The organism is Corynebacterium sp. S5S1 (assembly GCF_001913985.1).
In the GTDB taxonomy this organism is placed as follows: domain Bacteria; phylum Actinomycetota; class Actinomycetes; order Mycobacteriales; family Mycobacteriaceae; genus Corynebacterium; species Corynebacterium marquesiae.
This window is the reverse complement of sequence record NZ_MKXT01000016.1, coordinates 1-45,315: the sequence shown is the minus strand read 5'-3', so window position 1 is coordinate 45,315 and position 45,315 is coordinate 1. Positions and strand designations below refer to the sequence as shown.

Annotated in this window: 44 protein-coding genes, 1 tRNA gene and 1 pseudogene; 25 read left to right on the top strand and 21 right to left on the bottom strand. The window is 62.4% G+C overall.

Annotated elements, in window-relative coordinates; translation table 11 throughout:
• A partial coding sequence (locus BKN05_RS12630) for an IS3 family transposase (RefSeq protein ID WP_353734806.1) occupies positions 1–65 on the top strand: 65 nt, incomplete at its 5' end.
• 178 nt (positions 66–243) lie between these two features.
• Positions 244–882 (top strand): DedA family protein, encoded by a 639-nt coding sequence (locus BKN05_RS07135; protein ID WP_005325329.1) that lies wholly within the window; start codon positions 244–246, stop codon positions 880–882.
• Between the two features lie 10 nt (positions 883–892).
• Here BKN05_RS07135 and BKN05_RS07130 read toward each other — a convergent pair whose 3' ends face one another.
• Genes BKN05_RS07130 through BKN05_RS07120 form a run of 3 tightly spaced genes read right to left on the bottom strand, consistent with a single transcriptional unit; the run spans position 893 to position 3,938 of the window.
• Positions 893–1,675: an ABC transporter ATP-binding protein gene (locus BKN05_RS07130; RefSeq protein WP_019176090.1), complete on the bottom strand. Its 783-nt coding sequence runs from the start codon at positions 1,673–1,675 to the stop codon at positions 893–895.
• A gap of 50 nt (positions 1,676–1,725) precedes the next feature.
• Positions 1,726–2,820: a FecCD family ABC transporter permease gene (locus BKN05_RS07125; protein ID WP_005325330.1), complete on the bottom strand. Its 1,095-nt coding sequence runs from the start codon at positions 2,818–2,820 to the stop codon at positions 1,726–1,728.
• Entirely contained in the window at positions 2,820–3,938 is a 1,119-nt protein-coding gene (locus BKN05_RS07120) for a FecCD family ABC transporter permease (RefSeq protein WP_005325331.1), read from the bottom strand. The genes BKN05_RS07125 and BKN05_RS07120 overlap by 1 nt, the downstream gene beginning before the upstream one ends.
• A 524-nt stretch (positions 3,939–4,462) precedes the next feature.
• On the opposite strand from BKN05_RS07120, the gene rpsH reads away from it, so the two are divergent.
• The 3 genes and pseudogenes from rpsH to BKN05_RS07105 all read left to right on the top strand — a co-directional run bounded on the left by rpsH (position 4,463) and on the right by BKN05_RS07105 (position 8,658).
• On the top strand, positions 4,463–4,861 hold the full coding sequence (gene rpsH, locus BKN05_RS07115) for a 30S ribosomal protein S8 (RefSeq protein ID WP_034986964.1): 399 nt from the start codon (positions 4,463–4,465) through the stop codon (positions 4,859–4,861).
• 14 nt (positions 4,862–4,875) lie between these two features.
• Positions 4,876–4,944, top strand: a pseudogene (rplF, locus tag BKN05_RS07110) (50S ribosomal protein L6); the annotation flags it as partial.
• Between the two features lie 951 nt (positions 4,945–5,895).
• The gene (locus BKN05_RS07105) at positions 5,896–8,658 is read left to right on the top strand and encodes an ATP-dependent Clp protease ATP-binding subunit (RefSeq protein WP_286688285.1); all 2,763 of its coding nucleotides are present in this window, start codon (positions 5,896–5,898) and stop codon (positions 8,656–8,658) included.
• A 92-nt stretch (positions 8,659–8,750) separates the two neighbouring features.
• Here BKN05_RS07105 and BKN05_RS07100 read toward each other — a convergent pair whose 3' ends face one another.
• A complete protein-coding gene (locus BKN05_RS07100; protein WP_239661074.1) occupies positions 8,751–9,947 on the bottom strand; it encodes a lipase family protein in 1,197 nt (398 codons plus the stop codon).
• 73 nt (positions 9,948–10,020) lie between these two features.
• Here BKN05_RS07100 and BKN05_RS07095 point away from each other — a divergent pair, with 73 nt between their 5' ends.
• Positions 10,021–10,191, top strand: coding sequence for a DUF4236 domain-containing protein (locus BKN05_RS07095; protein ID WP_080970400.1), 171 nt, complete (start codon positions 10,021–10,023; stop codon positions 10,189–10,191).
• 56 nt (positions 10,192–10,247) lie between these two features.
• On the opposite strand, the gene BKN05_RS07090 is transcribed toward BKN05_RS07095, so the two are convergent.
• Entirely contained in the window at positions 10,248–11,108 is an 861-nt protein-coding gene (locus BKN05_RS07090) for an iron-sulfur binding domain-containing protein (RefSeq protein ID WP_286688284.1), read from the bottom strand.
• 35 nt (positions 11,109–11,143) lie between these two features.
• Here BKN05_RS07090 and BKN05_RS07085 point away from each other — a divergent pair, with 35 nt between their 5' ends.
• Together BKN05_RS07085 and BKN05_RS07080 are read left to right on the top strand one after the other, a co-directional pair.
• Positions 11,144–11,758 (top strand): carbonic anhydrase, encoded by a 615-nt coding sequence (locus BKN05_RS07085; RefSeq protein WP_049377887.1) that lies wholly within the window; start codon positions 11,144–11,146, stop codon positions 11,756–11,758.
• 64 nt (positions 11,759–11,822) lie between these two features.
• Positions 11,823–12,527 (top strand): hypothetical protein, encoded by a 705-nt coding sequence (locus tag BKN05_RS07080; RefSeq protein WP_049377886.1) that lies wholly within the window; start codon positions 11,823–11,825, stop codon positions 12,525–12,527.
• A 3-nt stretch (positions 12,528–12,530) separates the two neighbouring features.
• On the opposite strand, the gene radA is transcribed toward BKN05_RS07080, so the two are convergent.
• Both radA and BKN05_RS07070 read right to left on the bottom strand, forming a co-directional pair.
• Complete coding sequence (gene radA, locus BKN05_RS07075) at positions 12,531–13,901, bottom strand: DNA repair protein RadA (RefSeq protein WP_049377885.1); 1,371 nt, start codon at positions 13,899–13,901, stop codon at positions 12,531–12,533.
• A 69-nt stretch (positions 13,902–13,970) separates the two neighbouring features.
• Positions 13,971–14,558 (bottom strand): hypothetical protein, encoded by a 588-nt coding sequence (locus BKN05_RS07070; protein WP_049377346.1) that lies wholly within the window; start codon positions 14,556–14,558, stop codon positions 13,971–13,973.
• Positions 14,559–14,749: 191 nt separating this feature from the next.
• Between BKN05_RS07070 and BKN05_RS07065 the strand changes: the two genes are divergently transcribed.
• The 7 genes from BKN05_RS07065 to rlmB all read left to right on the top strand — a co-directional run bounded on the left by BKN05_RS07065 (position 14,750) and on the right by rlmB (position 19,872).
• Positions 14,750–15,334, top strand: coding sequence for a CarD family transcriptional regulator (locus tag BKN05_RS07065; protein WP_005325718.1), 585 nt, complete (start codon positions 14,750–14,752; stop codon positions 15,332–15,334).
• Complete coding sequence (gene ispD, locus BKN05_RS07060; protein WP_049377347.1) at positions 15,306–16,055, top strand: 2-C-methyl-D-erythritol 4-phosphate cytidylyltransferase; 750 nt, start codon at positions 15,306–15,308, stop codon at positions 16,053–16,055. The genes BKN05_RS07065 and ispD overlap by 29 nt, the downstream gene beginning before the upstream one ends.
• On the top strand, positions 16,048–16,530 hold the full coding sequence (gene ispF / locus BKN05_RS07055) for a 2-C-methyl-D-erythritol 2,4-cyclodiphosphate synthase (RefSeq protein ID WP_049377348.1): 483 nt from the start codon (positions 16,048–16,050) through the stop codon (positions 16,528–16,530). The genes ispD and ispF overlap by 8 nt, the downstream gene beginning before the upstream one ends.
• Before the next feature lie 95 nt (positions 16,531–16,625).
• Positions 16,626–16,766, top strand: coding sequence for a hypothetical protein (locus tag BKN05_RS07050; protein WP_161798931.1), 141 nt, complete (start codon positions 16,626–16,628; stop codon positions 16,764–16,766).
• A gap of 15 nt (positions 16,767–16,781) precedes the next feature.
• Positions 16,782–17,468 (top strand): hypothetical protein, encoded by a 687-nt coding sequence (locus BKN05_RS07045; RefSeq protein ID WP_049377349.1) that lies wholly within the window; start codon positions 16,782–16,784, stop codon positions 17,466–17,468.
• A gap of 45 nt (positions 17,469–17,513) precedes the next feature.
• Positions 17,514–18,902, top strand: a complete 1,389-nt coding sequence (gene cysS, locus BKN05_RS07040; protein WP_049377350.1) for a cysteine--tRNA ligase — start codon at positions 17,514–17,516, stop codon at positions 18,900–18,902.
• Between the two features lie 22 nt (positions 18,903–18,924).
• The gene (rlmB, locus tag BKN05_RS07035) at positions 18,925–19,872 is read left to right on the top strand and encodes a 23S rRNA (guanosine(2251)-2'-O)-methyltransferase RlmB (protein ID WP_049377351.1); all 948 of its coding nucleotides are present in this window, start codon (positions 18,925–18,927) and stop codon (positions 19,870–19,872) included.
• A gap of 3 nt (positions 19,873–19,875) precedes the next feature.
• Here the strand turns inward: rlmB and BKN05_RS07030 are convergent, their stop codons facing one another.
• The 5 genes from BKN05_RS07030 to BKN05_RS07010 all read right to left on the bottom strand — a co-directional run bounded on the left by BKN05_RS07030 (position 19,876) and on the right by BKN05_RS07010 (position 24,386).
• A complete protein-coding gene (locus tag BKN05_RS07030) occupies positions 19,876–20,886 on the bottom strand; it encodes an HNH endonuclease signature motif containing protein (protein WP_049377352.1) in 1,011 nt (336 codons plus the stop codon).
• A gap of 63 nt (positions 20,887–20,949) precedes the next feature.
• Complete coding sequence (locus BKN05_RS07025; RefSeq protein ID WP_049377353.1) at positions 20,950–21,786, bottom strand: CE1 family esterase; 837 nt, start codon at positions 21,784–21,786, stop codon at positions 20,950–20,952.
• Positions 21,787–21,797: 11 nt separating this feature from the next.
• Complete coding sequence (locus BKN05_RS07020; RefSeq protein WP_193393060.1) at positions 21,798–22,712, bottom strand: metal ABC transporter permease; 915 nt, start codon at positions 22,710–22,712, stop codon at positions 21,798–21,800.
• The gene (locus BKN05_RS07015; protein WP_049377355.1) at positions 22,690–23,391 is read right to left on the bottom strand and encodes a metal ABC transporter ATP-binding protein; all 702 of its coding nucleotides are present in this window, start codon (positions 23,389–23,391) and stop codon (positions 22,690–22,692) included. The genes BKN05_RS07020 and BKN05_RS07015 overlap by 23 nt, the downstream gene beginning before the upstream one ends.
• Positions 23,391–24,386, bottom strand: a complete 996-nt coding sequence (locus BKN05_RS07010; protein WP_049377356.1) for a metal ABC transporter solute-binding protein, Zn/Mn family — start codon at positions 24,384–24,386, stop codon at positions 23,391–23,393. Before BKN05_RS07010 ends, BKN05_RS07015 begins: the two co-directional genes overlap by 1 nt.
• A gap of 50 nt (positions 24,387–24,436) precedes the next feature.
• Between BKN05_RS07010 and BKN05_RS07005 the strand changes: the two genes are divergently transcribed.
• Positions 24,437–25,597 (top strand): LacI family DNA-binding transcriptional regulator, encoded by a 1,161-nt coding sequence (locus tag BKN05_RS07005; RefSeq protein WP_049377371.1) that lies wholly within the window; start codon positions 24,437–24,439, stop codon positions 25,595–25,597.
• A gap of 25 nt (positions 25,598–25,622) precedes the next feature.
• Here BKN05_RS07005 and otsB read toward each other — a convergent pair whose 3' ends face one another.
• From otsB to thrE, 5 genes are all read right to left on the bottom strand, one after another.
• A complete protein-coding gene (gene otsB, locus BKN05_RS07000; RefSeq protein WP_049377357.1) occupies positions 25,623–26,405 on the bottom strand; it encodes a trehalose-phosphatase in 783 nt (260 codons plus the stop codon).
• An 18-nt stretch (positions 26,406–26,423) separates the two neighbouring features.
• The gene (locus BKN05_RS06995; RefSeq protein WP_049377358.1) at positions 26,424–26,945 is read right to left on the bottom strand and encodes a hypothetical protein; all 522 of its coding nucleotides are present in this window, start codon (positions 26,943–26,945) and stop codon (positions 26,424–26,426) included.
• On the bottom strand, positions 26,942–28,384 hold the full coding sequence (locus tag BKN05_RS06990; protein ID WP_049377359.1) for an alpha,alpha-trehalose-phosphate synthase (UDP-forming): 1,443 nt from the start codon (positions 28,382–28,384) through the stop codon (positions 26,942–26,944). The genes BKN05_RS06995 and BKN05_RS06990 overlap by 4 nt, the downstream gene beginning before the upstream one ends.
• 14 nt (positions 28,385–28,398) lie before the next feature.
• Positions 28,399–28,746, bottom strand: a complete 348-nt coding sequence (locus tag BKN05_RS06985) for a hypothetical protein (RefSeq protein WP_049377360.1) — start codon at positions 28,744–28,746, stop codon at positions 28,399–28,401.
• Positions 28,747–28,832: 86 nt separating this feature from the next.
• Positions 28,833–30,569, bottom strand: coding sequence for a threonine/serine exporter ThrE (gene thrE, locus BKN05_RS06980; protein ID WP_049377361.1), 1,737 nt, complete (start codon positions 30,567–30,569; stop codon positions 28,833–28,835).
• Between the two features lie 151 nt (positions 30,570–30,720).
• Between thrE and BKN05_RS06975 the strand changes: the two genes are divergently transcribed.
• Positions 30,721–30,793 (top strand) — tRNA-Thr (locus BKN05_RS06975).
• A 28-nt stretch (positions 30,794–30,821) separates the two neighbouring features.
• Here BKN05_RS06975 and BKN05_RS06970 read toward each other — a convergent pair.
• The gene (locus tag BKN05_RS06970; protein WP_286688283.1) at positions 30,822–31,376 is read right to left on the bottom strand and encodes a TetR/AcrR family transcriptional regulator; all 555 of its coding nucleotides are present in this window, start codon (positions 31,374–31,376) and stop codon (positions 30,822–30,824) included.
• Positions 31,360–32,853, bottom strand: a complete 1,494-nt coding sequence (locus tag BKN05_RS06965; RefSeq protein WP_049377363.1) for an MFS transporter — start codon at positions 32,851–32,853, stop codon at positions 31,360–31,362. Before BKN05_RS06965 ends, BKN05_RS06970 begins: the two co-directional genes overlap by 17 nt.
• A 172-nt stretch (positions 32,854–33,025) precedes the next feature.
• On the opposite strand from BKN05_RS06965, the gene BKN05_RS06960 reads away from it, so the two are divergent.
• The 3 genes from BKN05_RS06960 (at position 33,026) to BKN05_RS06950 (ending at position 37,180) form a co-directional block, all read left to right on the top strand.
• Positions 33,026–34,771, top strand: a complete 1,746-nt coding sequence (locus BKN05_RS06960; protein ID WP_049377364.1) for a pyruvate dehydrogenase — start codon at positions 33,026–33,028, stop codon at positions 34,769–34,771.
• A gap of 186 nt (positions 34,772–34,957) precedes the next feature.
• Positions 34,958–35,662 carry a response regulator transcription factor gene (locus BKN05_RS06955; RefSeq protein ID WP_005325775.1) on the top strand — a complete coding sequence of 235 codons (705 nt, stop codon included), beginning with the start codon at positions 34,958–34,960 and terminating at the stop codon, positions 35,660–35,662.
• Between the two features lie 12 nt (positions 35,663–35,674).
• Positions 35,675–37,180, top strand: a complete 1,506-nt coding sequence (locus BKN05_RS06950) for a sensor histidine kinase (protein WP_286688286.1) — start codon at positions 35,675–35,677, stop codon at positions 37,178–37,180.
• Here the strand turns inward: BKN05_RS06950 and BKN05_RS06945 are convergent.
• A complete protein-coding gene (locus BKN05_RS06945) occupies positions 37,177–37,605 on the bottom strand; it encodes an HIT family protein (RefSeq protein ID WP_049377365.1) in 429 nt (142 codons plus the stop codon). The two genes, BKN05_RS06950 and BKN05_RS06945, sit on opposite strands and share 4 nt — an antisense overlap.
• A gap of 35 nt (positions 37,606–37,640) precedes the next feature.
• On the opposite strand from BKN05_RS06945, the gene purD reads away from it, so the two are divergent.
• From purD to BKN05_RS06920, 5 genes are all read left to right on the top strand, one after another.
• A complete protein-coding gene (gene purD, locus BKN05_RS06940) occupies positions 37,641–38,915 on the top strand; it encodes a phosphoribosylamine--glycine ligase (protein WP_049377373.1) in 1,275 nt (424 codons plus the stop codon).
• A 41-nt stretch (positions 38,916–38,956) separates the two neighbouring features.
• The gene (gene purB / locus BKN05_RS06935; RefSeq protein ID WP_049377366.1) at positions 38,957–40,387 is read left to right on the top strand and encodes an adenylosuccinate lyase; all 1,431 of its coding nucleotides are present in this window, start codon (positions 38,957–38,959) and stop codon (positions 40,385–40,387) included.
• A gap of 160 nt (positions 40,388–40,547) precedes the next feature.
• Positions 40,548–41,441, top strand: coding sequence for a phosphoribosylaminoimidazolesuccinocarboxamide synthase (locus tag BKN05_RS06930; protein WP_049377367.1), 894 nt, complete (start codon positions 40,548–40,550; stop codon positions 41,439–41,441).
• A gap of 62 nt (positions 41,442–41,503) precedes the next feature.
• Positions 41,504–43,627 carry a S9 family peptidase gene (locus BKN05_RS06925; RefSeq protein WP_286688282.1) on the top strand — a complete coding sequence of 708 codons (2,124 nt, stop codon included), beginning with the start codon at positions 41,504–41,506 and terminating at the stop codon, positions 43,625–43,627.
• Positions 43,628–43,683: 56 nt separating this feature from the next.
• Positions 43,684–44,367: a DUF2334 domain-containing protein gene (locus BKN05_RS06920; RefSeq protein WP_049377369.1), complete on the top strand. Its 684-nt coding sequence runs from the start codon at positions 43,684–43,686 to the stop codon at positions 44,365–44,367.
• A 178-nt stretch (positions 44,368–44,545) separates the two neighbouring features.
• Here the strand turns inward: BKN05_RS06920 and BKN05_RS06915 are convergent, their stop codons facing one another.
• Positions 44,546–45,121 carry a TetR/AcrR family transcriptional regulator gene (locus BKN05_RS06915; RefSeq protein ID WP_049377370.1) on the bottom strand — a complete coding sequence of 192 codons (576 nt, stop codon included), beginning with the start codon at positions 45,119–45,121 and terminating at the stop codon, positions 44,546–44,548.
• Positions 45,122–45,315 lie beyond the last annotated feature (194 nt).

Sequence of the window (45,315 nt, the reverse complement as noted above, 5' to 3'; positions counted from 1 at the left end):
AACGACTCAAGGGTCTAACCCCGATGCAATATCGAAATCAGACCCTTGAAGCCCTAACCGCCTAGAATTAAACCAGTCCAACTTTCGGGGGCCAGTTCAGAACGTGCTGGGGCGGTTTTGCTGTTGCTGGCTAGGGGACGGGCACTCATGGGGATAACGGATGCACGCTAGGGGCGAGCTGCCTGTATTCCGGTCAGAAACCGGGGTAAGAATAGACCAGTTGTTTTCTAGAAGGGATTCCCTGTGCACTTAAGCGACCTCATGGACGCCACCACCCTGCTCCAGAACTTTGGCGGCTGGGCGCTCGGCGGCATTGCGCTGATTATCTTTATTGAATCCGGCGTGCTCTTCCCGTTCCTCCCCGGCGATTCCATGCTGGTCACCGCGGCAATCTTGCGCGATCAGCTGGGCTTGAACGTTCCGATTCTGGTGGGCGTGGCCATCGTCGCGGCGTTCTTGGGCGACCAGGTAGGTTTCTGGCTCGGCCACCGCTTTGGCCGCAAGTTGTTTAAGCCCGACGCCAAGATCCTCATAACCGAGCACCTCGAACAAGCCGAGGCTTTCTTCCTGAAGTACGGGCCGTTGGCTCTGGTACTGGGGCGCTTCATCCCGATCGTGCGTACCTACATTCCCGTGGCCGCTGGTACCGCGGAGATGCCGTACAAGAAGTTCGTGGGATGGAACGTCACGGGTGCAGTGCTGTGGATTGTCAGCATGGTCGGCATTGGCGTGCTGCTGGGGGATATCCCGGGCATTGCGGATCGCATCGACATGATCGCCATCGTCATCGTGCTGGTGTCTGTGACTCCGGTGGTGATTTCCGCGATGATCAACTGGCGGAAGTCCAAGAAGACTCCCGCCCAGGAGCTGATGGAGGACTAAGCCCTGATCGTCACTTGGGGACGATCAGCGGACCGCCGGTGACAGGATCCTCGATGACTAGCGCGTTGAGGGCAAACGCCTCGAGCAGTAGCTCTGGGGTAATGACCTCGCTGGGACGCCCGGTGGCGAGGACCTGTCCATCCTTCATCACCACGAGATTATCGCTGTAGCGTACAGCCAAGTTGAGATCGTGCAGCACCATCACCACAGTCCGATCCAGCTCTCGGCGTAGACGCTGCACCAGCTCCAAAATCTCTACCGACGTGGCCAGATCCAGGTAGGTGGTGGGCTCGTCCAGGAACAGGATGTCCGTGTTCTGCGCAAGAACCATGGAGATCCACACACGCTGCCGCTGCCCTCCGGACAGAGAATCCAGGGTGCGCTCCGCCAGCCCCATCGAGCCAGTCATTTCCAGCGCCTTGTGCACCTCGGCTTCGTCCGTGGACGACCACTGACGGATCCACGATTGGTGTGGGTGCCGACCGCGCGAGACGAGATCAGCCACGTTGAGTCCCTCCGGGGCGGTAGGGGTTTGTGGCAGCACGCTGATGGTCCGTGCGAGGTCCTTGCGCCTGATGGATGAGATATCGGCGCCGTCTAACAGCACTTCGCCCTCATTCGCCGGAAGGAGACGAGACATGGCTCGCAACAACGTGGATTTGCCGCAGCCATTGGGGCCGATGATTGTGGTGATCTGCCCGCGAGGAAAGTCCACGTCCAAGCCTTCGATGACCGTCCGGTCGCCGTAGCCCACGGCGAGGCCGCGTGCGCTCATGCTGTGCTTCTGAGTCATGTGTCCTTCTTTGTTCGCGGCACTGCTAACTTCCAGGGTGGGATCTTTTCTCATGCCGTGGTTGACCTATTCCGTTGGACCAGCAAATAAATAAGGAACGCACCGCCGATTGCCGAGGTGAGAATGCCCACCGGCAGCTCTACGGGCAGAAGAGTTTGGGTGCTGATATCTGCCAGCAGGAGTAGCGCAGCGCCGGTCAGCGCAGAGGCCAGAAGCGGTGGTGCAGAGCAGTTGCACAAGCGCAGCGCCACCTGTGGGGCCACGAAGGCGACGAACCCGATGGGGCCAGCGGCCGAGACCGCCACTGCTGCCAAAGCCACGGCAGCGGCGAGCAGAAGCACCTGCACACCCTGGACGTTTTGTCCCAAAGCCCGTGCAGTATCCGAGCCCAGCAAGGTGGCTAAAAGTTGGTGACCAATCCAGGCCAGCAGCGGTGTAAACACCAACACAACAATGGCGATGGGCCACATCTTGGACCAGTCCGCAGTGCTCAGGGAGCCAGTAAGCCAGAACTGCGCGGCCGCGGCATCGCGCAACTCCGTGCGGATCATCAGGAAGTTGATATACGAGGTCAACAGAGCAGAGATGATGATGCCGAACAGCACTAGCCGGAAGGAATCAGTCGATCTCCTCCACGCCAGAGCCCACATCACCGTTGCGGTGACAGCCGCACCAAGCACCGCGGCCAAGGGAATGCCGATGCTGCTGAGCCAGCCGAGGAAACCACCAGCGCCACCCCCCAGAGTGATGACGGTGACCGCGGCCGCGGACGCGCCCGTAGTGAAGCCCAAGATATCCGGGCTGGCCAGCGCATTGCGAGTCACGGACTGAGTGAGGGCTCCGGATAATCCCAGCGCACAGCCCACCAGAATGGCCGTCAGCGCACGAGGCATGCGCCAATCCAAAACCACCAGACGCTCAATGCGGGTGCCCTGGCCGGTGAACAGCACCTCCAGCACACGAGCCGGGGACACAGGATAGTCACCCAGGCCGATGGAGACCGCCGCTAGCAAGACGATCGCCACGAGCAGCAATAGAGACACCGTCAACGCGCGAGGGCGCCAGACCACAGAAAATGAGCCCACGCGGAATGGCGGGCGCCCAGGGATAGTGGAAGAGGTAGGGCGGGCAAGGAGGGAACTCATTAAATGGCCACCACCCGGCGTCGATAAATAAGGGCGATGAAGAACGGCGCGCCCACGAACGCGAGGATGATGCCTACTTGCAACTCGCCCGGACGAGCGATCAGACGGCCCACCACGTCTGCGAACAGCATCATCACCGCACCCGTCAGGGCAGAGTAAGGGAGGATCCAGCGGTAATCAGGGCCCGTGATGGCGCGCACGAGGTGCGGGACCACCAGGCCGATGAAGGTGATGGGGCCGGCGGCAGCTGTCGCGGCACCGGCCAGCAGTGCGATCAGAGCCATGCCAATCAGGCGGGCGCGCTGGGTGTTGATGCCCAGTCCGGAGGCGATGTCATCGCCCAGATTCAGGAGGTTTAGCTGCGGTGCCGTGATGAACGCCAGCAGGAGGCCCACCAGGATAAACGGCAGCACGCCGTAGAACACGGTGAGATCCCGGCCCGCGATGGAGCCGACGGTCCAGAAGCGCATGCGATCCAGATTGGCATCGTCAGTGAGGATAAAACCGCTGATGATGGCGCTGAGGACCGCGGACAAAGCCGCGCCGCCGAGGACCAGCGTCATTGGATTGGCCTGTCCTCCTCCTATGGACGCCAAACTAAACACCAACGCAGTAGCAGCGATGGCCCCACCGAACGCCCACATGCTGGTAGCCCACACGGACGTCACACCCAGCAAGGAGAAGCTGGCAACCACGGCCAGGGACGCACCGTAGTTGATGCCGAGAATGCCCGTGTCCGCGAGAGGGTTGCGCGTGTGCCCTTGGATCAATGCACCGGAGGCGCCAAGGGCAGCACCGGCGACTAGGCCCAACAGGGTGCGGGGAATGCGGAGCTCGACGATCACGCGCTGATCCACATTCAGCCCCTCCGCGTGGCCGAACGCCGTGCCGAGATCGCGGAACACGGCGGACACTTCTCCAAAAGGGATCTGCCGTGATCCAAACACGATGCTGGCAACGATGCTGGCGAGCAATAGGAGGAAAAGGACGCCGAGGCCGACGAGGCGACGCGGGATTTTACCTGATGGAGCGCTGGCAGAAGCGTCCGCAGTAGCGTCCGCGCGAGACCCCAGGTGTGATTGAGAAGGGGATTGCGCATGCGGGGTAGAGATAGCCATGCATCCCTCCTTGACGCGTGAAAGTCCATGATCTTAACGGGAGCAAGCTTATATGAACAAGGTAAGCCTAATCAAAGTACTACAAGGAGGGATTGTGGAGCTGTGCAGGTGAGTGTGTGAGCCAGCAGGTGCGGCTAGTGAGGTCGGTCGGCCCTGAATGGCGCCGACCCTACACCTCAGCTCTATGCTTCTGAGCAGGGATTTGGACATGTTTTAGCTGGTTGCTAGGCTAGTCAGGTCTTGCCGTAGGTAGGTACCCCCATGTTCTTTTTTTCGACGCTAACGCGTCAAAATCCCGGGAATGCCACATGACCTGCGGAAAGAGTCTCCCGCTACAAGGGAGAAAAACTGTACATCCACTTTGTTACAGGCCCCTCGCCCGAAGCGGCCGCACGGATAAAGGCAGCGAGCACCCCTAACTACTGAGTTAGGCGGAGCGTGAGTAGCCAGCGATCGTGCGGTACACGCGATTCATCAAGGGTGAGCACGGGAACCGTAACGAAAAAGGCAACAGGTCACTTCACATGACCATGACTGATCCGATTGCGGACATGTTGTCACGAGTGCGCAACGCAAACAATGCGTTCCACGACACCGTGTCTATGCCATCCTCCAAGATCAAGGCCAACATCGCCGAAATCTTGAAGCAGGAAGGCTACATCGCCGACTACTCCGTTAACGACGAGACCGTCGGCAAGACCCTGGAGCTTAACCTGAAGTACGGCCCATCTCGCGAGCGTTCCATCGCTGGCGTGCGTCGTGTTTCCAAGCCGGGTCTGCGCGTTTACGCAAAGTCCACTAATCTGCCAAAGGTTCTCGGTGGCCTGGGCGTGGCTATTATCTCCACGTCCCAGGGTCTGCTGACTGACCGTGAGGCCAACAACAAGGGCGTGGGCGGAGAAGTCCTCGCCTACGTCTGGTAAGAGGAGGTTTAACCATGTCTCGTATTGGCAAGGCACCGGTGACCGTCCCCTCTGGCGTCACCGTCACCATCAACGGCCACAATGAGCCCGCCCTTGCCCTTCTTCTTCGGGGCGGGTGCCATGGGTTGGGCCATCGGTTGCGGCTGCGGTTGTTGCGGTGGGGCGAACTGCTGCTGAGGGCGCGGCTCTGGCTCCTGCACGCGCGGAATCTGCGCGGTATCGAATTCGCGCTGCGGGCGCAGTTGAGCCACCACATCCTTGGCGCTCTCCGCCGTGCCAGTAGGCTTGTATTCTGGGCATTTGCGGGCAACGAGCTCTTCAAACGCCGCCACTGCATCGCCGTGCTCTTCGCCGGACGGACCGGCCGCAGCCAGCACCGAAACCTGGCGTTGCTTATCGACGCCCACCCGGGCCTCCCTTAGCCCATGCACCGCAAAATCAGCCCGATTACGCGACACTAAGAAGTCCACCGCACCCGCCAGCGGACCAAAGACGTCGGCAGCCTCCTCGCGGCTGAGCTTACTGGGCAGCTCAGAAAGCTGGGTTCCGGAAGCCCCTTCGCGCACGATGAATTCCTGCCCGTCCGCGGTGGTGCCCGTGCCCACCAGCGGCGCGATGGCTGGGTGGCGCAACCCATGCAGTGCCGTGGACTTGTCCACTACGCCGGTAATTTCTGGCGCGAAGATTTCCACGCTTAGCTGCTGGTGCGTGGTTCCATCTTCGACCGCAAAGAGGATAGACGATGGAGCCTCATCCAACACGGCCAATTCGTGCAGGTTGTGCTGGGTGGCAAAGAACTCAGGAAGCTGGGGCACGGTCGCGACGTCCTTTAATAGTGGGGAGGAGCAGGGAACGATAAAACGATTCTAGATTACATGCCCATGCCCCTGTTCGCTACCGGCGTACACCCGTGTGAGCTGCGCATATGGTGGATTCTGGCGGTATTGCGGGCATCTGGGAACAAAACCGGAAATTATCGGCGGACTGCCGCGTTAGAGTGGGTATCACATTAGAAGCGAAAGTATAGGGGAATCATGTTCGAGAGGTTTACCGATCGTGCTCGCCGCGTCATCGTTTTGGCGCAGGAAGAAGCACGCATGCTTAACCACAATTACATCGGCACCGAGCACATCCTGCTCGGCCTTATCCATGAGGGTGAAGGCGTAGCCGCCAAGGCGCTGGAATCCATGGGTATCTCCCTGGAGGATGTCCGCCGCGAGGTCGAGGAAATCATCGGCCAGGGCAGCCAGCCACACACCGGTCACATCCCCTTTACCCCACGCGCCAAGAAGGTCTTGGAGCTTTCCCTGCGCGAAGGCTTGCAGATGGGACACAAGTACATCGGTACTGAGTTCTTGCTATTGGGTCTCATTCGCGAGGGCGACGGCGTTGCCGCCCAGGTGCTGACCAAGCTCGGCGCCGACCTGCCGCGCGTGCGCCAGCAGGTTATCCAGCTGCTGTCCGGTTATGAGGGCGGCCAGCAGGAGGGTGGTTCCTCCAACGGCCAGGGCTCCGGTCCGGTCGGCGCGGGTGCTGGTGCCGGCTCGGGCGGCCGTGGTGGCTCCGGCGGTTCCGGCGAGCGTTCCAATTCCCTGGTGCTCGACCAGTTCGGCCGCAACCTCACCCAGGCCGCTAAGGACGGCAAGCTCGATCCGGTCGTTGGCCGTGAGTCCGAGGTAGAGCGCATCATGCAGGTGCTGTCTCGCCGCACGAAGAATAACCCGGTCCTCATCGGTGAGCCGGGCGTTGGTAAGACCGCCGTCGTCGAGGGCTTGGCGCTCGGCATCGTCAATGGCAAGGTTCCGGAGACCCTTAAGGACAAGCAGCTTTACTCGCTCGACTTGGGCTCCCTGGTTGCTGGCTCCCGTTACCGCGGTGACTTTGAAGAACGCCTGAAGAAGGTGCTCAAGGAGATTAACCAGCGCGGCGACATCATCTTGTTCATCGATGAGATCCACACCCTGGTTGGTGCTGGTGCTGCCGAAGGCGCCATCGATGCCGCCTCGCTGCTCAAACCGAAGCTGGCTCGTGGCGAGCTGCAGACCATCGGTGCTACTACCTTGGATGAGTACCGCAAGCACATCGAGAAGGATGCCGCCCTGGAGCGCCGCTTCCAGCCAGTCAAGGTGGACGAGCCTTCCCTGGATGACACCTTCCTGATCCTGAAGGGCCTGCGCGATAAGTACGAGGCGCACCACCGCGTTTCCTATACGGACGAAGCGCTGCACGCTGCAGCTTCCCTCTCGGATCGCTATATCAATGACCGTTTCTTGCCAGATAAGGCCGTTGATCTCCTCGATGAGGCTGGCGCTCGTATGCGCATCAAGCGCATGACCGCGCCGAAGGGCCTGCGTGAGGTCGATGACCGCATCGCTGAGGTCCGCAAGGAAAAGGAAGCGGCCATCGATGCCCAGGACTTTGAGAAGGCAGCCGGCCTGCGCGATAAGGAGCGCAAGCTGGGCGAGGAGCGCGCGGAAAAGGAAAAGCAATGGCGCTCCGGCGACCTTGAGGAAATCGCGGAGGTAGGCGAGGATCAGATCGCCGAGGTTCTGGCGCACTGGACCGGCATCCCTGTACTAAAGCTGACGGAGAAGGAATCCAACCGTCTGCTCAACATGGAAGAGGAGCTACACAAGCGCATCATTGGCCAAGACGAGGCGGTCAAGTCCGTCTCCCGCGCCATCCGCCGCACCCGTGCAGGCCTCAAGGATCCGCGCCGTCCATCCGGCTCCTTCATCTTCGCCGGCCCGTCCGGTGTGGGTAAGACCGAGCTGTCGAAGTCCCTGGCTAACTTCCTCTTCGGTTCGGATGATGACCTCATCCAGATCGACATGGGTGAGTTCCACGATCGCTTCACCGCTTCCCGCCTCTTCGGTGCCCCTCCGGGATACGTTGGCTACGAAGAGGGTGGCCAGCTGACCGAGAAGGTTCGCCGCAAGCCGTTCTCTGTCGTGCTTTTCGATGAGATCGAGAAGGCCCACAAGGAGATTTACAACACCCTCCTGCAGGTGCTGGAAGATGGCCGCCTTACTGACGGCCAGGGGCGTGTCGTCGACTTCAAGAACACCGTACTTATCTTCACCTCGAACCTGGGCACGCAGGACATCTCGAAACCGGTGGGCTTGGGCTTTACCGGCTCCTCCGAGAATGATGCGGATGCTCAGTACGATCGGATGAAGCAGAAGGTCAACGACGAGCTGAAGAAGCACTTCCGCCCAGAGTTCTTGAACCGTATCGATGACATCGTCGTCTTCCACCAGCTCACCCAGGAGCAGATTGTGGAGATGGTCGAGCTACTCATCGGCCGCGTGGCCAAGCAGCTGGATGAGCGCGATATGGGCATTGAGCTCACGCCGAAGGCCAAGGACCTGCTGGCTAAGCGCGGCTTCGACCCAGTATTGGGTGCTCGTCCGCTGCGCCGCACCATTCAGCGCGAGATTGAGGATCAGCTCTCCGAGAAGATCCTCTTCGGCGAAATCGGCGCCGGTGAGATCATCACCGTCGACGTCGAGGGCTGGGACGGCGAGTCCAAGGACAACACGGGCGCGAAGTTCACCTTCAGCCCACGTCCGAAGCCTCTGCCGGAGGACACTGAGGAGCCACAGCTTGACGACGCCGAGGTGCGCGACAACGACGCCGACTCCACCGATGCCGGCGAGCCCGACACCATCACCCCGGACGTTCCGGGCGATGGCGGCTCCACCGCCGCCGGAACCGACCTAGAGTCCGGCTCCGGTTCCGACTCCGATGACGACGGCCACAACCCGCCGCCAGCAGGCGCCGGCCAGCCGATGTAAACAGGAACACGAGTTAAGACCACCCAGCATCTCGCTTTCTGCGAGGCTGGGTGGTCTTGCGTTGTGTGCGGTTTGGAGCTTCTGGACGTCGCCTAGCCCGCACAATTCGACGGCGCCGGTTTCCCGTCGAAGCGGTCAAAGAGATACTTCAAGCCCACTGGGATATTAACGTATAGCGGCAACGCGTGATCGGCGCCGGCGCCCGGAATCGTTGCGGTACCAGGCGCGGCCATGAAGTCCACGGTCCCGCCCATCTGACAGTACGCCCCTGCTGTAGACCGAACTTGCTCGTGCGGGATGAGGTCATCGTGTGGCGAGCTGGCGATCATCGCTGGGCCCCTGAGCGGGTGCTTGCCCTGATTCTGCCGCAGCAAGGTTTCCTTGATGACAGGCTTGCGCTCTACGAGCTCGGATAGCGATTCCCCGGTGCGGGTGAGTTGGCGGGTATTGCTAAAGCCCCACATGAGGATGGAGTCACCCGTGCAGCTGGTGGCTGCCGAACGCAGGAAATCAATGCCGCGTGGATTGAGCTCTTCTAGGACCGCATCGCGGAACTTGGGGTCGCGCTCAGCAAAGCCGTTGATGGCGTAGCCCAGCACATGGACGATGGAGGAGCCGTCGATGGCCTTCATCACCTTTGGTAGGTCGGCCGGAGGGGCGCCAGAGTAGGTACCGGCCACGTTCAGCTCGGGTGCATAAGAATCGGCGAATTCCGCGGCGGCCAGCGAGGCTCCGCCGCCCTGCGAGTAGCCCGCAAAGCCAATAGGGGCGTCCTTTGGAGCGTGGGCCAGTTCTAGGCCGGAGCGGGCGGCATCGAGCATGGCGTGCGCTTCTTCAATGTGATTGACGTAGGTGTGGTGCCCTGGCATGCCAAGGCCGATGAGGTCTGCCACGATGACTCGGGCACCATGCTGGAGTGCACCCATGTAGAAGCCGTACTCGTAGTTCGCGTTGATGGTGGGGGAGCCGACCTTGCTCAGCCCTACCGAACCCAAGCCCATGCCGGCACGCGACGGCGCGCACTGGTCGCCTGCGCCGCGGGTACCAGGCGCGAAGATGATGGTGGGCCGCTCGCCTTTGCCGTGCCACGGTGTATTCGGCTCGTATAAGGTTGCCGAGGCCTGAATCGGCCGACCATCATCCGTGGTGGTGTCATACGTGAATACCTGCCCGCGGCCGACGCCATCGAGCACGTGCGGCGAAGGCCGGGTCGAGGTTACTGCCGCATTCGCGGCCGGCGGTAGGAGGAGGGACCCGAGGATTAGTGAACAAATTGTGAGGAGTCTCATACAAATCTTTTCCATGTCCAAAACCTACTGCGTAGTAGGAACGGTGGAAGTGAAATTGCTAAAATAAATGCTTATGGGACTTCAGTATCGTTCAAGAAAAAAGACCGGCAAGAATAGCTGGATCAACGTCTCCGGATCCGGTGCGTCGATGTCTACCAAGGTAGGGCCGGTCACCTTTAATTCCCGCGGCGGCATGTGGGTGAACCTGCCGGGCGGATTCAATTTCCGCGGCCGCTGGCGTTAACCAGAACACACGCCCTGGATCGCGACCTGCGATTATAGCCGGCCATTATTAACCCTCTAAATGGGTAGGTGGAACAGGCCGGCGTCGTTTTGCTCGGCGAGGCCGTCGGCAAGCAGCGAAGCCAACGCCCGGGAACGCTGTGCCGCATCGGGCCAGACCACGTCAATCTCGGACTGCGGTACCGGTCGCTCCGCCGCGCGCAGCACGTCCAGAATCTTGCCGCGCACCTGCCGGTCCGTGCCGACGAATTTTTGCACGCGCTTTTTCGCCCGTGCCTGCTCCTCTGCACTGGGCTGCGGCCGGCCAGCGAGCTGCCACGCACAGCTTGCGCGCAGCGGGCACTGCTCGCAGGAAGGATTCTTCGCCGTGCACACCAGCGCTCCCAATTCCATGAGCGCGGCCGAAAAACGCGGCCCATTCTCGGCCGGCAACAGCTCCGCCACGGCCGCTAATTCCCGCTTCGACGGTTGCGGCGCCAAGAACCTACCGTCCTCCGCGCGCGCATACACCCGGCGCACATTGGTATCGACCACCGGCACGTTTATCCCAAAGTGGAAGCACGCCACGGCGCGCGCGGTGTAGTCACCGATGCCCGGCAGGCGCAGCAGCTTACCGACGTCCGCCGGCACTTCACCCTCGCCAATGGCCGCCGCGCACTCCCACAGGCGCAGCGCACGCCGCGGATAGCCCAGCTTGCCCCAGGCGCGCAGTACCTCCGCCCGGGTGGCCTGGGCAAAGTCCGCCGGGGTGGGCCAGCGCCGCATCCATTCCTCCCACACCGGAGCCACGCGCGCGACCGGGGTTTGCTGGCTCATGACCTCGCTGAGCAGCACACCCCACGCGCTCGTGCCAGGCCGGCGCCACGGCAGGTCGCGTTCATTGGCATCGAACCAGGAAAGAAGAGCTTGCGAATCCATCGTGGGAGATAGTCTAGGGCATTAGAATGTGGCCTATGCCTTTACGTAATGTTGCCCACGAACCGCAGGCCGTTTGGGAGGCCCTTAAGGCGGGAAATCAGCGCGTGCTGGACGGCGAGACCGTCGACGTGCGCGAGATTTATAACCGCGAGGGCCTGACCCATGGTCAGGATCCCCGCGTGGTGGTCATTTCCTGTTCCGATTCCCGCGCCCCTATCGAGCACGTTTTCAATATCGGCTTCGGCGATGCCTTTGTCATCCGCACCGCGGGCCACATTCTTGACGACGCCGTCTTGGCCTCCCTCGACTACGCCCTCGCCGCCCTCAAACCCAACCTGCTGGTGGTCCTCGGCCATCAATCTTGTGGCGCGGTGGGCGCGGCTACCGGTTTCGTGGCCGGCGGCGACCTACCCACCGGCCTGCAGCGACCCATTATCGAGAAGGTCGCTGCCTCCGCGCTGGTGGCAGGTCCTAAGGCCACGACTGACGACGTCGAACGGGAACACACCCGCCAGACCGTCGCCCAACTGGTGGCCAGCGTGCCCAACGTGCGCCGCCTATTGGACGAGGGCGCCTTGGGCGTTGTCGGCGCGCGCTACCTGCTGGAGGACTCCAGCGTGGAAACCCTGCAGACCTTCGGGGTGGAATAACGCAGCCTGACACGCGGCGCCGGCTTAGCGCACCGGCCCGCACCCACCGCTTAAAATTGACAGCGTGACGCAGAAAAAGCCCCTACCTGAAGAGATCTACAAGCGCCGCCGCGTGGCGGCGCTCATCATCGTGCTCGTGCTGGCCGTGGTGCTGATCTGGGCGGCCGTGGCCGCCTTCGGGGGCAGCAGCGATGAGTCGGCCGATACCGCCGCCCCTGCGCCCACGCCGGAGCAGACCTCGTCTTCCGCCGCCCCAGAGACCTCCGAGGCTGCCTCGGAGACGGCTGCAGAGGCCGCGTCCGAGGGGGCATCGGAAAGCAAGGCGGCCGAAAGCGAGCTGTCGAGCGCTGCGCCTGCAAGCTCCGAAGCAGCCAAGAAGACCTGCGATCTCGCGGACCTCCAGGTGCGCACCTCCATGCTGAACTACTCCGTGCCGGAGGGCGAGCTACCGAAGTTCTTCATGACGGTCACCAACCCCACGGCCGCGGACTGCAAGATCGACCTGGACAAGAACCTGCTGCGCTTCGAGGTCTACAAGATGGCCGATAACCAGCGTGTGTGGTCCGATACGGATTGCTACGCCTCCGTACAGACCGGCTCGCAGACCTTCCCGGCCGGCAAGGACGTGAAATTCGAGGCCGAGTGGTCCCGCCAGGGGTCCAAGCCGGGTGAGTGCACCGACCGCCCCGTGGCCGAACCTGGGGCCTACTTTGCCCACACCGTCATCGGCGATAACTCCTCCCCGCCGCAGGACTTCACGCTGCGCTAGGCGCTATCCCGACACCGCGGCGATGGCCTGCCCCAGCGTCCCGGCCTGGTGCACGCGCATGCCCTCTACCGGCTCGATATCCCCGCGTGGAATAATCGCGTTCTTATAGCCCAGCCGCGCGGCCTCCATCAAGCGCCGCTCCACATTGGGCACCGGCCGCAACTCTCCGGCCAAGCCCACCTCGCCGATGACCACCGTCTTGGCCGGCAGCGGCTGCTCGTGCAGCGAGGACCACGTTGCCAGCGCCACCGCCAGATCCGTGGCGGTTTCCGTAATCCGCATGCCGCCCACCGTGGCGACATAAGCATCCTTATCGTTGGTGCGTTGGCCCGCGCGCGCCTGCAACACCGCGAGCACCATCGGCACGCGGTTGGAATCTAGCCCGGTCACCACGCGCCGCGGGTTCTTGGCTACCGGGTCCACCGTGAGCGCCTGCACCTCCGCGAGTATTGGCCGCACGCCGTCCATCGCGACCGTCACGGCCGAGCCATCCGGCGTCGTTCCGCGATGCGAGAGAAACAGCCCGGAAGGGTCCGCGACTTCCCGAATGCCGCCGGCCGTCTGCTCGAAGCAACCCACCTCGTCGGTGGCGCCAAAGCGATTCTTAATACCGCGCAGCATACGCAGGCTGGATTGGCGGTCACCCTCGAAGTTTAAGACGACGTCGACAAGATGCTCTAGCACGCGCGGGCCGGCCACGTTGCCATCCTTGGTCACGTGACCTACCAGCAGCACCGGAATGCCGGTGGACTTTGCCAGCGAGGTCAGCGCGGCCGTCACCGCGCGCGACTGCGCCACGCCACCGGATACGCCCTCTACGCCCACGGCGTGCATGGTCTGCACCGAATCGACGATGATCAGGCACGGCTTGAGCTTATCCACGTGCCCAAAGACCGCATCCAAGTTGGACTCGGCCGCCAAGTACAGTGATTCCTGGAGGGCGCCGGTGCGTTCGGCGCGGGAGCGGACCTGGCCGGCGGATTCCTCGGCCGTTGCATAGAGCACGGTACGGCCGAGCTGAGCCCACCGCGAGGCTACTTCCAGCAGCAGCGTGGATTTGCCCACGCCCGGCTCGCCGGCCATGAGCACCACTGAGCCGGGCACGATGCCGGTTCCTAGCACGCGGTCGAGCTCGCCGATGCCGGTGCGCACCGTCTTTGTCGCCTGCGCCCCGATCTTGGTAATCGGCTGCGCCGGGCTCGACGGCGCTACGCCCTTGCTTGCCGACGCCCCCGGCACACCCGGCCCCGCCACCACCGGCGCCCTTTCCTCCAACGTGCCCCAGGATCCGCAGTCGGGGCAGCGCCCCAGCCACTTCGGCGAGACGTAGCCGCATTCGGAGCAGGTATGGATGGGGCGAGATTTCTTGGCCATAGCTTCTAGCCTAAAACACATAAACGCCCCCAGCCCGGAAAGGGAGGCTGGGGGCGGAAGCGCTGCGGCTTAGTTCTTCGGGGCCTCGGAGGAGTAGCCCTCAGCGGACTCGACGTCGCGGTCGAATTCGCCGGACTGCATCTGGGTGGCGGCAATGGTGGCGTCCACGTCGACGGAACCATTGGAGAACTCGAAGGTAACTGGGCGGTCGCCGGCATAGCCAAAGTCATCGTTTTTCAGCTTGGTGGCGATGTACTGGACGGTCTCGGAATCCTGCTGGGGGTGAGCCTCCAGATTCTTCTGGGAATCCGCGATGATGGATTGGTCGCGGTGCAGCGGCTGAGCCTTGTCCATCTCTACGCGCTGGCCATCGACCTCTACGGACTCCAGGGAGATGACATCGGTGTCGTAGCCTTGGTTGACCGCGCTAAACTTCAACGCTGCGCTGCCATCCGGCTCCACCAAGATGGTGACATCGCGAACTGCAACCTTGTTATCATCCGTGCTTGCAGAAGCACCATCGACCGCCGCCACCTTATCGGCGGTCTGGGTGACCTGACCCGCCGAGCAAGAAGCCAGCGCCAGAGCGGAGACGGCGGTAACGGAAATAATGGCACCGCGGCGGGCGGCGGACTTCAGGGACTGCACGTTGAGCATCCTCCATCAATTGCGATCACAGGGCTTGTCAACGCTTTAGCCTAGTCCCTTTGGCAATAAAGTACACAGTTAGTCCCAAACCGGGCGGGTAGACCGTGGGGGTATACGGGGGTATCCGCAGGCGGGGCGGCCGCTCGTGATAAAATGACGGCCTTAGTCAACCGGGATAAAACGGGAAACAAGGAGTGGCAATGGAGTATAAGGTCGGCGAGGTCGTCGTCTACCCGCACCACGGTGCGGCCGTCATCGAGGATATCGAGACCCGCGAGATGGGTGGCGAGACGCTGGAATACCTGGTGCTGCACATCAACCAGTCCGACCTAGTCGTCCGCGTGCCCATCAAGAACGCCGATAACGTCGGCGTGCGCGACGTCGTGGGCAAGGAGGGCCTGGAAAAGGTCTTTTCTGTGCTGCGTGACGAGGACGTTGAAGAGGCTGGCAACTGGTCCCGCCGTTATAAGGCTAACCAGGAGCGCTTGGCCTCCGGCGATATCAATAAGGTCGCCGAGGTCGTTCGCGACCTGTGGCGTCGCGACCAGGACCGTGGCCTCTCGGCCGGCGAGAAGCGCATGCTGGGCAAGGCCCGCACCATCCTGGTGGGCGAGCTCGCGCTGGCCAAGCCGGTTGATGAGAAGAAGGCCGACACCATGATGGAAGAGATCGATGCCACCATCGAGCGCCACCGCGCGGCCGGATTGGTAGACGATAAGTCCATCACCACCGATATCGACAACGACATCGATCTCGATGACCTCTCCTTCGACGACGAAGACTAAACCGCGCGTCATCGCGCTCATCGCGGCCGCCGGCCAGGGCACCCGCCTCGGTGCCGAGGTGCCCAAGGCTTATGTCGAGCTGCGCGGGCGCACCCTCCTGGAGCGCTCCGTGCGCGCGCTGCTGGCCTCCGGCGTGGTCGATGAGGTCATTGTGTTGGTCAGCCCAGATATGGAGCCCGAGGCCGCCCGGATTATCGGCCGCATCGACACCGCAGGCGCTAAAAGCGCTACAAACGCCGCGCCCATCCGCCTCGTGCACGGCGGCAGCGAGCGCGCCGATTCCGTGTGGGCAGGCCTGCAGGCAATCCCCGACGACGACGCCGTGGTACTCATCCACGATGCGGCCCGGGCGCTGATCCCGCCGGCGATGGTGCGGGACGTCGCCAAGCGTGTGCTCGAAGGCGCCCCCGCGGCCGTGCCGGTGGTTCCCGTGGCCGATACCATCAAGGAAGTCGCGGCCGACGCCGTGGTGAGCACGCCCGACCGCTCCCGCCTGCGCGCCGTGCAAACCCCGCAGGCCTTCCGCCTGTCCGCGCTGCGCCAGGCCAACCTCGATTATTGGACCCAGCAGCCCGAATTTACCGCCACGGACGACGCCAGCCTCATGGAATGGCACGGCGAGCGCGTGGCAACCGTGCCGGGCGATACCCTGGCGTTCAAAATCACCGCGCCCATCGATCTCACCCTGGCCCACGCTTTGACCGAGGAGACCCATGACTAACCCGATTATCCCGCGCGTTGGCATCGCCACCGACGCCCACCAGATCGAGGCCGGCAAGGAGTGTTGGATCGCCGGCCTGCTCTTCGAGGGCGATGCTGGCTGCGAGGGCCACTCCGATGGGGACGTGGTAGCGCACGCGCTTGTCGACGCCCTCTTATCCGCCTCCCACCTCGGCGACCTCGGCTCTTTCGTGGGCGTCGGCCGGCCCGAATACGACGGCGTATCCGGAGCGAAACTGCTGCGCGAATGCCGGGAATTGCTCGAATCCGAAGGGTTCATCATCGGCAATGCCGCCGCGCAGCTTATCGGCCAAACCCCCAAAATGGGCCCGTGCCGCGCAGAGGCCGAGGCTGTGTTGGGCGAAATCCTCGGTGCCCCCGTGTCCGTCTCTGCCACGACGACGGACCACCTAGGTTTCACCGGCCGTAAGGAAGGGCGTGCGGCGGTTGCCACGGCCGTCGTCTGGCGCGCTTAGCCTCAGCTGAAGTAAGGTCGTGGCAGGAGGATGGCATGACTTTGAAAATGCGTGTTACTGATACGCGGTCTTTGCGGAGGCGGCGCGAGGAACTAATGCATGTTTTTTGTGATGCCGCCGGTGGTCCGTTGACCACTGAGGAACTTAGCGATCTAGCTGCCGCTGGTCGTCTTTCCCCAGAAGAGCGCGGCCTCTATGACGAACTGCGTCGCGTCGAACTGCTTCTTGATAGCTAGAGTGGGCAGCTTCCCATGATGAGTCAGGTTCAACGGGAAACTGAGAAATTCTTTGACCACGTCTACAAATTGCACCTGCACGTATTTCCCCTCAACGGTGAATCTGACATTGACGTTGAGTTGGATCTCAATGCTGATAACAACACCGGGATATTAGAGCTGCACGTCCCATTAGTCTATGGCGCTGGGGCTATGGAGCTTTCACGACCGGTGGAATTTAGCGACCTATTTGAATCTGTCGTCCGGTTTCACACCACACCGTCACGAAACGGACGGGATTTGAGTATCAAGTCCAGCAAATTCGAACTTCGTGTTGGCACCGCGCCTGGAGTGAGGTTTGAATACGAGCGCGACAATAAGGGTGCGCCTACAGCTCACATTCATCATTCTGGCGTCGCAGGGTTATTGAGCCCGGCACTGATGAAGAATTTCTTTGGTATGAAAAATTCCCGAAAGAAAGGTCGGATCGAAGACATCCATTTTCCTGTCGGGGGAAGCCGGTTTAGAGTTTCGGTAGAGGAATATTTTTCATTCCTTTTTAAAGAGTGCGGATTTCATGCTCGTCCTGGTTGGGAGGGAGCGCTACACGCAAGCCGTCAGGAGTGGCTGGAGACACAGCTTGCTGCCGCAGTTGTTGATAACCCCTACGTGGCGGCCGCGACTCTGCGAAGCCTAGGTTTTGTGGTTGCTGATCCCAGCTAGGGCTAGTCAGCAACTCCAGTGCACGCGTCAATTAGACTGGGTGGCGTGAGTACTTTGCGCATTTATGACACAGCCACCCGCAGCCAACGCGATTTCGAGCCGATTCGCCCCGGCCACGCCTCCATTTATCTGTGCGGCGCCACCCCGCAGGCCCAGCCACACATCGGGCACTTGCGCTCCGGCGTCGCCTTCGACATCCTGCGCCGCTGGTTGCTCGCCCAAGGCTATGACGTAGCCCTGGTGCGCAACGTCACTGATATCGATGACAAGATCCTCACCAAGGCGGCCGAGAATAATCGCCCCTGGTGGGAGTGGGTGTCCACCTATGAGCGCGAGTTCACTAAGGCCTATAACACCCTGGGCGTCATCCCGCCTTCGGTTGAGCCGCGTGCGACCGGCTTTGTCACCCAGATGGTCGACTATATGCAGCGGCTTATCGACGCCGGCTTTGCCTACCCCGCCGACGGCTCCGTCTACTTCGATGTCGCCGCCTGGACCAAGGCCGAAGGATCTGATTACGGTTCGCTGTCCGGCAACAAGGTAGAGGAAATGGAGCAGGGCGAAGGCGAGGATTCCGCCAAACGCGGCGCACAGGACTTTGCCCTGTGGAAGGCCGCGAAGCCGGGCGAGCCCAGCTGGCCTACCCCGTGGGGCGACGGCCGCCCTGGCTGGCACCTAGAGTGCTCGGCCATGTCCACCTATTACTTGGGCTCTAATTTCGATATCCACTGCGGCGGCCTAGACCTGCAGTTCCCACACCACGAGAACGAAATCGCGCAGTCGCATGCGGCCGGCGATAAGTTCGCCAACTACTGGATGCACAACCACTGGGTGACGATGTCGGGCGAGAAGATGTCGAAGTCGTTGGGCAACGTGCTCTCGATTCCGAATATGTTGGAGCTGGTGCGCCCGGTAGAGCTGCGCTACTACCTGGGCTCGGCACACTACCGCTCCGTGCTGGAGTATTCCGAGGCCGCGCTGACCGAGGCCGCCGCTGGCTACCGCCGCATCGAGGACTTCCTCGCCCACTTCGATGACCTAGAGCTGGGCGAGTGGACGCAGGGCTTTGCAGACGCGATGAATGATGACATCGGTGTGCCCAAGGCCTTGGCGGAAATCCACACCACCGTCCGAGCCGGTAATAAGGCGCTCGCGGCCGGCGATGAGGCCGAGGCGCGCACGCTGGCTGGCCAGGTCCGCGCGATGGCGCACGTACTTGGTTTTGACCCGCTGGAGTGGGAAGATGGAGCGCAAGCTAGCGGGGCGGATGCCGCGCTGGATGCGCTGGTACAAGCTGAGCTGGAGCGGCGCACCCAGGCGCGCGCGGACAAGGACTTCGCTACTGCCGACGCCGTCCGAGACCGCCTCGCGGCCGCCGGCATCACCATCACCGATACCCCAGACGGCCCGACCTGGTCGCTGGCGCAGCGTTAAGCACTCCGAAAGGACATAAATTATGGCACGTACCCACGGCCGCGGTGGCGCGGGAATCCGCAAGACCAATAAGAAGGGCGCAACCAAGGGCTCCGGCGGCCAGCGCCGCAAGGGCTTGGCCGGTAAGGGCCCGACGCCCAAGGCAGAGGACCGCATCTACCACGCCAAGCACAAGGCCAAGTTGGAACGCGAGCGCCGCAATTCCGGCCGCCACCAGAAGGAGACCGCCGAGATGGTCGTGGGCCGCAACCCGGTCATCGAGTGTTTGCACGCAAAGGTGCCGGCTACCACGCTCTACATCGTGGCCGGTACCCGCAACGACAAGCGGCTGTCCGAGGCCGTGGCCATGTGCAATACCCGCAATATCCCCATCATCGAGGTGCAGCGCCACGAGATGGACCGCATGACCGGAAACGGCATGCACCAAGGCATCGGGCTGCAGATCCCGCCGTATAAGTACGCCGACGTCGATGAGCTCATCGCCCGTGCGGCCGAGAACGCACGCCCAGGCATGTTCGTCATCTTGGATAACATCACCGACCCGCGCAACCTCGGCGCGGTCATCCGCTCCGTGGCGGCCTTCGGTGGCGATGGCGTCATCATTCCTGAGCGCCGCTCCGCCTCCGTAACCGCCGTGGCGTGGCGTACCTCGGCCGGTACAGCGGCGCGCCTGCCGGTTGCCCGCGCGACGAATATCACCCGCACCGTGCAGCAATTCCAAAAGAGTGGCTACCAGGTCGTCGGACTGGATGCCGGCGGCGAGCACACGCTGGATACTTATAACGGCGCGACGGATCCCGTGGTGATCGTCATTGGTTCCGAAGGCAAGGGCATCTCCCGCCTCGTGCGCGAGAATTGTGACGTCATCATGTCCATCCCGATGACGGACTGGGTCGAGTCCCTCAATGCTTCCGTCGCGGCCGGCTCCGTGCTCTCTGAATTCGCACGCCAACGCCGCGCGGCCCAGTAATCTCTAGCCGTTTTCCGCCCAGGGCGGCAGCCACTTAATGGTTCCATTCACCCTGGCCAGGCGGCCGCGTAACGGCGGGGCGTTGGGGTCATCGTCGTTGACGCCGTTGTGATACGGGCAGGCGATGGTGAGATTTTCAGGGTTCGTTTCGCCGCCGTGGCGCCACGCGGTGAGGTGGTGGACCTGGCACTCATCGGCGGGGTAATTGCACTGCGGCCACGGGCAGGTGGGGTTTTCCGCGGCGGCCATCGTGCGCTGCTTCGGCGAGGCGAGCCGCTCGCTGCGGTACAGGTTTACCGGGCCCTTCACGGGGTGGATCAAGGTGACGTAGCCGTGCGCGGTAAATGCGCGGCGCACCAAGTCCGCGCCGGTCATTCTGGCACCATTGGTGAGCTGCAGGGTGATGTCATCGCCCGCGGTGTCGACGACACGGTCGAGCTCGTCCAAGCGCAGCACCACATTGGTGGTCACGACCGCCGGGGAAGCTGCGGCGGTGCCTTGGAAAATCTTGCGCACCGAATCGAGCGGGGCGTCCTTATCAAGCGCGGCGTGCATATCCGCGATGTCCGCAGATTTGCCGGTAATCGTCATAGTCCACGGCCCATCGGCGCGGCGGTAGAGTTTGACACCGGGCTTGCGCTGCGGCGGGCCTTTAATCTCACGCACGCGCTTGCGCCCCTGCTTATCGACGTCCGACGCATCCCCCTTCATCCCACATAGCTCCCGCCGCAGCGCCCAGGCCTGGCGCTTATTTTTCAGCTTGGTGGCGTGGCGCTCGATGGCCAACAGCGCGGTGAGGCTGTGCTCGTTGGCGCGGGCCGCTGCGATGGATTCGCGTTGGAGCCGGCTAAAGGCGGTGGGGCCGAAGTAGGTATCGGCGAGGGCAAGGAGGCGGGCGGCGGTGGTGTCGGGGCAGCCGGCGTCGATAAGCGCGCGCTTAGTAAGGCCGTGGCAGTCGGCGATAATGTCCATGCCGGCGGCCAGGCCCGTCAAGAATTTCTGTAGCGCGTTCACGGCTCCACACGTTAAGTGCGGGTGCAAGCCGGCGCGCGGTGCGCTGGGTGCGGGTGTGGATAACTAGGCCTGGGCGTCATCGAGGCCGAAGAACTCGCGGACCTTATCCACAGCGCGGAAGGAATCCGTATTTGGGCCTATGCGTGGGTCGGTTTTCATGCTAGAGGGAATCACGTGGCCCAGGCCCTCCATGGTCCACAGTTCGACGGGGAAATCGCCGTCGTATGCGGTGGCGGTGACATCCGCGGTGGGGTGGTAGTCGCGGGGTGGCTGGCAGCCATTGGCCAGCGCGAAGTGCTCGGCGGTGGCCGGCGCGGAAAGCACGCGGCCGCGCGTGCGCTCGGCGTCCAGCCCAGCGACCCCGCCCTCGTATGGCGCGTACGGGTCGGCGGTGCCGTGGAAAAACAGCAGCGGCGTGGGCCGGTAGCCGGCCGGGTTGCTGGGCGCGTGGTTATCTCCCTCGCCCAGGGTGGAGGCGAAGATGCAAGCGCGGGTGAGGCTAAAGGGGGCGTCGAAAAGCAAGCGGAGCACCATCTGCCCGCCGTTGGAATAGCCGCAGGCAAAGGTGCGGGCGGTGCCGAATTCGCGCCGCATCTCCTCGACGAGGAAGGCGGCGAAGGCAACGTCGTCCACGTTCTCCGCGCGGGCGGTGACCGGCAGGATGCTGCGGCAATCATTGAAATGGCGGTCGACGCCGTCGGGGTAGACGAGGACGGTATTGGTGGCGTCGGCAAGCTCGTCGAAGGTGCCGTTAGTAAAGCGGCGCATCACGCTACCGGACTGCAGCGAGCCGTGGAAGAAGAGCAAGAGGTCCGGGCGCGGGCCGGGGTTATCCGGCGCGATGACGAGGAAACGGCGGGTGCGGCCATCCACATCCGCGGTGCGGCGGTGTACGTGCATAGCCGTCCAGTCTAGTCGGCGTGGTGCTCCTCGGCGGTGCTGTGGCAGTCGGCGTGGAAGCGCCTAGCGGCGACCTCGTCGCGCACCGCTTTTTTATTGCGCTGCCAGCCAATGAGGCGGCACACCAGGTAAATGACAAAAGAAATCGTGGTGACGAAAACCGAGACCGGCAGGCCGGGCGCGAGCGACAAGACAAAGCCACCGACGGCCGAGACCTCAGCAAAGATGGTGGCCCACATGACCGCGCGCAGGGGCGAGGAGGTAATCTGCACGGCCGCCGCACCCGGGGTAATGAGCAGCGCCATGACGAGCAGCGAGCCGACGATTTGTACCGACTGTGCGGCCGCCAAACCTACGAGTACGGCGAAGGTGACGGAAATGAAGCGGGTGGGTACGCCTGCGGCCTGGGCCATGACCGGGTCGGCCGAGGCGAAGAGCATGGGCCGCCATAGGATGGCGACGGCGGCGAGGATGACTACGGTGGTTGCGGCCAAAAGCCATACCGAGGCGGAAGATACGCCGACGATCTGACCGGTCAAAAGCGTCATTGCGGTATTGGCATTGCCGGGGTAGAGGTGCAAAAACAGCACCGAGAGGCCTAAGCCAAAGCTCATGACCACGCCGATGGCGCTGTCTTGCTGGCCCTTAAAGCCCAGCACGGCGAGGATAATGGCGGCCACGATGGCACCGGCCACGGCGCCGAAACCTAGGTTGAGGCCGAAGAGAAGCGCGGCCGAGGCACCCATGAGCGCGAGCTCGGAGGTGGCGTGGACGGAAAAAGACATCTGGCGTAGCACGATGAGCGAGGTCATCACGCCGGACAGGATGCCCAGCAGCGCGGAGGCGATGAGCGAGGATTGCACAAAATCCACGCTGAGAAGGTACTGGGTGTCTTCCATAAAGCTAGACAACGATAAGCCTCCCATCGACGTTTAAGACGTTGACCTTGGAACCGTAGAGCTCGGAAAGGACATCGGAGCGCATGACCTCATCCACCGTGCCGAAGGTATGGCCGCCAGGGGCGAGGTAGAGCACCTTATCCGTCACGCCGAGTACGGGGTTGATGCCATGGGTGACAAAGATAATGGAAGTGCCACGCTCGCGGCGCAGCGCATCCAGCTTGTCCACGGTGGCCTGCTGGCGCGCCGGGTCGAGCGAGAGCAGCGGCTCATCGGCGAGAATGAGCTCGGGGTCGTTGGCCAGCGCTTGGGCTTGGCGGATGAGCTGCTGCTGGCCGCCGGATAGCTGGCCGACGCGGCGGTCGCGCAGGCCAGTGGCACCAACCTCGGCGAGGAGCTCGTCGACGCGGCGGCGGGGCGGGCGGCGGCGTCGGAAAGCGCCGTGCGCAAGGGAGAGCGAGACTAAGTCGCGGGCGCGCAGGGGCAGGTCGGCCGGGAACATGCGCTGCTGTGGGATGAAGCCCACGCGGCAGCTAACGTCGACGCTGCCGCCCGTGAGCTTGCGGGTGCCCAAGATGGTGCCGAGCAGGGTGGATTTGCCCACGCCATTGGGGCCCAAAACGGCGATAAACTCGCCGCGGTCAACGGCGAGGTTAAGGCTGGACCACAGCGGGGCAACTGCTGCGTCATGAAAATGGATGAGCACTAGAGCTTCCCCAGGGAATCGGTGACCTCGTCATAGTAGGTCCAGAATTCTTTGCCATCCGGCGGGGTCTCGCCGATTTCGACGATAGAGACGTCCGCATCCTCCGCGGCGGACTTGATGCGGCCGGCGGTATCGGTTTCGGTCTGTGGGTTAAAGATAAGCAGGTCTACCTTGTCCTCCTTGATGGCCTTGGTGAAGGCGGCAAGGTCGGCCGCGGTGGGCTCGCCCTCAGAAATGGTGGCCTTGCGGTAGCCCTCTGGGGTGACGTCCTTGCCAGAGGTGTACTTCATGATGTAATCCGCAATCGGCTCGGTCTGCGCGTAGGAGAGGTCGCCCGGCAGCTCCTTGAGCTTGTCGCGCAGGCGGTCGACGTGGGAGTCCACGCGCTCGGTGCTGGCATTAGCATCGGTATTGAGCTCGTTGATCTGGTCAGCGATATTTCCTGCGACCTCGTCAAGCGCCGCTGGGTCGTACCAGATGTGCTCGTTACCCTCAATATTGGTGACCTTCTCCGGGTCCTTCTTGGCGGTGGCCTTGGCGGCGTCGATGGTCACGACATTGGGGTCATCAGCCAGCTTGCCGTGGTCGGTGAGCGGCAGGGCGGAGATGATGTTGTCCTGGTCGGAGACGGCCTGGTAAATCCAGGAATCGTAGCCGCCGCCGTTGACCACGAGCAGGTCCGCGTCCTCGGCCTTGGCGATATCGGCCGCGGAAGGCTCGAAGTGGTGCGGGTCGACGCCGTTGCCCTCGACGATGGGATTGACCTCGATGTCCACGCCGGAGGCGGTATCGGCCACGGCTTGGGCGACGTCGGCCCAGATGGAGGTGGACGCGACGATGGAGATTTTCTTCTGGGCGCCCGGCTCGGCGGCCGAGTCCTCGGAGTCGGAAGAGCAGGCGGTGGCGGTTAGCAGGAGACCACCGGCCGCGAGGAGGGCTGCGGATGCGCGAAGTGAGGTATGCATAGTTTCCAGTGTGCGTTTGATGGGAACCATTGTCAATTGAATATGTATTGAAAATACGGCCGCGGGGTATGCTTGTGGTCATGGTGAAACGCAGCCCCACCCGCAAGACGCTGGCCTCGCTGGCCGCCGAGCTGGGTGTTTCGCGCACGACGGTATCCAATGCCTATAGTCGGCCGGACCAGCTTTCGGCCGCAACGCGCGAGCGCATCCTGGCGGCGGCGAAGGCGCGCGGGTACCCCGGGCCGGACCCCACGGCCCGCAGCCTGCGCACCCGTCGCGCGGGCTCGGTGGGCGTGCTGCTGACCGAGCACCTCTCTTATGCCTTCGAGGATATGGCCTCGGTGGATTTCTTGGCTGGAATGGCAGAGGCCTCGGCCGGCGCGCAGACCACGCTCACCCTCATCCCGGCCGGCCCGGAGGGCGAGGCGGAGGCGGCCAGCCTGGTGGGCTCGGCCGCGGTGGATGGCTTTGTGGTCTATTCCGTGGCGGCGGGGGATGCCTACTTGGAGGCGGCGCGCGGCCGCGGGCTGCCGGTGGTGGTCTGCGATCAGCCAACGGATTCGGGCCTGCCGTTCGTAGGTATCGATGACCGCGCGGCGATTGCCCCGGCCGCCCGCGCGCTGGTGGAAGCCGGCCATCGCAAGATTGGCGTATTGGCGATTCGCCTCAAACGCGAGCGCCACGATGGCCCCATTTCGTGGGGTGAGCTACAGGGCGCCGATATGCACGTGCAGCGCGCCCGGGTCATGGGTGCCATGGACGTCTTTGCGCGGGCGGGCATCGCGCCGGAGACCGTGCCCGTGGTCACCCAGCACATCAACGATGCGCACACCACGCGGGCGGCCGCGCAGTTGCTTCTCGACGCCCACCCCGACCTCACCGCCGTCCTGTGCACCACCGACTCGATGGCGCTGGGCGTGATGACCTATGCGCGCGAGCGGGGCATCGACATTCCCGGTGAGCTGTCCGTTACCGGCTTTGACGGCATTGATGCGGCGCAGCGCCTTGGCTTGACGACGATCGTCCAACCCAATAAGGCCAAAGGCGCGGCCGCCGGCCACATGCTCGCTAAGCTCATCGCCGGCGCCGAGGGCTCGGACGCGAGCGAAACTGCGGTTGCAACTGAGTCGGCCGCTGCAAGGGCGGCCGATGCGGAACCGGCAATGTCTGGGCCAGCGGTGCCGCGGCGCGTGCTGCAGACCAGCTTCGCGGCGGGGCGGACGGTGGCGCCGCCGCGCTAGGAGCGCTGTACTCCACAGCGCTGTGCTAGGCTGCGCCGCCGTTGTTGGGACGGCCGACATGGGCCGCGCGGGCGGCGGCGAGTTCGGTGAGGAAGTGGGCGACGGCGTCGACGTCGGCAAGCTGCACTACGGCCGCCGTATCGCCCTCGCCGACCTTGACACCGACGTCTGGTGGTTGGTGCAGGGCGCGGAAGCCATCCTCGTCGGTGACATCATCGCCCAAGAAGACCATGGCGGTGGCTCCGGTGCGCTCGCGCAGGTTTTCAATCCACGTGCCCTTGGTGGCCTGGGTGGCGGAGAACTCCACGACGGACTTGCCGGCCGTGCGCGGGAAGCCGCCCGGATCGAGCGCGAGGCCGGCCTCATAAGCCTGGGCGGCAGCCTCTGGATCGGAATCCTCGAGCGCGCGCAGGTGCAACACGCGCTGGAAGGGCTTGACCTCGATATCCGCGCCGGGGAAGCGCTCCATGATCTCGCGAATCTCGGCTTCCTTGGTGGCGAGGTGCTCGCGCATCGCGGGGGTCAGATCTGTCTCCTCCCAGGAGGATTCGGCACCGTGGGAGCCGCCAAAGAGAACGGGCTCGCGCAGCGGGCACACGCGCTGGAGACCTTCGAGATGGCGGCCGGAGAGAACGGCCGCGGTGGTATTCGGCAGGTGGGCCAGTTTATCCAGGGCGCTCAGTGATTCCTGGTTCATTTCGACCTCATAGATAGCCGTGGCGAAGGGGGAGAGCGTGCCGTCGAAGTCCGAGACCACCGCGAGGTGCTCGGCGGCGGCAAGGGCCTTGATGGCAGTTGAAAGCGTCATGGCTTATAGCCTACGCAACTAACCGCCGAGGGAAACCAACTTGATAGACGGTGAGTCCACTTCATCGGTGACCAGTTCCAAGACCAGTTGGTTATTGGAATTGACGGTGTAGTGGAAATCGTGGTCCGCGGAAATCAGGTTGCGCAGCAGGTTATCGGCCCACACGGACGCGCCGTGGCAATCTTCGGCGGTCTCGTCAAACTCCACCTCATCAAAGTGGAGGCGGTTGCCCTCCCGGATGTTTTGGCGTTCATCATCGGCGGAATAGATCACCTTGCCCACCATTTGGGCGCACCCGGTGGTGCCCACCATCGTGGATTCACCAAAACTCAACGTGGGGGCCTGCGGAATGGACTCCGGGATGGTGGAGGCGGCATCCGGGGTGGTGCTGATGGAGACTACCTGCCACTGTTTGTCCAGGATCTGCTCATCGCCAGGGGCTTTCGGTTCCTCGTCGCTGGAGCCACAGCCGGCCAGTAGTGCGGCGGCACAGGTTGCGGCAATGGGCGCTGCGGCTAGGCGGGGAAAGCGAGACATCATGCGCCCTCCCCCTGTTCTTCAGCTTGGCGCAGGCAGCCCAGGAAGGACTGGGACCATAGCTGCACGTCGTGTTCGGTGACTTGCTGGTGCATGGTGAGCATGCGCTGGGTCATGGCGGAGGGGGCGTCGTCAAGCGCCTTGAGCGCATTGAGCAAGGCGGCCTTGACGGACTCGATATCGAAGGGATTACACAGGTAGGCCTGACTGAGCTCATCGGCCGCGCCGGCGAACTCGGAGAGCACCAGCGCGCCCGAGCCATCGTCGTGGCAGGCCACGTATTCCTTGGCCACCAGGTTCATACCGTCCTTGAAGGGGGTCACCAGCATGACATCGGCCATGCGGTAGTAGCAGCGCAGGAGACTCTTGGCCACGCCCCGGTGCTGGTAGTGCACCACCGGGTGGCCCACACGGGCAAAGCGCCCGTTGATGCGGCCAACGGCTTCTTCCACCTCGGAGCGGGTGGCCTTGTAATGGTCGAGGCGCTCGCGCGACGGCGTGGCTAGCTGCACCAGCGCTACCTCTTCCGGGTCGAGCACGCCGGTATCCAGTAACTCCTCAAAGGCGGTCAGCCGCTGCAGGATGCCTTTGGTGTAATCGAGGCGATCCACGCCCAAGATGATTCGCTTGGGTGAGCCCAGTTCTTCGCGCAGCTTGGCGACGTCCCTTTCATCCTCCGCGGTGAACGCGGCAAAGTCCTTTGCAGCGATAGAAATGGGGAAGGCGCCTACGCCGATGGTGCGCCCCTGCGGCAGGCGAATATGCGCGGTGACCTCGCGGGTGCTGGCCTCGCCTTCCACGTTGAGGCCCTGGCGGCGGGCAAGCTCCAAGAAGTTGCGGGCATTGGCCTCCAAGTGGAAGCCAATGAGGTCCGCGCCAAGTAGCCCGCGCACGAGCTCCTCGCGCCAGGGCAGCTGGCGGAAGAGATCGGCAGAAGGGAAGGGGATGTGCAGGAAGAATCCGATGGTGAGATCGGGGCGCTTCTGGCGCAGGATGCCGGGTAAAAGCTGCAGCTGGTAGTCCTGTACCCACACGGTGGCGCCCTCGGCGGCGACCGCGGCTACTTCATCTGCAAAGCGCAGGTTGACCTCGCGATAGGCGTGCCACCAATCGCGGTCATAGGTGGGGGTGACGATGAGATCGTGGTAGAGCGGCCACAGGGTGGCATTAGAAAAGCCCTCATAAAAGCCCTCGAAATCGGACTCAGTGAGCTTGACCGGGTGCAGCAGCACACCGGCATCGGTGCGGAAGGGCTCTGGTACGGCATCGGCCACACCGGGCCAGCCCACCCAGCATCCCTGGTGTGATTCGAGGACTGGAGACAATGCGGTGACCAGACCGCCCGGCGAGGGCGTCCAGGTATGGCTGCCATCGGGCAGGGTCTCCAGATCTACCGGCAGGCGGTTGGCCACCACCACGAAGTCATTGCCACGCTCACTCATGGTGCAAGAATAGCTTAAGACTTCTTAGTGGACTTTTTAGTTGCCTTCTTGGAGGCCTTCTTTGTAGCCTTCTTGGTCGACTTCTTCGTCGATTTCTTGGTGGACTTCTTGGTCGACTTCTTCGTGGACTTCTTGCTGGATTTCTTGGTCGACTTCTTCGGAGCAGCGTCGGCCTGCTCCGCCAGCACCTTCTTGTGCACCAGGCCCTTTGGCTCCACGCCCAGCATGGACATCAGCGTCACGCCGTCGAGGAAGTCCTGCGCATAGGTGGCCACGATGCGGCGGGCTGCGCGGGAGGTCTCCTCCTCAAGGGCGTGATTCTGGTCAGCCTGTGGGTGGGTGTCTTGGACCTTGGGTGGCACGACGTGTCCTCCTGAACGTTGTGGAAACTACTTAAGCGCTTGCAAGAAAAGCTATCAGAGCAAATATTGTACGCTACCGGCGGCGTTTAGGGCCGCTCGGGTCCGGATTCGGTGCCCGGCTGCTCCGGTTTCTGGGCACGAAACGTTTCGGTGCCGGGCACGGTATAGGTGGTCTTCTCGCGCTGCTGCGGCTGCGCCGGCCACTGGGAATCCTCCGGCCACAGGTCCGCGGCCGAGCGGGTATGCGGCGCATGATTTTGGGCCTCGTGGCGCGGGTGCTGCTGCGGCGGCTTCGGCCCGAGCTTGGGTGGTAACTCCGGGCGATTGACGCGCGGGGCAAACGGGGACATCGGCACGCGCGGGATGCGCGGGGCCTTGCGCGCGAGATGCGTGGCCTTATGGAAGGAGAAGCGGCCGATGCGCTTGAAGGCGGTGTACGGGCGGAAGTACTGCGGGCGGCGCAGGCGGCGAGCCACGCGCTCGCCCAGTACTACGCCGGCGGCCAGGGCGCCGGAGATGGCTAGCGCCATCGCCATATTGGTAAAGCCGGTAATCATCTGCTCATTGAGCGAGGCGTACATGCCGCGGTAGAGCATGAGGCCGGGCAGCATCGGCGTATAGCCCACGATCATGGTGATAAGCGGCGGGATTCCCCAGCGGCGCGACATCAAACCGCCGGCCAGGCCAACGACCACCGCGGAAAGACCAGAGGCAATCACCGGGCCGATGCCGAAGGGAACCACCACGAAGTAATAGAAAATCATGCCGGCCGCGGCCGTAAGCCCGGACATGGTGATCTCAATCCAGGCCGCGCCGCAGGCCAGCGCAAAGGCAGCAGAACCGGTGCCGCCGAGCAGCACTAGCAGTGGAATTTCGTGGTAGACCGGCGGGGCCAGCGTGGCCAGCGGCGGCAGATTAAAGCCCAGGGAATCGGCCAGCTGGATGCCCACACCGACGCCGGCGATGATGGCGCCGGTAGATAGCAGCGCCTCAAAGAAACGGGCGGAGGAGGTGACGGGGGCGCGCGTGATGCCGTCGACAAGCGATTGCACCAACGTCAGCCCCGCCACCAGCACGATGATCCCGGAGGCAATGATCTGCGCGGGTGAGAAATTAATGCCGAAAGAGGCCGCGACATTGTACAAAATGGCGGCCGGGAAGACGGCGAAAAAGCCGCCCACCACATTCTGATAAAAGGGCGGCAGGCGGTAATTAGCCAACCAGGCGTTCAGGCCCATGATGAACGCGGAGACCACAAACGCCACCACGCCGACGAGCAGGTCGCCGCCAAGCATCATGGAAATCAGGCCACCCATCGCGCCCCAGCCGAGCATGACCGTGGACGGCTTATAGGGCGCTGGCATGCGGTCGATCTCGTCTAGTCGCTGCTCCGCCATGGCCGGCGGCATCTGGCCGGAGTGGATGGAGCGAATGAGCTTATCGACGGCCGCGAGCTTGGAAAAATCCACGCCAATGCTCGGTACCACGCGGAAGACGTGCAGGTTCTTGCGCTGTTCACTGGTGCCGATGGTGGTGTGGATGGTGATGGTATTCATCAAGATGTCCACGTGGCAGTAGTGCAGGCCATACGACGACGCTGCCAGGTGCACTTGGGCGCGCGCATCCGAGTTGGCGGTGCCGGCTCCGATGAGGATTTCACCAATGCGAGCGGCGATCTCCATAACGCCGGTGACCTGGGCGGCGTCGGTGAGATCAACCGGGGCGAGTGGTGATGGCGGCGGTGCGGCTTTAGCCGCGTCGATGATGGCTACTTGGCCCGAGGAAGCGCGCAGGCGCTCCCGCATAGCGGACAAAAATGACACGGAAATAACCCTCGAAAAAGCGCTGGGAATGTGGGACAGATTCTGCCTGAACTTTAGCCCCTGCACCCTGACAATGCATAGATGGGGGACCGGCTTTCCCTTTGGCGCTGGTGCTCGGGTACTATGCAACGAGCGGGATTTCTCCCGCGGTGCTGGAGTGGCGCAATTGGTAGCGCAACGCACTTGTAATGCGTAGGTTGCGAGTTCAAGTCTCGTCTCCAGCTCAAAAGGAGGCTGGGCCCCGGTGTGGGCCTAGCCTTCGGTGGTTTTTGAGGGGGCGTCGATAAGCTGAAAAAGCCGGTCGACCATGCGTTGGCGATTGGCGGGGGACAGCTTTCGCTGGTTGAGGTGATCGTGCACCCACAGGCCGGTACTAAGAAGCATGACCAGCAGATCATCCTCGTCCGTTTCGGGGGCGGAAGGATCGACCATCCAGCGCGCATCCACCTCGGCCCATTGGGCGGAAAAATCTGGGTGTGTCTGGGAATGTACGCACATCAAAAGCTTGATGAGGGGATCATTTTTGCCCATAGAAAGCACCAAGGCGCGGGAGCGCTCGGCCCAGCCGAGCTCGCTGGCTGGGCGGCCGCCGGCCAGGCGCTCGAGTTCTGCTTCCCAGCGCGCGGCGCAAAACCGATGGCAGTCTACGAGCAGATCGTGGCGGGTAGGGAAGTGATAAATGAGTCCGGACTTGGACATGCCGGTTGCTTGCGCTAGGGAGTCGTAAGTAAGGCCAGAGACGTCCTCGGCGGCGATGATGTCGAGCGCAGCTTCAAGAGCTGCGGTCTTTTTATTGAGTCGCGGCATGCGGATCTCCTGATTTCGGGTTATCTCGGAAACACCAGGCGGTTATCGCGGCTAGGAGCAAGGCGAAGCAAGCTAGGCCGTCGATGGTGGAAAGATAACCGGTATTGTAAGCGCTCGCGGCGGCCGCGTGGGAAGCGGGGTGATGCAGCGCGTCGGTACCCAGTTCCGCGAGGTGAGGGGGCAGTTCGCGGGCCATGAGCAGCGGCACGAGGGTGCCAGTCAGTGCAATGGAGATCAGGGTGCCGAATTCATAGGAGACCGCTTCTACACCCGAGGCCATGCCGGCGCGATGAAGCGGAGCGGCATTGATGATGGCGGTGGAGGACACGGACATGGCCAGGCCCGCGCCTAAGCCGGTGAGCACGAGGGCGGAGACGAGTAGGGGAAGCGTCTCACCCCGGCTCACCACCACCAGGGCCATGCCGGCGGCCATGAGCAAGAATCCGCCGCTAATGAGTGGGAGGAACCCCACGCGATGCAAGGTGGCACCACCCAGGATGGAGGTAGGGATGGCAGATAGAGCCATGGCGGAGATGATGAGGCCGGCGTGGAGGGGCGAGAGGGCGTCGACAAGCTGGAGCTTTTGGGTACTCAACAGCTCCAGGCCGGCGAGGCCGAACATGGCGCCGCCGGCCGTTAGGGCCCCGCCGCTGAATATGCGGGAGCCAAAGATGTCGAAGGTCAGCAGGGGATCTGACAAGCGAGCCTGGCGGCGGCCAAAGGCGAGCGCGCCGCAGATGAAGACGATGCCTGCGGCGCCGCTCACCGGCCAGTTGTGTGCCAGGGATTTAATGGACAGCACTAGGCTGGCGAGAGTGATAAGGGAATACAGGGACGAGGGGAAGTCCCAGTGTTTTAGGGGGTTCGGAGCGTTTGGCGGAGCAAGGAACAAGGTCAGCACAATGGTCACGACCACAACCGGGACATTGAGCAAAAAGACCGAGCCCCACCAGAAGTGCTCCAAAAAGAAGCCGCCCACGGTGGGGCCAGCCGCCGCGCCGATGACGGCGACAGAACCCCAGATGCCAATGGCCGTGTTGCGCTCCACCTCATCGGGAAAAGTCAGGCGGAGAAGCGCCAGGCTCGACGGCATCATGATGGCGGCGCCGCAGCCCAAGAAGGCGCGGCCTAAAACCAGCGTCCAAGCGCTGGGGGAATAGGCAGCGAGCAGGGAAGCGCCGCCGAAGACGGCCAAGCCGATGAGAAACATCCGCCGATGGCCGGTGCGATCGCCCAACGTGCCGGCACCAAGAAGGAGGCCGGAGAGCACCAACGCGTAGGCGTTGATAATCCAGAGTTGCTGGGTATCGGTGGTGTGCAATTGCTGCGATAGCTGCGGCAATGCGGTGTAGAGGATGGAATTATCCAGCCCAACCATGAGTAACCCCAGAGAGATGACGGCGCAGAAAGACCACCGCTGGGCGGCCGTGGAGGCCGCAGCGGCATGGTCTTGTGCGCGGGGCGGGTGGATACTCATAGCGCAGTAAACAGTACCGAACGGTCGTTACAGTTTGCAGCTGAAGATAGGTTAGTATTACCTTCCTCACAGCTGGGCGCAGTGTGTGAGTGTATAAGAGAACAGTGGACTTTCCTGCGGTCTAAGTAGCACAGTGGTATTAACACCAATTAAGAGTTAAGGATGATTTTTAATGGCACGTAACTATGCAGAACAGCTAGTTGACACCCTGGAAAAGCAGGGTGTCGAGCGCATTTATGGCCTCGTCGGTGACTCCCTGAACCCGATCGTGGATGCCGTTCGTCGCTCCTCCATCGAGTGGATTCACGTCCGCAACGAGGAAGCAGCAGCCTTCGCTGCCGAGGCAGACTCCCTGACCACCGGCAAGCTGGCTGTATGTGCCGCATCCTGCGGCCCAGGCAATACCCACCTGATCCAGGGCCTGTACGATGCCCACCGCAACGGCGCCAAGGTGCTGGCACTGGCTTCCCACATCCCATCCCGCCAGATCGGCTCCAAGTTCTTCCAGGAGACCCACCCCGAGGCAATCTTCCAGGAGTGCTCTGGCTACTGCGAGATGGTCAACTCCGCTGAGCAGGGCGGCGTTGTCCTGCACCACGCCATCCAGTCCACCATGGCAGGAAACGGTGTTTCCGTCCTAGTCATTCCAGGTGACGTTTCCATGCAGGACGCTGGGGATGACTCCTTCGTCGAATCTAAGATCTCTGCTGGCCGCCCAGTCGTCTTCCCGGATCCGGCCGAGGCCGCTGCCCTGACCCAGGCCATCAACGAGGCTAAGTCCGTCACCCTCTTCGTTGGCGTCGGCGTCAAGGACGCCCGCGAGCAGGTGCTCAAGCTGGCGGAGAAGATCAAGGCTCCTATCGGCCACGCTCTGGGTGGCAAGATGTACATCCAGTACGAGAACCCGTTTGACGTGGGCATGAACGGCTTGCTGGGCTACGGTGCGGCACACGAGGCCACCCACGAGGCTGACCTGCTTATCCTGCTGGGTACCGACTTCCCGTACAACGACTTCCTGCCGGATGCCAACGTGGCACAGGTGGATATCAATGGCGCCCACATCGGCCGCCGTACCAAGATTTCCTACCCGGTCACCGGTGACGTAGCCGCCACCATCGAGAACATCTTGCCGCACGTGGATGAGAAGAAGGATCGCTCCTTCCTAGACAAGATGCTCAAGAAGCATTACGACAAGCTGGAGAACGTCGTTGAGGCTTATACCTCCAATGTGGATAAGCACACCCCGATCCACCCGGAGTACATTGCGGATCTCATTGACAAGAACGCCGATGAGGATGCCATCTTCACCGTCGATACCGGCATGTGCAACGTGTGGGGCGCTCGCTACATCACCGCCAACGGCAAGCGCGAGCAGATCGGCTCCTTCCGCCACGGCACCATGGCCAACGCTCTGCCACAGGCACTGGGTGCACAGGCCGCTAACCCGGGCCGCCAGGTCATCACCTTCTCCGGTGATGGCGGACTGTCCATGCTGATGGGTGAGCTGCTCACCGTGAAGCTGCACAACCTGCCTATCAAGATGTTCGTGTTCAACAACTCTTCTTTGGGCATGGTCAAGCTGGAGATGCTGGTGCAGGGTCTGCCGGAGCACGAGACCGACCACGAGTCCGTCAACTTTGCCAAGATTGCAGAAGCTTCCGGCATCAAGCACTTCCGCATCGAAGATCCGAAGGACGCACCGGAGCAGATCAAGAAGGCGCTGGCTTATAACGGCCCGGCTCTTATCGACGTCGTTACTGACCCCAACGCCCTCTCCCTGCCACCAACGCTGACCATCGAGCAGCTCATGGGCTTCTCCAAGGCTGCCACCCGCACCGTTCTGGACGGTGGCGTTGGCCAGATGATCACCATGGCAAAGTCCAACCTGCGCAACATCCCGCGCCCGCAGGACTTCTAAATAGCGCGCTGCGCTACCTACCACGCCCTTCCCCATCTAAGGAGGGGCGTGGTTTTCTTTTACCCCGACCAGGCCGAGTACTCACGTTCACAGGATTCAGGCAGAAACTCTTCAGTAGGCTGGAAAGCAAGCGTGTCATGATGACGTGTTAGAAAATCACAACCTTTAAGGGGATCTGAGGAGAACATGGAAGACACTAAACTCGCCAAGGTTCTTGTCGTCGATGACGAACCCAATATTGTGGAGCTACTCACCGTATCGCTGAAGTTCCAGAACTTCGAGGTGTACAGCGCCAATTCCGGCAACGAGGCGCTGCGCATTGCCCGCGAAGTAAACCCTGATGCCTACATCCTGGACGTCATGATGCCGGGCATGGATGGCTTCGAGCTGCTGGGCAAGCTGCGCCAAGAAGGCTTGGACGGCCCGGTGCTCTACCTCACCGCTAAGGACGGTGTGGATCAGCGCATCCACGGCCTGACCATCGGCGCGGATGATTACGTGACGAAGCCATTTAGCCTGGAAGAAGTGATCACCCGCCTGCGCGTCATCATGCGCCGCGGCGGCGCGGCGGAAGAATCCACCAACGATGCCACCATGAGCTATGCGGATCTGACGCTCAATGATGACACCCATGAGGTCACCAAGGCCGGCGAGCTCATCGAACTTTCTCCCACCGAGTTCAACCTCCTGCGCTACCTCATGCAGAACAAGGAAGTGGTGCTGTCCAAGTCCAAGATTCTGGACAATGTGTGGCACTACGATTTCGGCGGCGATGGCAACGTGGTCGAGTCCTATATCTCTTACCTGCGCCGCAAGATTGATACCGGCGAGACGCAGCTGATCCACACCGTGCGCGGCGTGGGTTATGTACTGCGCACCCCGCGCTCCTAAAGTGCTTAAATGATGGAAGATTCACAGGAGACCCAGGGCCAGGCGCCTGCACCGGCGGCGGCGCGCCCGCAGTCCATGTGGCTTGAGGGCCTGGGGCAAGGCGAAGGGGAGGAAAAGTCCTCCAAGCGGCGAATGTTTTCCCAGATTCCGCAGGCAATGCCGCTGCGGACGTGGCTGGTCATCCTCCTCGTCGTGGTCTCCGGGCTCGGCATTACGGGCTCGTCCTTTGCGGTGAATTCCATCATGCGCAACGTCCTGTTCAATAACGTCGATGATGAGCTGCGCTCCGCGTCGACCACGTGGGCGCGCGATATCAGCAATGACTTTTTCATCGGCGATCACACCAAGCGCCCGCCTACCGAATACGTGGTGCTGAACTACCTGCCCGATGGCACCATCCGCTACTCGGGACCATCGTCAACCACCCCGAATGCGGAGAATATCCCGCTCGGCGGCTACCCCACCACCGTGGGTTCCATCGAGAACAACACCAAGTGGCGCGCGCTCGCCTTCGCGGATTCCAAGGGCGTCATCACGGTCATTGCTAAGGACATGACCCATGAAAAAGAAATCCTGCACGGCCTAGCCATGGTGCAGGTGACCATTGCTGCCATTGCTTTGGCTGCCATTGCGGCCGTGGGTTTCTGGTTTATTCGCAGGGCGTTGCGGCCGCTGCGGGTGGTGGAAAAGACGGCGTCGCAAATCGCGGCAGGCGACCTAGACAAACGCGTGCCCAAGTGGCCGCTGCACACGGAGGTGGGCCAGCTGGCTGCCGCGCTCAATATCATGTTGGGTCAGCTGCAGCGCTCCGTCGTGCGCGCGCAGGAGAAAGAGGAACAGATGCGTCGCTTCGTCGGCGATGCTTCGCATGAGCTGCGCACGCCGCTGACGAGCCTGCGCGGCTATACCGAGCTTTATCGCTCCGGTGCCACCAAGGATGTGGACCTAGTCTTTTCCAAGATCGATGATGAGTCCAAGCGCATGTCCTTGCTGGTGGAGGACCTGCTGGCCCTCACCCGCGCTGAAGGCACGCGCCTAGACCTGCGCCCGGTGGACCTACTGGAACTGGCCCTGTCCGTGGGCTCTTCCGCGCGCGCGGCCTTCCCCGGCCGCGAGATTGAGGTGGCCAACGACGCCAAATCTATCCCGGTGGTCAATGGCGATGCCAGCCGCCTGCACCAGGTGCTGCTCAACCTAGTGACCAACGGCATCCGCCACGGCGGCGAGGAGGCCACAGTGACGCTGCGCCTGCGCCGCGAGGACAATGATGTGCTGGTCGATGTCAGCGATGACGGCAAGGGCATGTCCCAGGAAGATGCGGCGCACATCTTCGAGCGTTTCTACCGCGCGGATACCTCGCGCACCCGCGATACCGGCGGCTCCGGCCTGGGCTTGGCCATCGTCCACTCCCTGGTGGAGCAGCACGATGGCAGCATTAGCGTCGACTCCGAGCTCGGCCGCGGCACCACCTTTACGGTGCGCCTGCCCGCGCTTGCCGACGCCCCCTCTGAGCCCTAGTCCTCCCGAATACCGTCCTCGTTGCAGCCGAGGTGCTGACGGATGCGGGCGGCCGCCTCATCCATCGCGGCATCGTCGGTGTTATCGGCGTCGAAGGCCTTGGCAAAGTCATACTCTTCCATCTTCTCGGTGGGGAAGAGGTGGATATGGGTATGCGGGACATCGAATCCAGCGATGATGTAGCCGGTGCGCGGGGTATCAAACGCGGTCTTGATAGCGCCGCCGATTTCCAGGGCGACCTCGTTGAGGTGGGCCCAGGTCTGTGGATCCAGGTCGGTCCACTTATCTACTTCCTCGATGGGCACGACCAAGGTGTGGCCGTAGCGCAGCGGCTCGATGGAGAGGAAAGCCACGCAGGTCTCATCGCGGTAGACAAAGCGAGCGGGTAGTTCACCATTAATGATCTTTGTAAATACAGAAGCCATGTGTGCCAGGCTACCCGCTGGTTATGATGGTGGGCATGCGCATTCTCGTAATTGGTTCGGGCGGCCGTGAACACGCCCTTGTCAAGGGCCTGTCCGCCGACTCCAAGAGCACCGAAATTCACGCCGCGCCGGGCAGTGCGGCCATGTCCACCCTCGCTACCGTCCACCCGGACTACTCCCAGGTAGATAACGCTGATCGCATGGTGGAGCTCGCCCAGAGCATCGCCGCGGACCTCGTTGTCATCGGTCCTGAGGTTCCCCTCGTCGCCGGCGTGGCCGATGCCCTGCGCGCGGCCGGCATCGCTGTCTTCGGCCCCAGCAAAGACGCAGCCCAGATCGAGGGATCCAAGGCATTTGCCAAGGACGTCATGGAGTCCGCCGGCGTCAAGACCGCCCGCGCGGAACAGCTGCGCCCGGGCTCCACCGAGGACGACATTGAGGCCGCGCTCGACCGCTTCGGCCCGCAGTTCGTGGTCAAAGACGATGGCCTGGCCGGCGGTAAGGGCGTGGTGGTCACCCCGGACCGCGCCGCCGCCCGCGCCCACGTCGATGCCGTCCTCGCGGCCGGCAGCCCGGTGCTGCTGGAATCCTTCCTTGACGGCCCCGAAGTCTCGCTCTTTTGCTTAGTCGATGGTGAGACCGTCGTCCCGCTGCTGCCGGCCCAGGATCACAAGCGTGCCTATGACAACGACGAAGGCCCCAATACCGGCGGCATGGGCGCCTACACCCCGCTGCCGTGGCTGCCGGAGGACGGCGTACAGCGCATCGTGGACGAGGTCTGCACCCCTGTGGCCAAGGAGATGGCGCGCCGCGGCACCCCTTATTCCGGTCTGCTTTACGCCGGCCTGGCCTGGGGCGAAGAAGGCCCGGCCGTCGTCGAGTTCAACTGCCGCTTCGGCGATCCGGAGACCCAGGCCGTGCTCTCCCTGCTCAAGTCCCCGCTGGCTGAGGCCCTCTACGCCACGGCCACCGGCACCCTCTCCGAGCTCCCGCCGCTGGAGTGGGAGGATGGCTTCGCCGTCATCATCGTCATGGCGGCCGAGGGCTACCCGGCTTCCCCGCGCAAGGGCGATGCCATCTCTGGCGCCGCCTTGGACGATCCGCAGCGCGTCCTCCATGCCGGCACCGTGCATACCGATGGCGCCTACCGCACCGCGGGCGGCCGCGTGCTCAGCGTGCTGGGTAAGGGCGCCACGCTTGCCGACGCCCGCGCAAACGCCTACGCCGCCGTCGACGGCATCGAGTTTGCGGGTGGCTTTGTGCGCCGGGACATCGGCAAGCGAGCAGAAGACGGTGAGATTTCTCTCTAACCTTTCACCCCGCGGCGGGGCAGGCATGGAATAATAGCCACGTGGCTGAAAAGAAGAAGATTTCCAACGTCCTGTCCTCCCGCTATGCCTCCGCGGAATTGTCCAATATCTGGAGCCCGGAGCATAAAATCATCTTGGAGCGCAAGCTCTGGATTGCGGTCATGCGCGCCCAGAAGGATCTGGGCGTAGACATCCCCGCCAAGGCCATCGATGCCTACGAGGCCGTGGTAGAGGACGTGAACCTCGGGTCCATCGCGGAGCGCGAGCGCGTCACCCGCCACGATGTGAAGGCCCGCATCGAAGAATTCAATGCGCTGGCCGGCTACGAGCACATTCACAAGGGCATGACCAGCCGCGATCTCACCGAGAACGTGGAGCAGCTGCAGATCCACACCTCGCTGGAGATCATCCGCGATAAGGCCATCGCCGTGGTCTCCCGCATCGGACGTCACGCCGCCGAGTACCAGTCCTTGGTTATGGCCGGCCGCTCCCACAACGTGGCCGCGCAGGCCACCACGCTGGGCAAGCGCTTCGCTACGGCCGGCGATGAGATGCTACTGGCCATCGAGCGCGTCGAAGAACTCTTGGCACGCTACCCGCTGCGCGGCATCAAGGGCCCGATGGGTACCTCCCAGGACATGCTCGATCTCATGGGCGGCTCCGAGGACAAGCTCGCCTCCTTGGAGACCGCGATCGCGGATTACCTGGGCTTCCACCGCATCTTCAATTCCGTGGGCCAAGTCTACCCGCGCTCCCTCGACTTCGACGCCATCTCCGCCCTAGTGGAGCTCGGCGCCGCCCCGTCCTCCCTGGCCACCACCATCCGCTTGATGGCCGGCAACGAGACCGTCACCGAAGGCTTCAAGGAGGGCCAGGTTGGCTCCTCTGCTATGCCGCACAAGATGAACGCCCGCTCCTGCGAGCGCGTCGGCGGCCTGCAGGTCATCCTCCGCGGCTACCTGACCATGGCCGCGGACCTCGCTGGCCAGCAGTGGAACGAGGGTGATGTCTTCTGCTCCGTCGTCCGCCGCGTCGCGCTTCCCGATGCCTTCTTCGCCCTCGACGGCCAATTCGAAACCTTCCTCACCGTCCTCGACGAGTTCGGTGCCTTCCCGGCCATGATCGACCGCGAACTGGAGCGCTACCTGCCCTTCCTGGCCACCACCCGCATCCTTATGGCGGCCGTGCGCGCTGGTGTGGGACGCGAGACCGCCCACGAGGTCATCAAGGAAAACGCCGTGGCCGTCGCGCTCAATATGCGCGAAAACGGCGGCGAGCAGGACCTAGTCCAACGCCTTGCCGCCGATGACCGCCTGCCCATGGATGAGTCCGACCTCGAGGCCGCCCTGGCCGATAAGCACGCCTTCATCGGCGCCGCCGAGTCCCAGGTCAGCCAGGTGCTCAACCGCATCAACGCGCTAGTAGGCGAGCACCCCAAGGCTGCGGCCTATACCCCGGGCGAGATCCTCTAAACCGAGCCGCGCAGGGCGTCTTCCTGTCGCGGTGCGCCCCACCTGTTGCAGTGCGCCCCGCTTTTCGCATTTCGATCAAATAACCCCCGAATCCCACGCGGTTTTCGCGGCTTATTTGATCGAAACGTGCTCGCTACCCCTGGGCGCTAGAATGAAGGTCATGCGACCTGAGCTTTCTTCTTATACCCATCTTGCCTCCGGCAAGGTCCGCGATATCTACGATGTAGACGAGAACACTCTTCTGATGGTGGTCTCGGACCGCATCTCGGCCTACGACCACGCCCTCGAGCCGGCCATCCCGGACAAGGGCCGCGTGCTGACCGCAACCTCGAAGTTCTTCTTCGACTCTATCGATTTCCCCAACCACCTGGCCGGCCCGCTGGATGATGAGCGCATCCCCGCCGAGTGCCTCGGCCGCGCGATGGTGGTTAAGAAGCTGGATATGCTGCCCTTCGAGTGCGTGGCCCGCGGCTTCCTCACCGGTTCCGGCCTGAAGGAGTACAAGACCAACGGCACCGTGTGCGGTATCGAGCTGCCGGAGGGCCTAGTCGAGGCTTCCCGCCTGCCCGAGCCCATCTTCACCCCGGCAACCAAGGCGGAACAAGGCGAGCACGATGAGAACGTCTCCTTCGACTACGTGGTGGACAAGCTGGGCGCCGAGCGCGCCGAGGAGCTGCGCGCGGCCACCCTCCGCATCTACTCCGAGGCCGCCGCGCTCGCGGAGGAGAAGGGCATTATCCTCGCCGATACCAAGTTCGAGTTCGGCCTAGACCAAGACGGCACCCTCGTTCTGGCCGATGAGGTCCTTACCCCAGATTCCTCCCGCTACTGGCCGGCCGATTCTTACGTGGAAGGCGAGGTCCAGCCGTCCTTCGACAAGCAATACGTGCGCAATTGGCTGACTTCTGACGCCTCCGGGTGGGACCAAGCCGCCGACGGCACTCCGCCCCAGCTTCCCGACGACGTCGTTTCCGCCACCCGCCTGCGCTACATCGAGGCCTATGAGCGGCTTTCCGGCGAGCGCTTCGCGGACTTTCTCTCGCCCGAGGCCTAGCTGCCCTAAGGCTTCCGCCCTAAGGCTTCCGCCCTAGGGCGCCACGCGTACAGTGGGGCGGCATGAGCAACGAGAATCTTTCCGCCCCCGTGGCCGCCGTCCACCCCGTGACCCGTTCCTTCCACGGACGCGAGTTCGTGGATAACTACGAGTGGCTGCGCGATAAGGAATCCCAGGAAACCCTGGATTACCTCAACGCAGAAAATGATTACACCAAGGCGAAGACCGCGCACTTGGATGAGATGACGGAGAATATCTTCCAGGAGATTAAGTCCCGCATCAAGCAAACCGATATGTCCGTGCCTTCTCGCCGCGGCGATTACTGGTACTACGGCCGTACCGAGGAGGGCAAGAGCTACGGCTACTCTTGCCGGCTCCCGGTAGAGGAGGGGGCTGACCCATGGACTGCCCCGGTTATCCCAGAGGAAGGCACCCCGGAAGGCGAGGAGATTATCCTCGACGCCAACGCGCTGGCGGAGGGCAAGGACTTCTTTGCCCTCGGTGCCGCCTCCATCTCTGATTTCGGCCGCTACCTGGCCTATTCCGTGGACTTCGCCGGCGACGAGCGCTTTGAGCTCTATATTAAGGACTTGGAAAGCGGAGCGCTTCTCGACGACCACCTCAAGGGCATCTTCTACGGCGCCACCTGGGCCGGCGACGGCTATATCTTTTACACGACCGTCGACGAGGCATGGCGCCCTGACGCCATCTGGCGCCACAAGGTAGGCACCGCGCAGTCCGAGGACGTGCAGGTGTTTAAGGGAGAAGATGAGCACTTCAACGTCGGCATCGGCAGCGCTCGCTCTGATAAATACCTCTTCCTTGGCGTGAGCTCCAAGGTGACTTCTGAGGTGTGGGCCCTCGAAGAAGACAACCCCGAGGGTGAATTCCGCCTGCTGTGGGAGCGCGAATCTGGCGTGGACTACGACGTCGATCACGCCGTCGTTAAGGGCGAGGACTACTGGATCGTCACCCACAACGCCACCGGCCCCAACTTCGAGGTGGGCTATACCAAGGCCGAAGGCGACCTGCCCGCTCTTCGGGATCTGCCCGCGCTCCTGCCTCATAAGGAAACCACCCGCATCGAGGGCGTGGATACCTACCGCGACCAAATCGTGGTGGGTTACCGTCGCGGTGGCATCGGCCGCGCCGCCATCATGCGCATTAGCGACGGCTTTGGCGAGTTCGAAGAGCTCAACTTCAATGAGGAGCTCTTCACCGTTTCCGTATCCGGTAACCCGGAGTGGGACGCGCCGGTGCTTCGCGTGAGCTACGTGTCTTTCACCCAGCCCTCCCAGCTCTTTGATTACCGCGTGGACACCGGCGAATTTACCCTGCTCAAGGAGCAGGAGGTTCCCGGCGGTTATAACCCGGATGACTACGTGGCCTACCGCCTGTGGACCACGGCTGCCGACGGCACCGATATCCCCGTATCCATTGTCCACCGCGCCGACCTCGACCGCACCCAGCCGAATCCGACCCTGCTCTACGGATACGGCTCTTACGAGGTCAGTGTCGATCCGGCCTTCTCCGTTACCCGCCTGTCTCTTATGGACCGCGGCATGATTTTTGCGGTTGCCCATGTGCGCGGCGGCGGCGAGATGGGTCGCACCTGGTACGACGACGGCAAAATGCTCAAGAAGAAAAACACCTTTACCGACTTCATCGATGTCGCTGATGATCTCATCGCCCGCGGCGTGACCACCGCAGACCAAATGGTGGCCGAGGGCGGTTCGGCTGGCGGAATGCTCATGGGTGCTATCGCCAATATGGCCCCGGATCGCTTCACCGCCATCCAGGCCGTTGTTCCGTTCGTGGATCCGCTGACCTCTATCCTCATGCCGGAACTGCCGCTTACCGTGCCTGAGTGGGAGGAATGGGGCGACCCGTACCACGATCCTGAGGTCTATGACTACATGAAGTCCTATTCGCCGTACGAGAATATCGAGGCCAAGGACTATCCGGACATCCTGGCTATTACCTCGCTTAACGACACCCGCGTGCTCTATGTCGAACCGGCCAAGTGGATTGCCCAGCTGCGGGCGACGGCTACCGGCGGCGAATTCCTGCTCAAGACAGAAATGGCTGCAGGCCACGGCGGAGTGTCTGGACGTTATGAAAAGTGGCGCCAAAACGCCTTCGAGTATGCGTGGACGATTAATAAGGCCACCGGTCTGGAGAAGTAAAACCCGGATAGGGGGCCAACGCGCGAATCCTGAATTCCTGTGCGATAATTTTTCTTATGAATGGCCACCTTCTGGTATCTATCTCCAGCATCTTTGATGACACGCGGAAGCAGGCTAGCCGGCTCCTCTCGATCCTTGATCGAGAGGAGATTCCTGTTTCCCTGCTGATTGCCCCGCATATCGACGGCAACTGGCACCTTGCCAAAGACAAAGACACCAAAAGCTGGCTTCGAGACCAAGCCGATGGTGGCCGCATTCTCATCCTCAATGGTTTCGACCGCTCGGTGCAAGGCCGCCGGGCAGAGTTCGCGAATCTCGACTCCCACGAGGCAAAGCTCCGACTCGCGGGTGCTACCCGCCAGATGGCCAAGATCGGCTTCGAACCCACAATCTTCGCCCCACCGCGCTGGCGCATGTCTCCCGGCACCTTGCAGGTATTGCCACAATTCAAGTTCGAGGTAGCAGCCTCCACCCGCGGCATTTTGCAGATCAATTCCGGTAAATTCCACCAGGCCCGTAACTTGTCCTTTGGCGAGGGCTTCGGCTCCGCTAAGTGGTGGCGCAAAAACATCATCCGTGCGGCAGAGCGTTCCGCGCAGCGCGGCAATACCGTCCGCCTGTCCGTGTCCGGACGAAACCTAGATGACCGCAAGGTGATCCATGACTTCGTCAAGGCCGCCGACCGCGCCATCAATGCAGGGGCGACTCCTGCCGATTATGGTGCCTTCCTGCCAAAGTAGGCGGCGAGCTTTTTGCTTCCGGTAGTGCTGCAAGGCTCGATGACCTGGTACGACAGTTGAGAAACACCTGTCGACGAAAGCAGCAAAACCGGACAAGTTGGCTGTAGATGTTTTGCATCCAACCGTCACTTGGACATTAAGGATGCGTGGCGAAGTGGAGCGGGAACGCTAAAAGCTTTTAAACCTCATCAGCGTCCCATTGCTTTAGTCCAGCGATGAAAATCTCCACTATGTCGTCCAATTCTGCACCGAACATTTTATCAGCTGGGCGGGGGAGAGGCCGAGAAAGCATGATAATTCCCAGGTGAAACGTGAACGGTTGCAGATGGGGGGAGCAGAGACCATGCTCGGCGGCTGCCTTGAGGAAAGGCCGATACGCATCCTCCAATTCGCTAACCATTTGGTTCATATCTTCTTTGGTGAAGATCTTTGCTAATTCTGGCATTACTTCCTGCGCGACAGCTGGAAGCTGCAGGTTTATCAGTCCATGGATGGTGGCTTGCCATATATCGCCGGGGGCAGCAGGAAACTGGGCGAGTTGGGTATCAATTAGTTCGCGGATTTGTTCCAGCGCGTCATAGACGAGGGCAGTAAAGATATCTGTTTTTTGGGGGTAGTGCCGGGTAACTGTAGCTACTCCCACTTGGGCTTCTCGAGCAATGGCTCGCATCGAGACCTTTATGCCTTCGCGCGAAATAAGAGTCTTTGCCGCCTGAATTATGGCTTGCCGATTGTCCGATGCATTTTTCCTCATTGTTGTGAGTCTACCTTGACAGAAAAGTAAATGGAACAGTATGCTCCATTTAGTCAAGTGAAACATAGTGTTCCAAATAGGGAGAAAGCTCATGTCTGTCGATTTGGGGTAGTTGGTACCGCGAGTCTGCGTAGTTGGTACCGGTGTTCCACGTACCCGGTACTGCAAGGGGTTTTCTTTCATAGTTGATGTTG

Coding starts and splice junctions, on each gene's coding strand:
- BKN05_RS07105 (WP_286688285.1), top strand. CDS start 5,896: ATGTTCGAGAGGTTTACCGATCGTGCTCGCCGCGTCATCGTTTTGGCG.
- otsB (WP_049377357.1), bottom strand. CDS start 26,405: ATGACGCTTTCAACTGCCATCAAGGCCCTTGCCGCCGCCGAGCACCTC.
- BKN05_RS07095 (WP_080970400.1), top strand. CDS start 10,021: ATGGGACTTCAGTATCGTTCAAGAAAAAAGACCGGCAAGAATAGCTGG.
- BKN05_RS07050 (WP_161798931.1), top strand. CDS start 16,626: ATGCATGTTTTTTGTGATGCCGCCGGTGGTCCGTTGACCACTGAGGAA.
- BKN05_RS06960 (WP_049377364.1), top strand. CDS start 33,026: ATGGCACGTAACTATGCAGAACAGCTAGTTGACACCCTGGAAAAGCAG.
- BKN05_RS06965 (WP_049377363.1), bottom strand. CDS start 32,853: ATGAGTATCCACCCGCCCCGCGCACAAGACCATGCCGCTGCGGCCTCC.
- BKN05_RS07010 (WP_049377356.1), bottom strand. CDS start 24,386: ATGGTTCCCATCAAACGCACACTGGAAACTATGCATACCTCACTTCGC.
- BKN05_RS07120 (WP_005325331.1), bottom strand. CDS start 3,938: ATGGCTATCTCTACCCCGCATGCGCAATCCCCTTCTCAATCACACCTG.
- BKN05_RS07085 (WP_049377887.1), top strand. CDS start 11,144: ATGCCTTTACGTAATGTTGCCCACGAACCGCAGGCCGTTTGGGAGGCC.
- BKN05_RS06995 (WP_049377358.1), bottom strand. CDS start 26,945: ATGATGTCTCGCTTTCCCCGCCTAGCCGCAGCGCCCATTGCCGCAACC.
- BKN05_RS06925 (WP_286688282.1), top strand. CDS start 41,504: ATGAGCAACGAGAATCTTTCCGCCCCCGTGGCCGCCGTCCACCCCGTG.
- radA (WP_049377885.1), bottom strand. CDS start 13,901: ATGGCCAAGAAATCTCGCCCCATCCATACCTGCTCCGAATGCGGCTAC.
- ispD (WP_049377347.1), top strand. CDS start 15,306: ATGACCTCTCCTTCGACGACGAAGACTAAACCGCGCGTCATCGCGCTC.
- BKN05_RS07020 (WP_193393060.1), bottom strand. CDS start 22,712: ATGGGAGGCTTATCGTTGTCTAGCTTTATGGAAGACACCCAGTACCTT.
- BKN05_RS07025 (WP_049377353.1), bottom strand. CDS start 21,786: ATGCACGTACACCGCCGCACCGCGGATGTGGATGGCCGCACCCGCCGT.
- BKN05_RS06990 (WP_049377359.1), bottom strand. CDS start 28,384: ATGAGTGAGCGTGGCAATGACTTCGTGGTGGTGGCCAACCGCCTGCCG.
- BKN05_RS06970 (WP_286688283.1), bottom strand. CDS start 31,376: ATGCCGCGACTCAATAAAAAGACCGCAGCTCTTGAAGCTGCGCTCGAC.
- BKN05_RS06930 (WP_049377367.1), top strand. CDS start 40,548: ATGCGACCTGAGCTTTCTTCTTATACCCATCTTGCCTCCGGCAAGGTC.
- BKN05_RS07005 (WP_049377371.1), top strand. CDS start 24,437: ATGGTGAAACGCAGCCCCACCCGCAAGACGCTGGCCTCGCTGGCCGCC.
- BKN05_RS06950 (WP_286688286.1), top strand. CDS start 35,675: ATGGAAGATTCACAGGAGACCCAGGGCCAGGCGCCTGCACCGGCGGCG.
- BKN05_RS07100 (WP_239661074.1), bottom strand. CDS start 9,947: ATGAGACTCCTCACAATTTGTTCACTAATCCTCGGGTCCCTCCTCCTA.
- BKN05_RS07130 (WP_019176090.1), bottom strand. CDS start 1,675: ATGACTCAGAAGCACAGCATGAGCGCACGCGGCCTCGCCGTGGGCTAC.
- BKN05_RS07090 (WP_286688284.1), bottom strand. CDS start 11,108: ATGGATTCGCAAGCTCTTCTTTCCTGGTTCGATGCCAATGAACGCGAC.
- purD (WP_049377373.1), top strand. CDS start 37,641: ATGCGCATTCTCGTAATTGGTTCGGGCGGCCGTGAACACGCCCTTGTC.
- BKN05_RS07070 (WP_049377346.1), bottom strand. CDS start 14,558: ATGCTCAACGTGCAGTCCCTGAAGTCCGCCGCCCGCCGCGGTGCCATT.
- BKN05_RS06920 (WP_049377369.1), top strand. CDS start 43,684: ATGAATGGCCACCTTCTGGTATCTATCTCCAGCATCTTTGATGACACG.
- rpsH (WP_034986964.1), top strand. CDS start 4,463: ATGACCATGACTGATCCGATTGCGGACATGTTGTCACGAGTGCGCAAC.
- ispF (WP_049377348.1), top strand. CDS start 16,048: ATGACTAACCCGATTATCCCGCGCGTTGGCATCGCCACCGACGCCCAC.
- BKN05_RS07065 (WP_005325718.1), top strand. CDS start 14,750: ATGGAGTATAAGGTCGGCGAGGTCGTCGTCTACCCGCACCACGGTGCG.
- BKN05_RS07045 (WP_049377349.1), top strand. CDS start 16,782: ATGATGAGTCAGGTTCAACGGGAAACTGAGAAATTCTTTGACCACGTC.
- BKN05_RS07125 (WP_005325330.1), bottom strand. CDS start 2,820: ATGAGTTCCCTCCTTGCCCGCCCTACCTCTTCCACTATCCCTGGGCGC.
- rlmB (WP_049377351.1), top strand. CDS start 18,925: ATGGCACGTACCCACGGCCGCGGTGGCGCGGGAATCCGCAAGACCAAT.
- BKN05_RS06955 (WP_005325775.1), top strand. CDS start 34,958: ATGGAAGACACTAAACTCGCCAAGGTTCTTGTCGTCGATGACGAACCC.
- BKN05_RS06915 (WP_049377370.1), bottom strand. CDS start 45,121: ATGAGGAAAAATGCATCGGACAATCGGCAAGCCATAATTCAGGCGGCA.
- BKN05_RS06945 (WP_049377365.1), bottom strand. CDS start 37,605: ATGGCTTCTGTATTTACAAAGATCATTAATGGTGAACTACCCGCTCGC.